This window comes from Pantoea piersonii (genome assembly GCF_003612015.1).
GTDB lineage: Bacteria > Pseudomonadota > Gammaproteobacteria > Enterobacterales > Enterobacteriaceae > Pantoea > Pantoea piersonii.
The window spans coordinates 56703-114156 of sequence record NZ_RARB01000002.1; the positions used below are offsets into that span (position 1 = coordinate 56703).

54 protein-coding genes (2 of these 54 only partly in view) are annotated in these 57454 nt (G+C 58.5%); 40 read left to right on the forward strand and 14 right to left on the reverse strand.

Annotated features, from left to right (window positions below):
• On the forward strand, positions 1-497 hold the 3' portion of the coding sequence (locus D7S44_RS06095; RefSeq protein ID WP_120453027.1) for an arabinose transporter. The gene continues 679 nt to the left of window position 1, outside the view; only the last 497 of its 1176 coding nucleotides appear in the window; the start codon falls outside the window, past its left edge; the stop codon is at positions 495-497.
• Here D7S44_RS06095 and pdxR read toward each other — a convergent pair.
• Entirely contained in the window at positions 469-1905 is a 1437-nt protein-coding gene (pdxR, locus tag D7S44_RS06100; RefSeq protein ID WP_120453029.1) for a MocR-like pyridoxine biosynthesis transcription factor PdxR, read from the reverse strand. The two genes, D7S44_RS06095 and pdxR, sit on opposite strands and share 29 nt — an antisense overlap.
• Before the next feature lie 87 nt (positions 1906-1992).
• On the opposite strand from pdxR, the gene D7S44_RS06105 reads away from it, so the two are divergent.
• Entirely contained in the window at positions 1993-2436 is a 444-nt protein-coding gene (locus D7S44_RS06105; RefSeq protein WP_120453031.1) for a rhodanese-like domain-containing protein, read from the forward strand.
• Position 2437: 1 nt separating this feature from the next.
• On the opposite strand, the gene flk is transcribed toward D7S44_RS06105, so the two are convergent.
• Entirely contained in the window at positions 2438-3469 is a 1032-nt protein-coding gene (flk, locus tag D7S44_RS06110; RefSeq protein WP_120453033.1) for a flagella biosynthesis regulator Flk, read from the reverse strand.
• Positions 3470-3569: 100 nt separating this feature from the next.
• Positions 3570-4466 carry a DMT family transporter gene (locus D7S44_RS06115; protein WP_120453035.1) on the reverse strand — a complete coding sequence of 299 codons (897 nt, stop codon included), beginning with the start codon at positions 4464-4466 and terminating at the stop codon, positions 3570-3572.
• Positions 4467-4560: 94 nt separating this feature from the next.
• On the opposite strand from D7S44_RS06115, the gene D7S44_RS06120 reads away from it, so the two are divergent.
• From D7S44_RS06120 to hisP, 15 genes are all read left to right on the forward strand, one after another.
• Entirely contained in the window at positions 4561-5340 is a 780-nt protein-coding gene (locus tag D7S44_RS06120) for an AraC family transcriptional regulator (RefSeq protein WP_120453038.1), read from the forward strand.
• 58 nt (positions 5341-5398) lie between these two features.
• Positions 5399-6532: a 4-phosphoerythronate dehydrogenase PdxB gene (gene pdxB, locus D7S44_RS06125; RefSeq protein WP_120453040.1), complete on the forward strand. Its 1134-nt coding sequence runs from the start codon at positions 5399-5401 to the stop codon at positions 6530-6532.
• Between the two features lie 104 nt (positions 6533-6636).
• Entirely contained in the window at positions 6637-7647 is a 1011-nt protein-coding gene (locus D7S44_RS06130; RefSeq protein WP_120453042.1) for an aspartate-semialdehyde dehydrogenase, read from the forward strand.
• Positions 7647-8450: a tRNA pseudouridine(38-40) synthase TruA gene (gene truA / locus D7S44_RS06135; RefSeq protein ID WP_120453044.1), complete on the forward strand. Its 804-nt coding sequence runs from the start codon at positions 7647-7649 to the stop codon at positions 8448-8450. The genes D7S44_RS06130 and truA overlap by 1 nt, the downstream gene beginning before the upstream one ends.
• 28 nt (positions 8451-8478) lie before the next feature.
• Entirely contained in the window at positions 8479-9141 is a 663-nt protein-coding gene (locus D7S44_RS06140) for a DedA family protein (RefSeq protein ID WP_120453045.1), read from the forward strand.
• Between the two features lie 150 nt (positions 9142-9291).
• Positions 9292-10203: an acetyl-CoA carboxylase, carboxyltransferase subunit beta gene (gene accD / locus D7S44_RS06145; RefSeq protein WP_120453047.1), complete on the forward strand. Its 912-nt coding sequence runs from the start codon at positions 9292-9294 to the stop codon at positions 10201-10203.
• Between the two features lie 86 nt (positions 10204-10289).
• Positions 10290-11564 (forward strand): bifunctional tetrahydrofolate synthase/dihydrofolate synthase, encoded by a 1275-nt coding sequence (folC, locus tag D7S44_RS06150; RefSeq protein WP_120453049.1) that lies wholly within the window; start codon positions 10290-10292, stop codon positions 11562-11564.
• On the forward strand, positions 11554-12333 hold the full coding sequence (gene dedD, locus D7S44_RS06155; RefSeq protein ID WP_120453051.1) for a cell division protein DedD: 780 nt from the start codon (positions 11554-11556) through the stop codon (positions 12331-12333). The genes folC and dedD overlap by 11 nt, the downstream gene beginning before the upstream one ends.
• Positions 12334-12585: 252 nt before the next feature.
• Positions 12586-13071: a colicin V production protein gene (cvpA, locus tag D7S44_RS06160; RefSeq protein WP_021509181.1), complete on the forward strand. Its 486-nt coding sequence runs from the start codon at positions 12586-12588 to the stop codon at positions 13069-13071.
• 36 nt (positions 13072-13107) lie between these two features.
• Positions 13108-14625 carry an amidophosphoribosyltransferase gene (gene purF / locus D7S44_RS06165; protein ID WP_120453053.1) on the forward strand — a complete coding sequence of 506 codons (1518 nt, stop codon included), beginning with the start codon at positions 13108-13110 and terminating at the stop codon, positions 14623-14625.
• Between the two features lie 112 nt (positions 14626-14737).
• Positions 14738-15307, forward strand: a complete 570-nt coding sequence (locus D7S44_RS06170) for a UbiX family flavin prenyltransferase (protein WP_033750543.1) — start codon at positions 14738-14740, stop codon at positions 15305-15307.
• A 270-nt stretch (positions 15308-15577) separates the two neighbouring features.
• Positions 15578-16360 (forward strand): lysine/arginine/ornithine ABC transporter substrate-binding protein ArgT, encoded by a 783-nt coding sequence (gene argT, locus D7S44_RS06175; protein WP_120453055.1) that lies wholly within the window; start codon positions 15578-15580, stop codon positions 16358-16360.
• Positions 16361-16486: 126 nt separating this feature from the next.
• A complete protein-coding gene (locus D7S44_RS06180; RefSeq protein WP_120453056.1) occupies positions 16487-17173 on the forward strand; it encodes a histidine ABC transporter permease HisQ in 687 nt (228 codons plus the stop codon).
• Positions 17170-17886 carry an ABC transporter permease gene (locus tag D7S44_RS06185; protein ID WP_120453058.1) on the forward strand — a complete coding sequence of 239 codons (717 nt, stop codon included), beginning with the start codon at positions 17170-17172 and terminating at the stop codon, positions 17884-17886. Before D7S44_RS06180 ends, D7S44_RS06185 begins: the two co-directional genes overlap by 4 nt.
• An 8-nt stretch (positions 17887-17894) precedes the next feature.
• Positions 17895-18668: a histidine ABC transporter ATP-binding protein HisP gene (gene hisP, locus D7S44_RS06190; protein WP_120453059.1), complete on the forward strand. Its 774-nt coding sequence runs from the start codon at positions 17895-17897 to the stop codon at positions 18666-18668.
• 36 nt (positions 18669-18704) lie between these two features.
• Here hisP and D7S44_RS06195 read toward each other — a convergent pair whose 3' ends face one another.
• A complete protein-coding gene (locus D7S44_RS06195; RefSeq protein WP_120453061.1) occupies positions 18705-19625 on the reverse strand; it encodes a TIGR01777 family oxidoreductase in 921 nt (306 codons plus the stop codon).
• Between the two features lie 172 nt (positions 19626-19797).
• Here D7S44_RS06195 and yfcF point away from each other — a divergent pair, with 172 nt between their 5' ends.
• Positions 19798-20439 carry a glutathione transferase gene (yfcF, locus tag D7S44_RS06200; protein WP_120453062.1) on the forward strand — a complete coding sequence of 214 codons (642 nt, stop codon included), beginning with the start codon at positions 19798-19800 and terminating at the stop codon, positions 20437-20439.
• Between the two features lie 113 nt (positions 20440-20552).
• Positions 20553-21071 carry an NUDIX hydrolase YfcD gene (yfcD, locus tag D7S44_RS06205; protein ID WP_120453064.1) on the forward strand — a complete coding sequence of 173 codons (519 nt, stop codon included), beginning with the start codon at positions 20553-20555 and terminating at the stop codon, positions 21069-21071.
• A gap of 66 nt (positions 21072-21137) precedes the next feature.
• Here the strand turns inward: yfcD and D7S44_RS23975 are convergent, their stop codons facing one another.
• The 3 genes from D7S44_RS23975 to ackA form a co-directional block, all read right to left on the reverse strand.
• The gene (locus D7S44_RS23975; RefSeq protein WP_257025866.1) at positions 21138-21266 is read right to left on the reverse strand and encodes a hypothetical protein; all 129 of its coding nucleotides are present in this window, start codon (positions 21264-21266) and stop codon (positions 21138-21140) included.
• Positions 21267-21420: 154 nt separating this feature from the next.
• Positions 21421-23565 carry a phosphate acetyltransferase gene (gene pta / locus D7S44_RS06210; protein ID WP_205685215.1) on the reverse strand — a complete coding sequence of 715 codons (2145 nt, stop codon included), beginning with the start codon at positions 23563-23565 and terminating at the stop codon, positions 21421-21423.
• Between the two features lie 66 nt (positions 23566-23631).
• Complete coding sequence (ackA, locus tag D7S44_RS06215) at positions 23632-24834, reverse strand: acetate kinase (RefSeq protein WP_120453067.1); 1203 nt, start codon at positions 24832-24834, stop codon at positions 23632-23634.
• Between the two features lie 339 nt (positions 24835-25173).
• On the opposite strand from ackA, the gene yfbV reads away from it, so the two are divergent.
• The 3 genes from yfbV to D7S44_RS06230 all read left to right on the forward strand — a co-directional run bounded on the left by yfbV (position 25174) and on the right by D7S44_RS06230 (position 26938).
• Positions 25174-25626 (forward strand): terminus macrodomain insulation protein YfbV, encoded by a 453-nt coding sequence (gene yfbV, locus D7S44_RS06220; protein WP_120453069.1) that lies wholly within the window; start codon positions 25174-25176, stop codon positions 25624-25626.
• 145 nt (positions 25627-25771) lie between these two features.
• Entirely contained in the window at positions 25772-26266 is a 495-nt protein-coding gene (locus D7S44_RS06225) for a YfbU family protein (RefSeq protein WP_120453071.1), read from the forward strand.
• A 12-nt stretch (positions 26267-26278) separates the two neighbouring features.
• The gene (locus tag D7S44_RS06230; RefSeq protein ID WP_120453073.1) at positions 26279-26938 is read left to right on the forward strand and encodes a sugar phosphatase; all 660 of its coding nucleotides are present in this window, start codon (positions 26279-26281) and stop codon (positions 26936-26938) included.
• A gap of 28 nt (positions 26939-26966) precedes the next feature.
• Here the strand turns inward: D7S44_RS06230 and yfbR are convergent, their stop codons facing one another.
• Positions 26967-27566 carry a 5'-deoxynucleotidase gene (gene yfbR, locus D7S44_RS06235; RefSeq protein ID WP_120453074.1) on the reverse strand — a complete coding sequence of 200 codons (600 nt, stop codon included), beginning with the start codon at positions 27564-27566 and terminating at the stop codon, positions 26967-26969.
• A 68-nt stretch (positions 27567-27634) separates the two neighbouring features.
• Entirely contained in the window at positions 27635-28852 is a 1218-nt protein-coding gene (locus D7S44_RS06240; RefSeq protein ID WP_120453076.1) for a pyridoxal phosphate-dependent aminotransferase, read from the reverse strand.
• A gap of 958 nt (positions 28853-29810) precedes the next feature.
• Between D7S44_RS06240 and lrhA the strand changes: the two genes are divergently transcribed.
• The 15 genes from lrhA to D7S44_RS06315 all read left to right on the forward strand — a co-directional run bounded on the left by lrhA (position 29811) and on the right by D7S44_RS06315 (position 47041).
• Complete coding sequence (gene lrhA, locus D7S44_RS06245) at positions 29811-30734, forward strand: transcriptional regulator LrhA (RefSeq protein ID WP_033791641.1); 924 nt, start codon at positions 29811-29813, stop codon at positions 30732-30734.
• A gap of 660 nt (positions 30735-31394) precedes the next feature.
• A complete protein-coding gene (locus D7S44_RS06250; protein ID WP_120453078.1) occupies positions 31395-31832 on the forward strand; it encodes an NADH-quinone oxidoreductase subunit A in 438 nt (145 codons plus the stop codon).
• A 15-nt stretch (positions 31833-31847) separates the two neighbouring features.
• Positions 31848-32525, forward strand: coding sequence for a NuoB/complex I 20 kDa subunit family protein (locus D7S44_RS06255; protein WP_120453080.1), 678 nt, complete (start codon positions 31848-31850; stop codon positions 32523-32525).
• 117 nt (positions 32526-32642) lie between these two features.
• On the forward strand, positions 32643-34442 hold the full coding sequence (gene nuoC, locus D7S44_RS06260; RefSeq protein WP_120453082.1) for an NADH-quinone oxidoreductase subunit C/D: 1800 nt from the start codon (positions 32643-32645) through the stop codon (positions 34440-34442).
• 2 nt (positions 34443-34444) lie between these two features.
• Positions 34445-34960: an NADH-quinone oxidoreductase subunit NuoE gene (gene nuoE, locus D7S44_RS06265; RefSeq protein WP_120453084.1), complete on the forward strand. Its 516-nt coding sequence runs from the start codon at positions 34445-34447 to the stop codon at positions 34958-34960.
• Between the two features lie 2 nt (positions 34961-34962).
• A complete protein-coding gene (gene nuoF / locus D7S44_RS06270; RefSeq protein ID WP_179256397.1) occupies positions 34963-36303 on the forward strand; it encodes an NADH-quinone oxidoreductase subunit NuoF in 1341 nt (446 codons plus the stop codon).
• Positions 36304-36406: 103 nt separating this feature from the next.
• Positions 36407-39130 carry an NADH-quinone oxidoreductase subunit NuoG gene (nuoG, locus tag D7S44_RS06275; protein WP_120453088.1) on the forward strand — a complete coding sequence of 908 codons (2724 nt, stop codon included), beginning with the start codon at positions 36407-36409 and terminating at the stop codon, positions 39128-39130.
• Positions 39127-40104: an NADH-quinone oxidoreductase subunit NuoH gene (gene nuoH / locus D7S44_RS06280; protein ID WP_033750471.1), complete on the forward strand. Its 978-nt coding sequence runs from the start codon at positions 39127-39129 to the stop codon at positions 40102-40104. The genes nuoG and nuoH overlap by 4 nt, the downstream gene beginning before the upstream one ends.
• 11 nt (positions 40105-40115) lie before the next feature.
• Complete coding sequence (gene nuoI, locus D7S44_RS06285) at positions 40116-40658, forward strand: NADH-quinone oxidoreductase subunit NuoI (RefSeq protein WP_120453090.1); 543 nt, start codon at positions 40116-40118, stop codon at positions 40656-40658.
• 10 nt (positions 40659-40668) lie between these two features.
• Positions 40669-41208, forward strand: a complete 540-nt coding sequence (gene nuoJ, locus D7S44_RS06290) for an NADH-quinone oxidoreductase subunit J (RefSeq protein WP_120453092.1) — start codon at positions 40669-40671, stop codon at positions 41206-41208.
• Positions 41205-41507, forward strand: coding sequence for an NADH-quinone oxidoreductase subunit NuoK (nuoK, locus tag D7S44_RS06295; protein ID WP_120453094.1), 303 nt, complete (start codon positions 41205-41207; stop codon positions 41505-41507). Before nuoJ ends, nuoK begins: the two co-directional genes overlap by 4 nt.
• On the forward strand, positions 41504-43339 hold the full coding sequence (gene nuoL, locus D7S44_RS06300; protein ID WP_120453096.1) for an NADH-quinone oxidoreductase subunit L: 1836 nt from the start codon (positions 41504-41506) through the stop codon (positions 43337-43339). Before nuoK ends, nuoL begins: the two co-directional genes overlap by 4 nt.
• A gap of 204 nt (positions 43340-43543) precedes the next feature.
• Positions 43544-45064, forward strand: coding sequence for an NADH-quinone oxidoreductase subunit M (nuoM, locus tag D7S44_RS06305; RefSeq protein WP_120453098.1), 1521 nt, complete (start codon positions 43544-43546; stop codon positions 45062-45064).
• 6 nt (positions 45065-45070) lie between these two features.
• Positions 45071-46528, forward strand: coding sequence for an NADH-quinone oxidoreductase subunit NuoN (gene nuoN / locus D7S44_RS06310; protein ID WP_120453100.1), 1458 nt, complete (start codon positions 45071-45073; stop codon positions 46526-46528).
• Between the two features lie 63 nt (positions 46529-46591).
• Positions 46592-47041, forward strand: coding sequence for a GNAT family N-acetyltransferase (locus D7S44_RS06315; RefSeq protein ID WP_120453102.1), 450 nt, complete (start codon positions 46592-46594; stop codon positions 47039-47041).
• 179 nt (positions 47042-47220) lie between these two features.
• Here D7S44_RS06315 and D7S44_RS06320 read toward each other — a convergent pair whose 3' ends face one another.
• Positions 47221-48879, reverse strand: coding sequence for a glucan biosynthesis protein D (locus tag D7S44_RS06320; RefSeq protein ID WP_120453104.1), 1659 nt, complete (start codon positions 48877-48879; stop codon positions 47221-47223).
• A gap of 272 nt (positions 48880-49151) precedes the next feature.
• Between D7S44_RS06320 and elaB the strand changes: the two genes are divergently transcribed.
• On the forward strand, positions 49152-49463 hold the full coding sequence (elaB, locus tag D7S44_RS06325) for a stress response protein ElaB (RefSeq protein ID WP_120453106.1): 312 nt from the start codon (positions 49152-49154) through the stop codon (positions 49461-49463).
• A gap of 181 nt (positions 49464-49644) precedes the next feature.
• A complete protein-coding gene (locus D7S44_RS06330; RefSeq protein ID WP_120453108.1) occupies positions 49645-50841 on the forward strand; it encodes a nicotinamide mononucleotide deamidase-related protein YfaY in 1197 nt (398 codons plus the stop codon).
• A gap of 175 nt (positions 50842-51016) precedes the next feature.
• On the opposite strand, the gene yfaE is transcribed toward D7S44_RS06330, so the two are convergent.
• The 4 genes from yfaE to ubiG all read right to left on the reverse strand — a co-directional run bounded on the left by yfaE (position 51017) and on the right by ubiG (position 55898).
• Positions 51017-51277 carry a class I ribonucleotide reductase maintenance protein YfaE gene (gene yfaE, locus D7S44_RS06335; RefSeq protein WP_081140402.1) on the reverse strand — a complete coding sequence of 87 codons (261 nt, stop codon included), beginning with the start codon at positions 51275-51277 and terminating at the stop codon, positions 51017-51019.
• Positions 51278-51279: 2 nt separating this feature from the next.
• Positions 51280-52410, reverse strand: coding sequence for a class Ia ribonucleoside-diphosphate reductase subunit beta (gene nrdB, locus D7S44_RS06340; RefSeq protein ID WP_120453110.1), 1131 nt, complete (start codon positions 52408-52410; stop codon positions 51280-51282).
• Between the two features lie 78 nt (positions 52411-52488).
• The gene (nrdA, locus tag D7S44_RS06345; protein ID WP_120453112.1) at positions 52489-54774 is read right to left on the reverse strand and encodes a class 1a ribonucleoside-diphosphate reductase subunit alpha; all 2286 of its coding nucleotides are present in this window, start codon (positions 54772-54774) and stop codon (positions 52489-52491) included.
• 395 nt (positions 54775-55169) lie between these two features.
• Positions 55170-55898 carry a bifunctional 2-polyprenyl-6-hydroxyphenol methylase/3-demethylubiquinol 3-O-methyltransferase UbiG gene (ubiG, locus tag D7S44_RS06350; protein WP_120453114.1) on the reverse strand — a complete coding sequence of 243 codons (729 nt, stop codon included), beginning with the start codon at positions 55896-55898 and terminating at the stop codon, positions 55170-55172.
• 177 nt (positions 55899-56075) lie between these two features.
• Between ubiG and gyrA the strand changes: the two genes are divergently transcribed.
• Positions 56076-57454 carry the 5' portion of a DNA topoisomerase (ATP-hydrolyzing) subunit A gene (gyrA, locus tag D7S44_RS06355; protein WP_120453115.1) on the forward strand. 1261 nt of this gene lie beyond the right edge of the window, so 1379 of the gene's 2640 nt are visible here — the first part of the coding sequence; the start codon lies at positions 56076-56078; its stop codon lies beyond the right edge, outside the window.

Consider the following 57454-nt stretch of genomic DNA (forward strand, 5'->3'; position numbering starts at 1 on the left):
AGGGCGTCGGCTTTGCGGTGATCGGCACCTTCACCTCGCTCTATTTTGCCGCCCGGCACTGGGGCAACGCGGGCTTTACCCTGACGGCGTTCGGCGTCGCCTTTGTGCTGGTGCGCCTGGTTTTCGGCGGCACGCCGGACCGCCACGGCGGCATCCGCGTCGCGCTGATTTCGCTGCTGGTGGAGGCGGCGGGTCTGCTGCTGCTGGCGTTTGCCGTCAATGGCTGGATGGCGTTGATCGGCGCTGCGCTGACCGGCTGCGGCTGCTCGCTGATTTTCCCGGCGCTTGGCGTCGAGGTAGTGAAACGCGTCTCGCCGCAGGTGCGCGGTACGGCACTGGGGGGCTTCTCCGCTTTTCAGGATGTCGCCTACGGCGCCAGCGGGCCGATTGCCGGACTCATCGCAACCGCGCTGGGCTACGGCTCGGTCTACCTTGCGGGCGCCTGCTGTGCGCTACTGGGCATGGTCGTTACCTGGCGCTTTTCCCGCCGCGCCTGAACAGCGCGGCCAGCTTTGCGCAGCCCGTAGCGATTTCGCCGGGCGACAGTGCGGAAAACCCGAGGATCCAGCCTGGCTGCGCTGGCGTATCGATCGCCAGCGGGCTGAGACGCGGCAGCGTCAGTCCCTCTTTTTCCGCCTGCGCGGTCAGCGCCGCCTCATCTTCGCCTGCGCAGAGCCTGACTGTTAATTGCAGTCCGCCGGGTGTGGCGATCGGCGTCAGCCAGGGCGAAAGGGGCTGCAGTCGCGCCAGCAGCAGGTCGCGGCGGCTGCGATAGAGCTGGCGCATCAGCCGCAGGTGGCTGGCGAAGTGTCCTTGCTGCAAAAAAGCCGCTGTCACCGCCTGCGGTAACTGAGCGCTGTGCCCGTCCATCACGCTGCGCGCCTGACCGAGCGGGGCGACCAGCGCAGGCGGCACCACCATCCACGCCAGCCGCAGCGAGGGAAAAAGCGATTTGGAAAAGGTGCCCAGCGCGATCACTCGCCCGTGGCGATCCAGCCCCTGCATGGCGGGCGTCGGCCGATCGTCATAGTGAAACTCGCTGTCATAGTCATCCTCAATAATCCAGCTGCCGTGGCGCTGCGCCCACGCCAGCCATGCAAGGCGGCGCGGCAGGCTCATCGCGACGCCGCCAGGGTAGTGGTGCGACGGCGTCAGGTAGAGCAGCTTTGCCGCGCCGCTCTGCAGTTGCGCGCCTTCGCTATCCAGCGGCACGCCGCGGCAACGCGCGCCTGCCGCCACAAAGGCGTTGCGCGCGCCGGGATAGCCGGGCGTCTCCAGCCACACCTCATCGCCGGGATCGAGAAACATCATCGCCAGCAGCTGTAACGCCTGCTGCGAGCTGGTCAGGATAATTACCTGCTCTGGGCGGCAGCGCATCCCGCGCGACAGCGCCAGATAGTCCGCTACCGCGTTGCGCAGCGGCAGATAACCGAGCGGATCGCCGTAGCCCATCAGTTGACTTCCCTCGGCGCGCTGCACGCTGGCGCTCAGCCGTCGCCACAGGCGGTGCGGAAAAGCGCGCAGTTCCGGCGAACCGGCGGCGAAAGCGTGGGGGAAGGGGGGATCCTGGCAGCCGCCGGTGGCGATAACCGCACTGCCGCGCGAGGAGAAGCGCGGCAGCTCCGCAGACGCGGCGCGCGGCGTCTGCGTGGGCATCACAATGGCGACAAAGGTGCCGCGGCCGACCTCGCGGCTGAGATAGCCCTCGCTTTCCAGCTGCGCATAGGCCGCCTCCACCGTCACACGCGACAGGCCAAGATCGCCCGCCAGCTGGCGCGTCGACGGCACTTTTTGCCCGAAGCTGAGATGGCCTGCGGCGATCGCCTGGCGCAGCGTGGCGCACAGGCGTTCGCGCAGCCCGCCCTGCGCGTTGTGGCTGAAAAGCGTCAGCAGCGGCGTACTCATAATGGTCTTATCTCAACGTGGATATGGGTCTCAGGGAGCAGTCCACTTTGCCGTAAACTGACCGCCTACCACAACAGGAGAATGATCATGTCACAGGTTCTACGTTTCCCGCCGCCGTCGCCGCAGCAAAGCCTCGACTATCTGCAAAATAAACTTGCCTGGTACGCCGACGCCTGGGATGTCGCGGACGATCTGGCTCATCAGGTAGCGGAAATCGTGGTGATTGACGCGCGTTCGTCGGAAGCCTACCGCGCGGGACATATTTGCGGCGCCCTGAGTTTTCCGCATCGCAACATGAACGCCGAAAGCACGGCAGGACTGGATCGCAGCAAAGTCTATATCACCTACTGTGACGGCATCGGCTGCAACGGATCGACCAAAGCGGCATATAAGCTGGCGGCGCTGGGTTTTCAGGTGAAGGAGCTGATCGGCGGGCTGGATTTCTGGCGGCGCGACGGCCATCCGATGTGCTGGGGCGACGCGCCGGGCGAATGGCCTGCAGCCACCCCCGGCGCGCAGTGCGGCTGTTAACTCAGAGCAGCAGCCACAGCAGCAGAGCGACCACAATCAGCGCGACAGCCACGCCCAGCAGCGGGCGCTGCGCCAGCGGCTGCGGCAGCGCGGCGATAAAGGGCGCCCAGATCGGCTGCGGGCGCAGCGCGCTGTCGGCCAGAGGCTGCTCCTGATTTTTTTCGGCGCGGCGCGCAAAGAGCTGATTGAGCAGATCCTGCGTCTGGGCAGGCGTCAGGATCGTTTGCGGCGTCGCCTGGAAACGCTGCAGGCTGTAATCCTCCAGCTGCTGGCGTTCGCTGCGATCGAGCGGCTGCTTGAGCGAGACTTCCAGTATCTGCAAAGTAGGCGCGCTGTGCTGGCTCAGCGTCTGGCGCACCTGCAGATATTGCGTCAGCAGCGGGAAATGGCGCGACGGAATAGGATCACCGCTGGTGAGATTAACCAGCTTAAGCGCCGAGGCCCAGATTTTTCCGGTGGATTCGCCTGTGGCGGCCGCCAGTCGAGCGATCTGCTGGTTCAGCGTCTGATGTTCGGCAGGCAGCAGCGTACGGTCGGTGGTGCGCGACTGCTGCGGCTGCGGGATCGCCATCTGACCGTTTTGCAGCATGGTCAGTACCTGACGCAGCTGATCCTGCGACAGCGAACTCAGCACCGTCTGGCCGAACTGCTGACGAATAAAATCGCTTACCGCCTGACGGTTATTGCCCTGCGGCAGCAGGTCGGTGAGCTGGGTGAGCAGCTGGCGCGTGGCGCGTCCGTTTTCCGCCTGCGTCAGGCGGCTGTTAAGATACTGCTCCGCCGCCGGAAAATGGCGCGACTGCAGCTCCGCCTCGCTTTTCACGCCCACTTCGCGCTGTACGCCCGCCCAGAGTTCAGGCGCTTTTAGCGTGCTGAATGACATAATGCGCACAATCAGGCGTTCCAGCGTGGTGCGCTGGGCTGGAGAAAGAGGCTGATCGCCTGGCGTCGCGCCGGGACGGGGCGCGCCGGTTGACGGCGTGACAGCAGAACGATCGCCCATCGGCGCACCGGGGCCGCTAAGAGGTTGCATGGCGGAATCCTTGAAAACAGAACAGCGTGGGGTGCGCCGGAAAAAAGATGCGCCATGATAGCAAAAGCCCCCGGGAAATCCCACGGGGGCCTGTGTTTATTCAGCCAGGCGTCGTTGCCGCCTGACGACGCCTGAGCGGGGTTTTCAGACGCTGCGCAAGAAGCACGCCAGACAGCGTCATCGCGCCGCCGATCCAGTGATAGGCGTGCAGCTGCTCATGCAGGAACAGCACCGCGATAATAGCGGTAAAGACCGGGATAAAATTCATAAAGATGCTGGTCGTGCTGGCGCCCAGGCGCTGTACGCCGAGGATCCACAGAAAGGGCGCGATAATCGAAGCGAACAGCCCGGCAAACAGCACCAGCGGGATATTTTGCGCGTTAAGCGCGACCTCAGGCGCGCGCAGAAAGCCCGGCAGCAGCAGCAGGACACCAAAGCAGATCTGCACATAGAGGCTCTGCCAGTTAGGCAGCGGAATCGCCCAGCGCCGGGTCAGCACGCCGTAGAGCGCATAAGAGGTCGAGGCGGCCAGCATCATCAGTTCGCCGCTGCCCAGACGCTGCTGCAGCAGCTGCGCAGGATGGCCCTCGCTCACCAGCCATACCAGGCCCGCAAACGACAGAAGGCCGCCGATAAGAATACCGCGCGTCGGCGCCAGCCGCAGCACCACCAGACTGAGCAGAATGGTCAGCAGAGGAATAGTCGCGCCGAGAATGCCCATCATGACCGCCGAGACGCTGTGCGCGGCGTAGTAAGCCAGGCTCTGATACAGCACCATGCCAAGCAGGCCGAGGATCAGCAGCCGTCCCAGGTTGGCCCGGATAGTATGGCGATGCCGCCACGCGCCCGGCAGCGCGAAAGGCGTTAGCACGATAAGCGCCAGCAGCCAGCGATAAAACGAAATAGCGGCGGGATCGATGCTCCCGGCGGAGAGCTTGCTGACGATGGTATTCACCGACCAGATCAGCACCGCCAGCAGCGGAAAAAGTAAATTCATGATGGGCTCCTGAGAAGTAATGCGATCAGTTTACTTTTGACTGCTTTTAAGGAGATAGTTAAAACCAGACAAAAAACGTTGCTGACCGGACAGAATGAATTTACAGGTTGAATACCAGCCGCCTGAAGATGCGCTGCGGCTTCACTACTTTATGCGCTATGAGCAGACCAACGCCAAAACGGAATATCTGCCGCATGCCCACGAATGGGGGCAGGTGATATTCGTGACGCGTCACGTACTGGAGATGAACGTCGAGGGCGAGCGGCTGTTAACGCCTGCCAGCATTCCTATCTGGATCCCACCGCGTCAGCGGCACGCCAGCTATAACCACCAGCAGGCGCAGTTCCGCACGTTTAATCTCGCCGCCTCGCTGTGCGATGGCCTGCCCCAGCAGGCGTGCCTGCTGAATGCCGACGCTATCGTACATGCGATTATGGATGAGTTCGCGCGCCTGGGGCTGGAGCAGCCGGAAAGCCCGGAGCAGTGGCGGCTGTGCGAGGTGCTGCGCGATCGGCTGCGGCTGGCGCCGGTGCAGGAGAGCTATCTGCCCGGTTCGCAGGATAAGTTTCTTGCGCCGGTGCTGCAGGCGCTGGAGGCGCATCCCGGCGACAACACCACGCTGGCGGAGTGGGCGGCGCGCGTCTTTACCACCGAGCGTACGCTGGCGCGTCGCTGTCGGCAGGATCTGCATATGTCCTTCAGCGAGTGGCGACAGCGGCTGCGTTTTCTGCACGCCGTCGCGCAGCTGGGGCAGGGCAAAAGCGTGCAGGCGATTGCGCACGATCTCGGCTACAGCTCGGCGTCGGCGCTGATTGTGATGTTCCAGCAGCAGGCGGGCACCACGCCGGATCGCTACCGCGCACGCCTGGGTTAACAGGCGCGTTTGTGCCACAATAGCGCATCTTAATAATGCAACCAGCAGGAAGGCCGTGGTGAAGATTCTTGTCGATGAAAATATGCCCTATGCGCGTGAACTGTTCAGCCGCACCGGCAGGGTGCTGGCGGTGCCGGGACGTCCGCTGCCGCAGCAGGAACTGGACGATGCCGACGGCCTGATGGTGCGGTCGGTCACGCAGGTGAACGAAGCGCTGCTCGCCGGCAAGCCGGTCAAATTCGTCGGCACCGCCACGGCGGGCACCGACCATATCGATGAAGAGTGGCTGCAACAGGCGGGCATCGCCTTTTCCGCCGCGCCAGGCTGTAATGCCATTGCCGTGGTGGAGTATGTCTTTTCCGCGCTGCTACTGCTGGCGGAACGCGACGGATTCGCGCTGCGCGACCGCACCGTCGGCATCGTCGGCGTGGGCAACGTGGGCGGACGACTGCAAAAGCGGCTGGAAGCCTGGGGCGTGAAAACCCTGCTGTGCGATCCGCCGCGCGCCGATCGCGGCGACGAGGGGGAATTCCATTCTCTTGATGCGCTGGTGGCGGAGGCGGATATCCTGACTTTCCATACGCCGCTGTTTAAAGAGGGGCCTTATAAAAGCTGGCATCTCGCCGATGCGGCGCTGCTGATGGCGCTGAAGCCCAACGCCATTCTGATCAACGCCTGTCGCGGGCCGGTGGTGGATAACGCCGCGCTGCTGGAGGTGCTGAAAATGCGCGCCGATCTCAGCGTGGTGCTGGACGTCTGGGAGCCGGAACCGGCGCTGTCCCTCGACCTGCTGGACAAGGTGGATATCGGCACGGCCCATATCGCCGGTTATACCCTGGAGGGCAAGGCGCGCGGCACGACGCAGGTGTTTGAAGCCTGGTGCGACTTTCTCGGCCAGCCGCAGCAGGTGCCGCTCAGCGAGCTGCTGCCGCCCCCGGAATTCAGCAGCGTCACCCTTAACGGCCCGCTCGATCAGCCAACGCTGAAACGTCTGGCGCATCTGGTGTATGATGTGCGCCGCGACGACGCGCCGCTCCGTAAAGTGGCGGCTAAACCCGGCGAATTCGACCGCCTGCGCAAAGAGTATGAAGAGCGCCGCGAGTGGTCATCGCTGGAGGTGATCTGCAGCGACGCAGCGACCGTCAGCCTGCTGAACGCCCTTGGGTTTTGCGCGCGTCTCAACAACAGCTAAATTAAACTTCTCGCCGTGCCAAATATGGCGAGGGATAATTCCGAAACCTGGGCGGTGAATATCACCGCCTTCTGTTTTTATGTCATTGTCTGGAGTAAACCAACATGTCTGACGGCTGGAATATTGCGCTACTTGGCGCGACAGGCGCAGTAGGGAACGCTGTACTGGAACTGCTGGCGGAACGCCAGTTCCCGGTTGGTGAATTGTATGTGCTGGCGAGCGAAAACAGCGCCGGTGAGACCCTGCGTTTCGAGGGGCGTTCGCTGCGCGTCGAGAACGCGGCGGATTTTGACTGGTCACAGGCGCAGCTGGCCTTTTTCGTCGCCGGGCGCGACGCGTCGGCGCGCTATGCGGAGGACGCCGCCAGTGCCGGTTGCCTGGTGATCGACAGCAGCGACTGCTTTGCGCTGTCGCCGGATGTGCCGCTGGTGGTGCCGGACGTCAACCCGCACGTGCTGGCGGACTACCGCAATCGTAACCTGATAAGCGTCGCCGATAGCCTGACCAGCCAGCTGCTTTGTGCAATCAAACCGCTGGTGGATGCGGCCGGTTTAGGTCGCCTGCAGGTAACAAATCTGATCTCCGCCTCCAGCCACGGCAAAAGCGCGGTAGACGGCCTGGCGGGCGAGAGCGCGCGACTGCTTAACGGCGTACCGGCGGAAGAGCATTTTTTCGGCCGTCAGCTGGCGTTTAACCTGCTGCCGCAGCTGGCCGACGCGGAGGGCAGCGTCGCCAGCGAGCGTCGTCTGGTTGATCAGGTGCGTAAAGTGCTGCAGGACGAAGGCCTGCCGATTGCGGTCAGCAGCGTGCAGGCGCCGGTCTTTTACGGCAACGCGCAGATTGTGCATCTGGAGAGCCTGCGTCCGCTGTCGGCAGATGAGGCGCGCGGCGAGCTGGCGCAGGCTGCCGATATTAGCCTGAGCGACGAAGATGACTACCCGACGCAGGTTGGCGACGCCTCCGGCAATGAGCAGCTCAGCGTCGGCTGCGTGCGCAACGACTACGGTATTCCTGAACTGCTGCAGTTCTGGTCGGTGGCGGACAATATTCGCTTCGGCGGCGCGCTGATGGCGGTCAAAACCGCTGAGAAGCTGGTGCAGGAGTATCTCTATTAATGTCGGAAGGTCAGACCTATAAGCTGGCGCTTGGCGTCGAGTATGACGGCAGCCGTTATTACGGCTGGCAGCGCCAGCAGGAAGTGCGCAGCGTGCAGGAAAAGCTGGAAAAAGCGCTGTCGAAAGTGGCGAACCATGACGTAAACGTGTTTTGCGCCGGCCGTACCGACGCTGGCGTACACGGCACCGGACAGGTGGTGCATTTCGAAACCACCTCGCAGCGCGCCGACGGCGCCTGGACGCTGGGCGTAAACGCCAACCTGCCGGAGGATATCGCGGTACGCTGGGTAAAGGCGGTGCCGGATGAGTTTCACGCGCGCTTCAGCGCGACGGCGCGGCGCTACCGCTATCTGATCTACAACCAGCGGTTGCGTCCCGCTATCCTTGGTCGCGGCGTCACGCATTTTTATCATCCGCTGGATGCAGAGAAGATGCACCGCGCCGGACAGTGCCTGCTGGGCGAAAACGACTTTACCTCGTTTCGCGCTGTGCAGTGCCAGTCGCGCACGCCGTGGCGCAACCTGATGCATCTGAACGTCACGCGGCAGGGCGCGTTTGTCATCGTCGACATCAAAGCCAACGCCTTTGTGCATCATATGGTGCGCAATATCGTCGGCAGCCTGATGGAGATCGGCTGCGGCAACCAGCCGGAGGAGTGGATGGCGACGCTGCTGGCGGCGAAAGATCGTACGCAGGCGGCGGCGACGGCCAGAGCGGAAGGGCTTTATTTAGTCGCGGTGGATTATCCGTCGCATTTTGCGTTACCCGAACCGCCCATGGGACCCTTGTTCCTGGTGGATTAATTTAGCAGGTCATTTTCAGAGAGGCGTTATGGAGTTCGTCCACTTTTTGGTTGATTTTATTCTGCATATTGATGTGCATCTGGCCGAGCTGGTTGCGCAGTACGGCATCTGGATTTACGCCATTCTGTTCCTGATCCTGTTTTGTGAAACCGGTCTGGTGGTTACGCCGTTCCTGCCGGGCGATTCGCTGCTGTTTGTAGCGGGCGCGCTGGCGGCGCTGCCGGGCAACGATCTTAATATCCACCTGATGGCGGCGCTGCTGGTGGTGGCCGCCGTGCTGGGCGATGCGGTGAACTATACTATCGGCCGTCTGTTCGGCGAGCGGCTTTTCAGCAACCCGAACTCTCGCATCTTCCGTCGCAGCTATCTCGATAAAACCCATGGTTTTTATGAGCGTCACGGCGGGAAAACAATTATCCTGGCGCGTTTCGTGCCGATTGTGCGCACCTTTGCGCCTTTCGTCGCCGGTATGGGGCATATGTCCTATCGCCATTTCGCCCTGTTTAACGTGGCCGGCGCGCTGGCGTGGGTGCTGCTGTTCTCCTACGCGGGCTATCTGTTTGGCGACCTGCCGGTAGTGCAGGAGAATCTTAAGCTGCTGATCGTCGGGATCATTGTGGTTTCGGTACTGCCCGGCTTGATTGAGGTCTGGCGTCACCGCCGCCAGGCGAAACAGCACAAACAGCCGTAAAGGGTGCGGTCGCGCCGCGGTTAGACCAGATTTTTATCCACAGTCTGAATTGGTTGTGGTTTAATGAGCGACATTTCATGTCCGCTGAAGCGGTTTTCAGCGGCAAATAAGATGACTGGACCAGGTCAGTTTTAAACAAAAAGGTCTTCAATGAGCTGGATTGAACGCATTCTTAATAAAAGCAACGTTACGCCTGCACGTCGTGCCAGCATCCCTGAAGGGGTCTGGACTAAGTGCGACAGCTGCGGTCAGGTTCTGTACCGCGCCGAGCTGGAGCGTAATCTTGAGGTCTGCCCGAAGTGCGACCATCACATGCGCATGCACGCCCGCGAGCGCCTCAACAGCCTGCTCGATCAGGGCACGCAGACTGAGCTGGGCAGCGAGCTGGAGCCGAAGGACATCCTGAAGTTCCGCGACTCCAAGAAATATAAAGATCGTCTTGCTGCCGCGCAGAAAGAGACGGAAGAGAAAGACGCGCTGATCGTGATGAAAGGTCAGCTGCACGGTATGCCGGTTGTCGCGGCGGCGTTTGAGTTCGCCTTTATGGGCGGCTCTATGGGCTCCGTGGTCGGCGCGCGCTTCGTGCGTGCGGTTGAGCAGGCGCTGGAAGATAACTGCCCGCTGATCTGCTTCTCTGCCAGCGGCGGCGCGCGTATGCAGGAAGCGCTGATGTCGCTGATGCAGATGGCGAAAACCAGCGCCGCGCTGGCCAAAATGCAGGAGCGCGGTCTGCCCTATATTTCGGTGCTGACCGATCCGACCATGGGCGGCGTCTCTGCCAGCTTCGCGATGCTGGGCGATCTTAACGTTGCCGAGCCGAAAGCGCTTATCGGCTTTGCCGGTCCGCGCGTCATCGAGCAGACCGTGCGCGAAAAACTGCCGCCGGGCTTCCAGCGCAGCGAGTTCCTGATTGAGAAGGGCGCGATCGACATGATTATTCGTCGCCCGGAAATGCGTTATAAACTGGCGAGCCTGCTGGCGAAGATGATGAATCTTCCCGCGCCGCTGCATGATGGCGAACCGACCGCGCCTGCGGATGAGCCGGAAAGCAACGAGGCCTGACAGGAGAGAGAGGCGCGCGCGGCGCGCCTTTCACCAATGCACCGTCGAACCGGCTGAACCGGGTCAAAATCTGTTAAACGGGACATATGGACACTCTTCACCTTCCTCAAGCCACGTCGCCTTTGGCCACGTGGCTTTATTATCTTGAGCATCTGCATTCGCAGACCATTGAGCTGGGCTTGGATCGCATTCGCTGCGTCGCGCAGCGCCTCGACCTGCTGAAGCCCGCGCCTTTCGTTTTCACCGTCGCCGGCACCAACGGCAAAGGCACCACCTGCCGCACGCTTGAGACGCTGCTGATGGCGGCGGGCTATCGCGTCGGGGTCTACAGCTCGCCGCATCTGGTGCGCTATACCGAACGCGTGCGCGTACAGGGCAAAGAGCTCGATCCCGCGCTGCACAGCGCCAGCTTTGCGAAAATCGAAGCGGGACGCGGCGACGTTTCCCTGACCTATTTTGAATTCGGCACCCTCTCCGCGCTGAACCTGTTTCAACAGGCGCAGCTGGATGTGGTGATCCTCGAAGTAGGACTGGGCGGTCGCCTGGACGCCACCAATATCGTTGACGCCGACGTGGCAGTGGTAACCAGCATCGCGCTGGATCATACCGACTGGCTCGGCCCGGATCGTGAAAGCATCGGCCGCGAAAAAGCGGGCGTATTTCGTGGCGGCAGGCCCGCCGTGGTCGGCGAACCGGATATGCCCGCCAGCATCGCCGCCGTCGCGGCGGAGAAGGGCGCGCAGCTGTTGCAGCGCGACCGCGACTGGTGCTACAGCCAGCAGCCGGAAAGCTGGGCGTTTCGCGACGCGCAGGGCGAGCTGAACGATCTGCCGCTGCCGCAGGTGCCGCTGCCGAATGCAGCCACGGCGCTGGCGGCGCTGCGCGCTTCCGGGCTGAACGTCAGCGATGCGACGATCCGCGACTATCTGCCGCTGGCGATCCTGCCTGGCCGTTTTCAGACGGTAAGCGAATCGCCGCGCGTCATCCTCGATGTGGCGCATAACCCCCATGCGGCGAGCTATCTGGCGTCGCGTCTGGCGCAGCTGCCGAATAGCGGCCGCGTGCATGCGGTGGTGGGAATGCTGCATGATAAAGATATCGCCGGCACCCTTGAGGCGCTGGCGCCGCAAATCGACCGCTGGTACTGCGCACCGCTTGACGGCCCGCGCGGCGCTACTGCCGATGAGCTGATGGCGCATCTGCCGGCCGACGCGGCGACGGCCTTTGCCGACGTGGACAGCGCCTGGCAGGCGGCGCGTCAGCAGGCCGAGGCGCAGGACATTGTGCTGGTATGTGGATCTTTCCATACCGTGGCGCAGGTCATGGAATCGACAGAGATGGAGAAAGGTCGTGGCGAGTAAGTTTCAGAACCGCCTGGTCGGCACCATTATTCTGGTGGCGGTGGGCGTGATTGTGCTGCCGGGCCTGCTGGACGGCAAAAAGAAGCACTATAAAGAGGAGTTCGCGGCGATCCCGCTGGTGCCGAAGCCCGACGATCAACAGGACAGCGAGATGGTGCCGCCGGTTACGCAGCCATTGCCTGCTCAGCCGCCGCAGGGCGCAGGCAGCGCGGTAAGCGGCGGCAACAGCGGCGCCAGCAATCCCGTCGCCGAGCAGGGCAACGCTACGCCGCAGAGCAACAGCGGGCCGAGCGTAGTGACGCCGCCGCCGGTGCATCAGAGCGCGCCGACGAAACCGCGTCAGGTTGAGCAGCCAAAAACCAGACCGGTCGAACAGCCGAAAGCGAAAGCGGCCGAGCAGCCGAAAACGCAGCCGAAGCCGGTAGAGCAGCCGAAGCCGGTTGAGTCGAAGCCGGTGGAAACGAAGCAGAGCGAACCGGCGAAGCCAGCGGAAACGCCGAAGCCAGCAGAGCAGAGCGCGCCTGCCGGTCAGGCTTACGTGGTGCAGCTCGGCGCGCTGAAAAACGCAGCGAAGGTCAATGAGATCGTCGCGAAGCTGCGTCTGTCAGGCTATCGCGCTTTCACCGTGCCATCGACGGCGGTACAGGGGCAAATCACCCGTATCTATGTTGGCCCGGACGCCTCAAAAGCGAAGCTGCAAAGCTCGCTGTCGGAGCTGCAGAGCGTTTCCGGCCTCGGCGGTGTCGTGAAGCCCTATAGCGCGCATTAAAGCATCAACAGGCGCCGCCGATAGCATAAAAAGGCGGCGCCGCACGCAGTGTTAAAGCGACGCTGGCTAATATAATTTATTAAGATTCAACGGCTTGTCCGGCTGAGTCTCCGTCGGGCGAGGAAAGTTTTTTTCATCGCCCTTTTTATGGAAGCTGAAAAGGAAAAGCGCTACGCAAACGTTTTCTTTTTCTGTTAGAATGCGCCCCGAACTGGATGCAGGGGTGCAAACGCACTGGCGCTGGAAGAGTTCATGATCTGGATTGATTACGTCATTATTGCGGTAGTTGGTTTTTCGGCTCTGGTCAGCCTGATTCGAGGGTTTGTCCGCGAAGCCTTATCTCTCGTTACCTGGGGATGCGCGTTTTTTGTCGCCAGTCATTACTACGCCTACCTTGCAGTCTGGTTTACAGGTTTTGACGACGAACTGGTGCGTAACGGTATCGCCATCGCGGTGCTGTTCGTCGCGACGCTAATTGTCGGCGCGATAGTCAACTATGTGATCGGCTCGCTGGTTGAAAAGACCGGCCTGTCGGGAACCGACAGGGTGTTGGGGGTCTGTTTCGGGGCGTTACGCGGCGTGCTGATCGTTAGCGCGATTCTTTTCTTCCTCGACACATTCACCGGCTTTTCCAAAAGTCCGGACTGGCAGCAGTCCCAGCTCATTCCCCAGTTCAGTTATATAATCAGATGGTTTTTTGACTACCTGAAAAGCACGTCGAGTTTTTTACCCCGGTGACGCCACCGGGAGTGCGGCTAATGAGGAAATGACAACATGTGCGGTATTGTTGGTATCACCGGGTTTATGCCGGTCAACCAGTCGATCTATGATGCGTTAACGGTGCTTCAGCACCGCGGGCAGGACGCCGCAGGCATTTGTACTATCGATGCGCTGAAGTGCTTCCGTCTGCGTAAGGCGAACGGCCTCGTCAGCGATGTCTTTGAAGCTCGCCACATGCAGCGTCTGCAGGGCAATATGGGAATCGGCCACGTTCGCTACCCTACCGCAGGCAGCTCCAGCGCCTCTGAAGCGCAGCCGTTCTACGTTAACTCGCCGTACGGTATTACCCTGGCTCATAACGGCAACCTGACCAACGCGCACGAGCTGCGCAAGCACCTGTTCGAAAAGGGCCGCCGCCACGTCAACACCACCTCAGATTCTGAAATTCTGCTTAATATTTTCGCGCAGGAGCTGGACCGTTTTCAGAACGACCCGCTGGAAGCGGACAACATTTTCGCTGCGGTAGCGGCGGTGCATCAGCAGGTGCGCGGCGCTTACGCCGTCGTCGCCATGATCATCGGCCACGGCATGGTCGCCTTCCGCGATCCCAACGGTATCCGTCCGCTGGTACTGGGCAAACGCGTGCTGCCGGACAGTCGCGTTGAGTATATGGTCGCCTCTGAGAGCGTGGCGCTCGATACGCTGGGCTTTGAATTCCTGCGTGACGTCGCGCCGGGCGAGGGCGTCTATATTACCGAGCAGGGCCAGCTCTTTACGCGCCAGTGTGCCGAGAACCCGAAAAGCAATCCGTGCCTGTTCGAGTATGTCTATTTTGCTCGTCCGGACTCGTTCCTCGACAAGATTTCCGTCTACAGCGCGCGCGTGCGCATGGGCACCAAGCTGGGTGAAAAGATTGCTCGCGAGTGGGAAGATCTCGATATCGACGTGGTGATCCCGATTCCGGAGACCTCTACCGATATCGCGCTGGAGATTGCACGCATTCTCGACAAACCCTATCGTCAGGGCTTTGTGAAAAACCGCTACGTCGGCCGCACCTTTATCATGCCGGGCCAGCAGCTGCGCCGCAGTGCCGTTCGCCGCAAGCTCAACGCCAACCGCGCCGAGTTCCGCGACAAGAACGTGCTGCTGGTGGATGACTCTATCGTACGCGGCACCACCTCTGAGCAGATTATCGAGATGGCGCGCGAAGCGGGCGCGAAACGCGTCTATCTGGCCTCTGCCGCGCCGGAAATTCGTTTCCCGAACGTCTACGGCATTGATATGCCGAGCGCAACCGAGCTGATCGCTCATGGACGTGAAGTGGAAGAGATTTGCCAGTTAATCAAAGCTGACGCGCTGATTTTCCAGGATCTGGATGACCTGATTGAGGCGGTGCGCGAAGAGAACCCCGATATCGCCCAGTTCGAATGTTCGGTGTTTAACGGCGTCTATGTCACTAAAGATGTCGACCAGCAGTATCTGGAGTATCTCCAGTCGCTGCGCAACGATGATGCCAAAGCCCTTCAGCGTCAGAACGAAGTCGAAAACCTCGAGTTGCATAACGAAGGTTAATCGCGTTCTCAGCTATCATGAGATGAACACGGGGCGGAGAAATCCGCCCCGTTTGTTTTCCCGATCCGGCACGCGCTATCATAGCGCCTCACTGAAACGGCAAGGAAGAAGTATGAAACGACTCATCATTGGCATCTCGGGCGCAAGCGGCGCGATCTACGGCGTGCGGCTGCTGCAGGTGTTGCAGCAGGTCAGCGAGGTGGAAACCCATCTGGTGATGAGTCCGGCGGCACGACAAACCCTGAGTCTCGAGACGGACTATACGCTGCGTGAAGTGCAGGCGCTGGCGGACGTGGTGCATGACGTGCGCGATATTGCCGCCAGCATCTCTTCAGGGTCGTTCAAGACCCTTGGCATGGCGATCCTGCCCTGTTCGATGAAAACTCTCTCCGGCATCGTGCACAGCTACAGCGACAGTCTGCTGACGCGCGCCGCCGACGTTGTGCTGAAAGAGCAGCGCAAGCTGGTGTTGGGCGTGCGCGAAACCCCGCTGCATATCGGCCATCTGCGCATGATGACCACTGCCGCCGAGCTGGGCGCGGTCATCATGCCGCCGGTGCCAGCCTTCTACCATCGGCCGCAGTCGATCATGGAACTGGTGGATCAGACGGTGAATCGCGTGGTTGATCAGTTCGATATCACGCTGCCGCAGGATCTTTTTACGCGCTGGAACGGTGCATGACCGTCAGATTTTGCACTATTGAGGTGCAAATGCGCGTGGGCGATCACTCTTCGTGCATTTGATGCACCAAAAGTTAACAAAGTCGCTTTTTCTCTCTTACATCACTGATATATTCCCCTCACAAACCCGGTGGAATCGCCTCGCTGGCGTTCTGCCGGGCGCGCTAATGGCTTGCATTGCTGGCATGAAATATGCAAGAAATATGTGGCTTAACAAGCGCAAACACACATCACGCACCCATAACAAAAAGCACTTCACTGAGGGTAATCTATGAAAAAGCGAGTTCTGGCTCTTTCTCTCATGCTGGGCCTGACCAGCGCCGCCAGCGTTTTCGCCGCGGTGCCGTCGTCGATTCGCATTGGGACTGACCCAACTTACCCGCCGTTTGAATCGAAAAACGCGCAAGGACAGTTAGTAGGCTTCGATATCGATCTCGCTAACGAAATCTGTAAACGCATGAATACCAAGTGCACCTATGTCGAAAGCGACTTCGATGCGCTGATCCCTTCGCTGAAGGCGAAGAAAATCGACGCCATCATCTCGTCGCTCTCTATTACCGCGAAACGTCAGGAAGAGATCGCTTTCTCCGACAAACTCTATGCGGCCAACGCCCGTCTCGTCGCGCCGAAAGGCTCGCCGATCCAGCCGACCATCGAGTCGCTGAAGGGTAAAAACATCGGCCTGCTGCAGGGCACCACCCAGGAAACCTACGCCAATCAAAACTGGCGGCCCAAAGGCGTTAACGTTACGCCTTACGCTAACCAGGATCTGGTCTATCAGGATCTGAACGCAGGCCGTATCGATGCGGCGTTCCAGGATGAAGTGCAGGCGAGCGAAGGCTTTCTGAAGCAGCCGGTTGGCAAAAATTACGCCTTCGCCGGTCCGGCGGTTAAAGACGACAAGATTTTCGGCGTCGGCACCGGTATGGGGCTGCGTAAAGATGACAGCGAGCTGAAAGCGGCTATCGATAAGGCGTTCGAAGCGATGCGCAAAGATGGCACCTACGATAAGATCGCGAAAAAGTATTTTGATTTCAATGTGTACGGTGACTAACCCTGTCGACCTTTGCCTGATCCCTCTTCGTTGAGCCGCACGGCGCAACGCAAAATCTGGTCAGGACTGCCCGCTGGCGCGCCTGCGGGCAGGACATTCATCTTTCTCCACGACAGGATTGATTAAATGTTGTACGGCTATTCCGATGTTATTCTGAAAGGCACCCTGGTCACGCTGGAGCTGGCACTCAGTTCAGTCGTGCTGGCGGTGGTGCTCGGCCTGATTGGCGCGGGCGCGAAACTCTCCCGCAGTCGCCCGCTGGCGATGCTGTCTGAAGGCTATACCACGCTGATTCGCGGCGTGCCCGATCTGGTGCTGATGCTGCTGATCTTTTACGGTCTGCAGATCGCGCTTAACACGCTCACCGACGCTATGGGCCTTGCCCAGTTCGATATCGACCCGATGGTGGCCGGTATTATTACGCTCGGGTTTATTTACGGCGCCTACTTTACCGAAACTTTTCGCGGCGCGTTTCTCGCAGTGCCGAAAGGACAGATCGAAGCCGCTACGGCGTTCGGCTTTACCGGTTCGCAGGTGTTTCGCCGCATCCTGTTCCCCGGCATGATGCGTTATGCGCTGCCGGGCATCGGCAACAACTGGCAGGTGATCCTAAAAGCCACAGCGCTGGTGTCGCTGCTGGGGCTGGAGGATGTGGTGAAGGCGACGCAGCTGGCGGGAAAAAGCACCTGGCAGCCGTTCTACTTCGCCATTGTCGCGGGCGCTATCTATCTCATCTTTACCACGCTGTCTAACGGCGTGCTGTGGTGGCTGAATCGCCGCTACTCAGTCGGCGTAAAAAGGGCAGAGCTATGATCGACATTATTCAGGAGTACTGGAAATCCCTGCTCTGGACCGACGGCTACCGCTTTACCGGCGTCGCCATTACCTTATGGCTGCTGATCCTCTCGGTAGTCATCGGCGGCTGTCTGGCGGTGCTGCTGGCGATCGCGCGCGTGTCGCCGAACCGCTTTGTCAGCATGCCGGTCTGGCTCTTTACCTATGTGTTCCGCGGTACGCCGCTTTATGTGCAGCTGCTGGTGTTCTACTCCGGCATGTATACGCTGGAAGTGGTGAAAGGCTCGGAGCTGCTTAACGCCTTTTTTCGCAGCGGGCTGAACTGTACGCTGCTGGCGTTTACCCTTAACACCTGCGCCTATACCACGGAGATTTTCGCCGGGGCGATCCGCGCCGTACCGCACGGCGAGATCGAGGCGGCGCGCGCCTATGGCTTCTCGACCTTCAAGCTCTATCGCTGCATTATTCTGCCGTCGGCGCTGCGCACCGCGCTGCCTGCCTACAGCAATGAAGTGATCCTGATGCTGCACTCTACGGCGCTCGCCTTTACCGCAACGGTGCCGGACCTGCTGAAGATCGCGCGCGATATTAACTCGGCGACCTATCAGCCTTTTACCGCGTTCGGCCTTGCGGCGGTGCTCTATCTGATTATCTCTTATGTGTTGATTAGCCTGTTCCGTCTGGCGGAGCGCCGCTTCCTCGCACACATCAAACCTTCGTCATCGCATTGAGTGGAACTATGGCTGATAACAAACTGAGCGTGACCGAACTGCATAAGCGTTACGGTGACCATGAAGTATTAAAAGGCGTCTCTTTACAGGCCGATGCGGGCGATGTCATCAGCATCATTGGATCGTCCGGCTCGGGGAAAAGTACCTTCCTGCGCTGCATTAATTTCCTGGAGAAACCGAGCGAAGGCACTATCTCCGTCACCAACGAGCCGATCAATCTGGTGCGCGACACGGACGGTCAGCTCAAGGTCGCCAATAAAGAGCAGCTGCGTTCGCTGCGCACCCGGCTGACCATGGTGTTCCAGCACTTTAACCTGTGGAGCCACATGACGGTGCTGGAGAATGTGATGGAGGCGCCGATTCAGGTGCTGGGGCTCAGCAAGGCGGAGGCCCGCACCCGCGCCATCAACTATCTCAACAAGGTTGGCATCGACGAACGTGCGCAGGCGAAATATCCGGTGCACCTTTCCGGCGGTCAGCAGCAGCGCGTCTCTATCGCGCGCGCGCTGGCGATGGAGCCGGAAGTGCTGCTGTTCGACGAACCGACCTCGGCGCTCGATCCTGAACTGGTGGGCGAAGTGCTGCGTATCATGCAGAAGCTGGCGGAGGAGGGCAAAACCATGGTGGTGGTCACCCATGAGATGGAATTTGCGCGTCACGTCTCCAGCCACGTGATCTTTCTGCATCAGGGCAAGATTGAAGAGGAAGGGCCGCCGGACGCGCTGTTTGGCAGCCCGAAAAGCCCACGCCTGCAGCAGTTTCTGAAAGGCTCGCTGAAGTAGACTTCCGCCTCCTCCGTTACGCGGAGGAGGCGGCCGTTAAGCCGCGCCTTTGCCTGCCGGTTTCCCCACCACATCCTGCAACGCCTCCTGCAAATCATACCAGCGAAAGCCGAAGCCGGAGGCTTCCAGCCGTTTCGGCAGCACATGCTGTCCTCCAAGCACCAGCACCGCCGATTCGCCCATCATCATTTTGATGGCGCTGGCGGGCGTGCGCATAAAAGCCGGGCGATGCATAACATGGCCGAGCGTGGCGGCGAACTGCTCGTTGCGCACCGCGTAGGGCGCCACCATATTGAACGGGCCGCTGAGTTCGTCATGATCCAGCAGCCAGAGGATGGCGTTCACCATATCGTCGATATGGATCCATGGCAGATACTGTTTACCGCTGCCGATGGGGCCGCCGACGCCGAGCCTGAACGGCAGCTTCATTTTGCTTAGCGCGCCCCCTTCGCTGGCCAGCACCACGCCGGTACGCATCAGGCAGACGCGGGTGCGCTCGCTCTGGGCGCTGAGCGCCAGCTGCTCCCAGCGCGCGCAGAGGCTGTGGGTAAACTCTTCCTGGCCCTGATCCTCCTCTGTCATCACCAGCTCGCCGGTATCGCCGTAGTAGCCAGTTGCCGAGCCGGAGATCAATACGCGCGGCGGAGAGTGGCTGGCGTTAATCAGCGAGGCGATGCGTTCGGTAATTTGCCAGCGGCTTTCGCACAGCAGTTGCTTCTGCTGTTCGGTCCAGCGCTTGTCGGCAATGGGTTCGCCCGCGAGGTTGATAACCGCGTCGATGCCGTCAAGGTTTTGCTGCTGCGCCAGTCCTGACCAGAGCGCGACGCCCGCGTCGAGCTTTTCGCGCGCGGCGGCGACATCGCGCGTAACAACGCTGACCTGATGTCCCAGCGTTAACAGGCGTGGAATAAGATGGCGGCCGATGAGTCCGGTGCCACCGGTCATAAGTATGTGCATCTCGCGTCTCCTTATCATTTTTCTGATACGCACTGTTTCAGCATAGAAGAAGCGCGGCCGCGCGCTGCTGCACTGCGTCGCGCTTTGAGAAGATCGGACCAGCAGGAGATTGCTTTGCTGAAAAAAAGTCGGTAAATATCAGGCTACCCGGAAAAGCCAGTTGAGGTAGCAGATGAATTACCCGTCCATCACCCTGTGGTCTGATTCATCGTTTTTTAGTCCTTACGCCATGTCGGTTTACGTTGCGCTCACGGAAAAAGGGGTGCCCTTTACGCTTAAACGCGTCGATCTCTCGCAAAATCAGCAGTTCGCCAGCGATTACCGCACGCTGTCGCTGACCTGTCGCGTGCCGACACTGCAGGTTGATGAGTTTGTACTGAGCGAGTCCTCTGCTATCGCTGAATATCTGGAAGAGCGTTTTCCTGCCCCTGAGTTTGAGCGACTCTATCCGCGCGATCGCGAGAAGCGCGCGCGGGCACGCGAGGTGCAGGCCTGGCTGCGCAGCGATTTCATGCCGATTCGTCAGGAGCGGCCAACTGAAGTGTTGTTTGCGGGCGAGCTTTTCCCGCCGCTGACCCCGGCGGCCACGCAGGCGGTGGAGAAACTGATTGCGGCGAGTCTGCGTCTGTTGCCGGATAACCAGCAGAATTTATTTGGCGAGTGGTCTGTTGCCGACACGGATCTGGCGGTGATGCTGAATCGACTGGCGCTGCACGGCGACGCGCTGCCCGATAAGCTCAGGGAATATGCTGAATTTCAGTGGCAGCGCGCCTCGGTTCAGCTCTGGCTGGCGGAAAGCGGTAAACAACGATAGTTTGCGCCGCTTGCTCAGGCGAGCGGAAGTGATTACCTTACAGCACACTATAACAACGACGTGGCAATCAGGCGCGTGTCGCACGGCACGCCAGAACAGAAAAGGGTTACCGGATGGTGGATCAAACCGCGGGCGACGGCATCGAGTGGGTCGATATCGTCAATGAAGAGAATGAAGTGATTGCGCAGGCGACACGCGCGCAGATGCGCGCGCAGCGTATGCGTCATCGCGCCACCTATATCGTGGTGCATGACGGCGCAGGCAAGATTCTGGTGCAGCGCCGCACCGAGACCAAAGACTTCATGCCCGGCATGCTGGACGCCACCGCAGGCGGCGTGGTGCAGAGCGGCGAAGATCTGCTGGAATCGGCGCGCCGCGAGGCCGAGGAGGAGCTGGGCATTGCAGATGTGCCTTTCGCCGAGCACGGCAAGTTCTACTTCGAAGATGAGCATGTCCGCGTCTGGGGCGGTTTGTTCAGCTGCGTTTACCACGGCCCGTTCGCCATGCAGGAAGAAGAGGTGGATGAGGTGTTCTGGATGACTGCGGACGAGATTACCGCGCGCTGCGATGAGTTTACCGACGACTCGCTCAAGGCGCTGTCGCTCTGGCTGACGCGCAACGGCGACGCGTAAGTTAGACCTGTTAAAAAAACGCCCTGTTGGGCGTTTTTTGTTTTTGCGCACTTAAGTTTGTGCTTTTCAGGCGCAGAAAACGGTCTGTTGCGTAAAGCTGCTGTTTTCAGCCTTCACCACAAAGAAATCGCACATGACGCCCACGCCGCGCGGCGTTGCGTTCAGGCGCCGGGTATGCAACTCGCTGTCGATCATGGCGGAACCTCGCTGGTGCGCTGAAACGGGATCTTTTCAGTGTTAGCGTGCCGGGCGAGTTTCGCCAGTTGAGAAGAGGATAAAAAAAGAGCACGCTCGCGCATGCTCTTTAGAGGACTCAAAGGTCAAAGATCACTCCCTGTGTGGAGAGACCTTAGCCTTCCGCCTGCTGCGACTGAATCGCGGTCAGGGCGATGGTGTAGACGATATCGTCGACCAGCGCGCCGCGCGACAGGTCGTTAACCGGCTTGCGCATACCCTGCAGCATCGGACCGATAGAGATCAGATCCGCCGAACGCTGTACCGCTTTGTAGGTGGTGTTGCCGGTGTTGAGATCCGGGAAGATAAAGACCGTAGCGCGACCCGCGACCGCAGAGTTCGGCGCCTTGGATTTGGCCACATCTTCCATAATCGCCGCGTCATACTGCAGCGGACCGTCGATCACCAGATCCGGGCGCTTTTCCTGTGCGATGCGCGTAGCTTCGCGAACTTTCTCCACGTCGCTGCCTGCGCCGGAGGTGCCGGTCGAGTAGGAGATCATCGCCACGCGCGGTTCGATGCCGAAGGCATGCGCAGAGTCCGCAGACTGAATGGCGATTTCCGCCAGCTGCTCTGCCGTCGGGTCCGGGTTGATGGCGCAGTCGCCGTAAACCAGCACCTGCTCCGGCAGCAGCATAAAGAACACTGAGGAGACCAGCGAGCTGTTCGGCGCGGTCTTGATCAGCTGCAGCGGCGGACGAATGGTATTGGCGGTGGTGTGCACGGCGCCCGACACCAGACCGTCGACTTCGCCGCTCTCCAGCATCATGGTGCCGAGCACCACGTTGTCTTCCAGCTGCTCCTGCGCAACCACTTCGGTCATGCCTTTGTTTTTACGCAGCTCGACCAGACGAGGCACATAGTTGTTGCGCACCACTTCCGGATCCACGATCTCGATGCCTTTGCCCAGTTCGACGCCCTGTGCGGCGGCGACGCGCTGGATCTCATCTGGATTGCCCAGCAGCACGCAGGTAGCGATGCCGCGCTCGGCGCAGATAGCGGCCGCTTTAACGGTACGCGGCTCATCGCCTTCCGGCAGCACGATGCGTTTGCCCGCTTTGCGCGCCAGCTCGGTCAGCTGATAGCGGAAGGCCGGCGGCGACAGGCGACGGCTGCGCTCAGAGGTGGCGGTCAGCGACTCGATCCAGTCGGCGTTAATATAGCTGGCGACATACTCCTGCACTTTTTCAACGCGCTGGGTATCGTCGCTGGGCACTTCGAGGTTGAAGCTCTGCAGGCTGAGCGAGGTTTGCCAGGTGTTGGTTTTCACCATAAATACCGGCAGGCCGGTCTGGAAGGCGCGCTCGCACAGCTTCGCGATGCGGCTGTCAATTTCGTAGCCGCCGGTCAGCAGAATGGCCCCAATCTCTACACCGTTCATCGCGGCGAGACAGGCGGCCACCAGCACGTCGGGACGGTCCGCTGAGGTTACCAGCAGCGAACCTGGACGGAAATGCTCCAGCATATGCGGCAGGCTGCGCGCGCAGAAGGTCACCGACTTGACGCGACGGGTGGCGATCTCGCCTTCGTTGATCACTTCGGCGTCAAGGTGGCGACACATATCAATGGCGCGCGTAGCGATCAGATCAAAGCTCCAGGGCACGCAGCCCAGTACCGGCAGCGGACTGTCGGCGAACAGCTGTTTCGGATCGATATTGGCGACGCTGGCTTTGGTGGAGTCGTCGAAAATTTCCGACAGATCGGGGCGCGTGCGTCCCTGTTCATCCACCGGCGCATTCAGCTTGTTGATAATGACGCCGGTGATGTTTTTGTTTTTGCTGCCGCCGAAGCTGCTCTGCGTCAGTTCGATACGTTCTTTGAGCTGGGCAGGGGAGTCGTTACCAAGCGCCATAACAAAGACGATTTCGGCGTTCAGCGTCTTGGCGATCTCATAGTTGAGCGCGTTGGCGAACTGGTGCTTACGCGTCGGCACCAGACCTTCTACCAGCACCACTTCCGCATCTTTGGTGTTTTCATGGTAGCGAGCGATGATCTCTTCCATCAGCACGTCCTGCTGGTTAGCGCCCAGCAGTGACTCCACGCGCGACATTTTGAGCGGGTCGGCGGCGGGAATCGACGAGTTCTTGCGGATGATCATCGTGGTCTGGTCCAGCTTATCGCCGCCAGCGCGCGGTTGCGCGATAGGTTTAAAGACGCTGAGACGAACGCCTTTACGCTCCATGGCACGGATCACGCCGAGGCTGACGCTGGTCAGGCCGACGCTGGTGCCGGTAGGAATAAGCATAATTGTACGTGACACGTTTGAACCTCGCTTTAGGTAGTGTCAAAACAACGCCGTCAGCCGAAGCTGACGGTGAAGGAAAAATCAGGCGGTAAGACGCGCCGCATCCTGGGCGATCACCAGCTCTTCGTTGGTCGGAATTACAATAGCCGGGCGAGTGCCCTCTTTATTGATAAAGCCGGATTTGCCGAAGCGCGCCGCCAGGTTGCGCTCGTGGTCAACCTCGAAGCCGAGCAGGCCCAGCTTTTTCAGCGACAGTTCACGTACCATCGCCGCGTTTTCGCCGATCCCGCCGGTAAAGATCACCGCATCCAGTCGGCCTTCCATCATGGCGCTGTAGCTGCCGATATATTTTGCCAGACGATGGCAGAATACATCCATGGCGCGCTTCGCGTCCTCTTTGGTTTCGTAGTTATCTTCAACGTAGCGGCAGTCGCTGGTGACGCCGGTCAGGCCCAGCAGGCCGGACTCTTTAGTCAGCAGCTTATTGATAGCGTCGACGCTCATGCCCAGCGTGTCGTGCAGATAGAAGACGATAGCCGGGTCGATGTCGCCGCTGCGGGTGCCCATGACCAGGCCTTCGAGCGGCGTCAGTCCCATTGAGGTATCGACGCATTTACCGTTGCGCACTGCCGCGACGGATGCGCCGTTGCCGAGGTGACAGGTAATGATATTCAGCTCGTCGACCGGTTTGTTCAGAATCCTGGCCGCTTCGTGCGTTACATAGTAATGGCTGGTGCCGTGCGCGCCGTAGCGGCGAACGCCATGCTCTTTATAGAGATGGTAGGGCAGGGCATAGAGATAAGACTCTTCCGGCATCGTCTGATGGAACGCCGTGTCGAAAACCGCCACATTTTTATCGGAAAGATGCGGAAAGTTTTTCATCGCCTCTTCAATGCCGATCAGATGTGCCGGATTGTGCAACGGCGCGAAAGAGGCGTTGTCTTTAATACCCTGCACCACAGCATCGGTGATGACGACGGATTCAGTCAGTTGCTCACCACCATGAACGATGCGATGACCAATTGCAGCAATTTGTGCCGAAAGCTCTGGTTTTTGTGCCAGAATAGTTTTAACGATGAAATTCAGGGCTTCGCTGTGAGCGGCGCCGGCACCAAGAGGGGCTTCGTGTTTTTCTCCGTCCAGTTTCCATTTAATGCGCGCTTCCGGAAGGTGGAAGCATTCAGCCAGACCGGACAGGTATTCCTCTCCGCTGGCGGCATTCAGGATGGCGAACTTCAGTGAAGAGCTGCCGCAGTTCAGAACCAGTACTAACTTACTCGACATGGAAGTACCTATTTGTTAAAAGTGGCTAAAAATAAGGCAATCAGACTATCAGCGTAGCCCATGAAAGCGGGGAGATTAATGATAACCCCGTTGCGGTAGTCAAAATGTTGCTTCTCCGCAAAAAAATTTCGGTAATTTTACGCAATTTTTTGAAATTTGCTTAGCGAAAGCTGGCCGTTACGTTTGTCGTTTACCTTCTTACCCGCTTCCAGTACGTTATTGAGGCTGGGTCAGAATAGCGAGTGTCCCCTTTAAAGACAAAAATTTTTGAAGGATGTCACGTAAAGTTGTGTAGTTATAAAATAATTTTATTTTTTGCTGTTTTAGTTGAGGTCCGCCATGGCGAATGATTCTGGCACTACTGGCTGGTTCCGTATTTTTCAAAACGGCCAGCACTATATGAAGACCTGGCCGAATGATAAACGCCTCGCGCCAGTCTTTCCTGAAAACCGCGTCTCGAGCGTGACCCGTTTTGCTATCCGCTTTATGCCGCCGCTGGCTGTTTTTACGCTGAGCTGGCAAATCGCGCTGGGCGGACAGCTGGGGCCGGCAGTCGCTACCGCGCTCTTTGCCTGTAGCTTGCCGATGCAGGGTCTGTGGTGGCTGGGCAAGCGCTCGGTGACGCCATTGCCGCCTACGCTGCTGCACTGGTTCCATGAGGTGCGCGCCCGGCTGGAAGAAGCGGGACAGGCGATTGCGCCGGTCGAGGGTAAGCCGACCTATCAGGCGCTTGCTGACCTGCTCAAGCGGGCATTTAAGCAGCTGGATCGCACCTTCCTTGACGATCTTTGATCGACAGCCTTTTTCCCGCTGAGAGAATTTGCCGCTCAGCCGGGGTTAAATCAAAGAAAAGTGATGCGGGCGTACCCGCATCACCCGCCTTATGCCATCATTTCCCGTCTAATTCTTGAGCGGCCGTTCGGCCCAGGAGCCTCTGATGGAAATGACCCACGCACAGCGTCTGATTCTCTCTAACCAGTACAAGATTATGGCGATGCTGGAGCCGGATAACGCCGAGCGCTATCGTCGTTATCAGACCATAATCGAGCGCGGCTACGGGCTGCAGATGCGGGAGCTGGATAAAGAGTTCGGTGAACTGACGGAAGAAACCTGTCGTACCATTATCGACATTATGGAGATGCACCATGCGCTGCATGTCTCCTTTGCGAATCTTGGCGATAAAGCCTCGCTGGATGAGCGTCGGCTCGCTTTCCTCGGCTTTGATGCCGCCACCGAAGCGCGCTATCTCGGCTACGTACGTTTTATGGTGAATACCGAAGGGCGTTATACCCAATTCGATTCCGGCACCCACGGCTTTAACGCGCAGACGCCGATGTGGGAAAAGTATCAACGTATGCGAGCGGTATGGCACACTTGTCCGCGTCAGTATCACCTGAGCGCGACTGAAATCGCGCAGATTATTAACGCCTGACGGGAGTGGCCTGTGACCTATTGCGGTTTTTTGTTTGATCTGGATGGCACGCTGGTGGACTCTCTGCCTGCCGTAGAGCGGGCGTGGAGTAACTGGGGAGCGCGGCACGGCATCGCAGCCGATGAGATTCTGAGTTTTATTCACGGCAAGCAGGCGATCACCTCGCTGCGCCATTTTATGGCGGGTCAGCCGGAGGCGGCCATTCAGGCGGAGTTTCGCGCGCTGGAGCAAATAGAAGCGCAGGACACCGACGGCGTGCGCGCATTGCCGGGTGCGCACGCGCTGCTGACACATTTAGATGCGCTGCAGATCCCCTGGGCTATCGTAACGTCCGGCACAAAACCGGTAGCGCAGGCGCGCCATCAAGCCGCTGGCCTGCCGCTACCGTCGGTCTTTATTACTGCCGAACAGGTCGAGAAGGGCAAGCCTGAGCCGGATCCCTATCTGCTCGGGGCGCAAAAACTGGGGCTGCCGGCGGAGAAGTGCGTGGTGGTGGAGGACGCGCCAGCCGGGATTCTCTCTGGTCTGAACGCCCGCTGCGCGGTTATCGCGCTCAATGCGCCCGCCGATACGCCGCGCCTGACGGAAACCCTGATGCAGCTTCACTCGCTGGCGTCACTGCAGGTTACGCCGCAGGCCGAAGGCGGCTTTTCCCTGCACCTGAAAAGATAAAACCAGGCGGCGGCATCACGCCGCCGCGCTACAGCGGTGAATCCTGTGAGATTTCGTCCAGCGACAGGCTGAAGCTGGGAATAAACACCTCGACGAAATAGTCCATTTCCGGCGAACGGCGCTGCTGCAGGGTTTTCTCCAGACGCGCCTTGGCCAGCAGGAACTCATTATTGCCTGCGGAAAGCTCTTCCAGACATTTCAGATAGGCGCAGAGCGCGTCCGCCTGTTTTACCACCGACTGTTCCGCTTCGCTGTGCTGATGCTCATCAAGCAGCGGGCGGTAAACCTCCTGCAGTTCTTCAGGAAGCATCTCGATCAGCTTCTGCTGGGCAATCTTCTCTATCTTTTTGTACTCATGAGCGATTTGCGCGTTGTAATACTTAACCGGCGTCGGCAGATCGCCAGTAAGCACTTCGCTGGCGTCATGATAAAGCGCCAGCATCGCAATACGATCGGCATTGAGACTGCCGTTGAACTTTTTGTTTTTAATCACGGCGAGCGCATGCGCCACCATCGCGACCTGCAGACTGTGCTCAGAAACGTTTTCAGTGCGCACATTGCGCATCAGCGGCCAGCGGTTGATCAGTTTAAGGCGGGAAAGATGGGCGAAAAAGTGGCTTCGGGTCATGCGTTATCCTGTCAGCAACGGGGGAAGCGTCACGCTTCCCCAAATGCTGTCAGTATACGCGGCAGGTTTTACTGGCGATACCCTTGCAGGAAACGGTCAAATTTACCGATCGCCATCTCCAGATCATCGACGCGCGGCAGCGTGACGATGCGTACGTGATCCGGCCACGGCCAGTTAAAGGCGGAGCCCTGAACCAGCAGCACTTTTTCCTGCAGCAGGAAGTCCAGCACCATTTTCTGGTCGTCGTGAATATTGAACTTTTTCGCGTCGATGCGCGGGAACATATAGAGCGCGCCGTTCGGCTTCACGCAGCTGACGCCGGGGATATCATTGATCAGCTCCCAGGCGCGCTGGCGCTGCTCATAGAGGCGGCCGCCCGGCGCGATAAATTCGCTGATGCTCTGATAGCCGCCCAGCGCGGTCTGGATCGCATGCTGCGCTGGCACGTTGGCGCACAGACGCATGGACGCCAGCATTTCCAGCCCTTCAATATAGCCTTTGGCGTGTTTCTTCGGCCCGTTAAGCACCATCCAGCCCTGACGGAAACCCGCCACGCGGTAAGTTTTAGAGAGGCCGTTAAAGGTGATGGTCAGCAGATCGGGCGCCAGCGCGGCGATCGAGTGGTGCTGCGCTTCGTCATACAGGATCTTATCGTAAATTTCGTCGGCGAAAATGATCAGGTTATGCTGGCGCGCGATCTCAACGATCTCCAGCAGCAGCTCTTTACTGTAAACCGCGCCGGTGGGATTGTTCGGGTTAATGATGACGATGCCGCGCGTGCGTGGCGTGATTTTACTGCGAATATCGTCAAGATCCGGGAACCAGTCTGAGGATTCGTCGCACAGATAGTGCACCGCTTTGCCGCTGGAGAGCGACACCGCCGCCGTCCAGAGCGGATAGTCGGGCGCGGGCACCAGCATCTCGTCGCCGCTGTTCAGCAGCGCCTGCATCGCCTGCACGATCAGCTCTGAAACGCCGTTGCCGATATAGATATCTTCAACCGTGACGTCGCGCATATCGCGCGCCTGGTAGTGCTGCATAATCGCTTTACGCGCGGAATAGAGGCCTTTTGAATCGCAGTAGCCCTGAGCGCTGGGCAGATTGCGGATCACATCGACCAGAATTTCGTCGGGCGCTTCGAAACCGAAAGGCGCAGGGTTGCCGATATTGAGCTTGAGGACTTTGTTGCCTTCTTCTTCGAGACGTTTGGCCTCTTTAAGTACCGGCCCGCGAATGTCGTAACAGACGTTTTCCAGCTTGCCGGATTTATCAATTTGAAAAGTCATTTTTAATCGCCTTTGTGGGCAGAATCCTTTTGCTGCCGCAGAAATCAAACCAGCACAATGTACTCTCCTCATAGCGACAAAAGAAGGGCAGCGGCAGGTTTTGGCGTCTTTGCCATCTTTTTACGGTAGCTATGGCGTAATGCATAATTTCTTTGCAATTAGCTGGTTACAAAAACTGATTTTTTGTTGCCGAGCGATATTTTTCTCTACGGAGCGGCCTTGTGGCTGTAAACAGCGCTGTCCGCTTTCTGAAGAAGTAATCAAGAAGTTTTACGCCGAATTAAAACCGCAAACGCAAGTAGATGAACAGGGAAATAGTTAAGCTATTTTACATAAATGCTTAAAAAAGCGTCCGGCCTGATCGACAGATAAGCCAACCCGGAAGCGATCGCGCCTGCCGGGGCGCGTTTATGGCTGAAAATAGCCGGAAAAGTTCCCTGTGCGAAAGGTCCATTGCTTACCCAATAAAAGGTATTTAAGGCCTATCTTCGCACTTTATCTCGCTTTTCAGAAACAGGGCGGTTAAAATTGAACAGCGATATGCCAGGATGGGCTTGAAATGCGATCTGGTCAAAAATTACGATGCTTTTCACAAAATCATTTCCATTTTGAACGTAAAAATGATTAAGTATAATTTATTATTTGTCGCATTTAGCCGCTACGCAATTCATAATCCGGTAGCTGGCTTTTTCCGTCCGCTGAAGGTACGGAACCCTAGACACCAACGCAGCTTCCTGCTTTGCGCTCCCGCGCTGTCGGTCCAGAAGTTGTTTCTGTCTACTTAACGCTGCCTTCCCGCTGTTTCGGGATGCGCGTTTGTCGGTATACGTCTGACACGAATTTCTTTGGCGGTCTAACACAGGGCCGGCAATGAGCATCATTACCGCTTATCTCTTTGATAAGTAGCGTAATAACACCAGGGTAGTAGTTTTTTAAAAATCTTATAAGTGAAGAAAACATGACTAATGCAAATCGTCCGATACTGAATCTCGACCTCGATCTGCTGAGAACGTTTGTTGCCGTTGCGGACCTGAACACCTTTGCGGCCGCCGCTGCCGCTGTGTGCCGAACCCAGTCAGCCGTCAGCCAGCAGATGCAACGTCTGGAGCAATTGGTAGGTAAAGAGCTGTTTGCCAGACATGGACGTAATAAATTATTAACTGAGCATGGTATTCAGCTTTTAGGCTACGCCAGGAAAATCCTGCGTTTCAACGACGAGGCCTGTACATCGCTGATGTACAGCAACATCCAGGGCGTACTGACCATCGGCGCTTCAGATGACACCTCTGACACCATCCTGCCGTTTCTGCTGAACCGCGTAACCTCGGTTTATCCGAAGCTGGCGATCGATGTCCGTGTAAAACGTAACCCCTTTATGATGGAGATGCTGAACCAGGGCGAAGTCGATCTGGTTGTGACGACCTCAAGTCCCGGCAGCTTTACTCATCAGGTGCTGCGTACGTCGCCCACGCTGTGGTACTGCGCGGCGGATTATATTTTTCAGCGCGGCGAAGCGATTCCTCTGGTACTGCTGGATGAACCCAGCCCGTACCGCGATATGGCGATCGATCACCTCAACGAGGCGGGCATTCCATGGCGTATCTCTTACGTCGCCTCTACGCTCGCTGCAGTCCGCGCCGCGGTGAAAGCGGGGCTGGGCGTCACTGCGCGTCCGGTGGAGATGATGAGTCCTGAACTGCGCGTAATGGGCGCGGCGGAAGGCCTGCCTGTGCTGCCGGATACGCAATATCTGCTGTGCCGCAATCCTGACAGCGATAACGAGCTGGCGCTGGCGATTTTCAACGCCATGCAGTCCACCAACGATCCCTACAATCTGAGTGCCAACCCGGACGGGACGCTGTTGCTCGATGATGAAGAGTAACCCGCAGACAACATTGCCGGTTTCTTTTTAATCTCGCGGTCAGTCAGGCAAACTGTAATAAAAAGCCCTTCGTTATGCTTACGCATCGAAGGGCTTTTTTTATTCATTTAAAACGAACGCGTACTACCGCTTCACCTGCTAGTCTCTCTTTAACCCCTCAACAAAACAAAACCACATTTCAGTCAAGTAAATAATGGAATTTCTGGTCTGAAAATTTGAAAGGCCTGTTCCGTATTTGCGCAACATATGCTGAAAAAAAGGACAAAAAGGCGGGTTTTGTGTCCTGGATCAAAAAATAACCCTGATAAGGGGAAGGAAAATTCGTTAAAGCCTGCCAGAATACGTCGGATAAATGCACGATCCATGCATTTGCATTCCAGCTATATTCTAAAAGCCCATACAGACTGAAGCGATTTAGCTGGCATCGCGCGCATCATATGTTAAAATTTTGATGCGCGTGTAAAATAATGTTTGGATACTTTTGTCAAAGTTGACAAAAGGTTATAGAAAGGAGTAAAAGACCCCATAAAATTGCTGCCTAATTGATAATGACAGCATAATTTATAAGGTTTTTTTCCTTCCCTTAAATCGATGTGGTGCGTTTGCTGCAAGTGACCTGCGCAGGATGCCATCGCCACTTTTGATGAGTAAGCAAAGAGTATGTCAACAGCCACCGAAGTCGTCGCTCACCACTGGGCGTTTATCATATTTGTCATTATCGCTTTCGGCCTTTGCGCCTTTATGCTTGCCGGAGGATGGCTCTTAGGCGGCCGCGCCCGCGCTCGCTATAAAGAGACGCCGTTCGAATCTGGTATCGAATCCGTTGGCGACACCCATATCCGCCTGTCGGCGAAGTTCTACCTCGTCGCCATGTTCTTCGTCATTTTCGACGTGGAAGCGCTCTTTTTATACGCATGGTCGACCTCTATCCGCGAAAGCGGCTGGGTCGGCTTTGTCGAAGCCGCAATTTTCATTTTGGTGCTCCTGGCGGGGCTGGTCTATCTGGTGCGTATCGGCGCGCTGGACTGGGCGCCTGCACGCCGTCGCGTGGTGGTCAAATCCAGCCCGATCGGTCACACCAACCCTCATAAGCAGTAAAAGCGAGGCAATCTGATGGACTATACGCTCACCCGCATAGACCCCAACGGTGGTGAGAACGACCGTTACCCTCTGCAAAAACAGGAGATCGTAACCGATCCCCTTGAGCAGCACGTTCATCGCAGCGTCTACATGGGCAAGCTCGAGCATGCCCTGCATGACATGGTGAACTGGGGCCGTAAGAATTCCCTGTGGCCCTATAACTTTGGTTTGTCCTGCTGCTATGTAGAGATGACCACCTCCTTTACCGCCGTGCACGACGTGGCGCGTTTTGGTGCGGAAGTTATGCGCGCCTCGCCGCGTCAGGCGGACTTTATGGTGATCGCCGGTACGCCCTTTACCAAAATGGCGCCGGTGATTCAGCGTTTGTACGACCAGATGCTGGAGCCGAAGTGGGTGATTTCGATGGGCGCTTGCGCTAACTCAGGCGGCATGTACGACATCTACTCCGTGGTGCAGGGCGTGGACAAGTTTCTGCCGGTCGATGTCTATATTCCGGGCTGCCCGCCGCGTCCTGAAGCCTATATGCAGGCGTTGCTGCTGCTGCGCGAGTCGATCGGTAAAGAGCGCCGTCCGCTGTCGTGGGTCGTTGGCGATCAGGGCGTTTATCGCGCCAATATGCAGTCGGAACGTGAAAGAAAACGCGGCGAGCGCATCGCCGTCACTAATCTTCGCACCCCTGACGAAGTGTAAGAACACCGTACATGGATGGATTCCACGGCCGCGGCAAAACATCACAATTTAATGCGCGGCCCCATCCTGACGCCTTCTTTTGAGTGCCTGGCGACAGGCCGGAATGGTGAGTAACGTATGACAGATTTAACCACGCACGATCTCGCTCAGCCTGCATGGCAAACCCGGGATCACCTGGATGACCCGGTGATCGGCGAGCTGCGTAACCGTTTTGGGCCGGATGCCTTTACCGTTCAGCCTACCCGCACGGGCCTTCCCGTGGTCTGGGTAAAGCGCGAGCAGCTGCTGGAGATCGTGACATTCCTGCGTAAACTGCCGAAACCTTACGTCATGCTCTATGACCTGCATGGCATGGATGAGCGTTTGCGTACCCACCGCGCCGGTCTGCCCGCCGCGGATTTTTCCGTTTTCTACCATTTTCTGTCGATCGAACGTAATCGCGACATCATGCTCAAGGTGGCGCTGTCGGAGAACGATCTGCATCTGCCGACGCTGACGAAAATCTTCCCGAACGCCAACTGGTACGAGCGCGAAACCTGGGAGATGTTCGGCGTAACCTTTGATGGCCACCCGCACCTGACGCGCATCATGATGCCGCAGACCTGGGAAGGGCATCCGCTGCGTAAAGATTATCCGGCGCGCGCCACAGAGTTCGACCCCTTTACGCTCACCAAACAGAAAGAAGATCTGGAGATGGAGGCGCTGACCTTCAAGCCAGAAGACTGGGGTATGAAGCGCAGCACCAACAGCGAGGACTTTATGTTCCTCAACCTGGGGCCGAACCACCCGTCGGCGCACGGTGCCTTCCGTATTATTCTGCAGCTGGACGGCGAAGAGATCGTCGACTGCGTGCCGGATATCGGCTATCACCACCGCGGCGCGGAGAAGATGGGTGAGCGCCAGTCATGGCACAGCTATATTCCCTATACCGATCGCGTGGAGTACCTCGGCGGCTGCGTAAACGAAATGCCTTACGTGCTGGCGGTGGAAAAACTCGCTGGCATCGTGGTGCCGGATCGCGTCAACGTTATTCGCGTCATGCTCTCTGAGCTGTTCCGCATTAACAGCCATCTGCTCTACATCTCGACCTTTATTCAGGACGTCGGCGCGATGACGCCGGTCTTCTTCGCCTTTACCGATCGCCAGAAGATTTATGACGTGGTTGAAGCCATTACCGGCTTCCGTATGCATCCGGCCTGGTTCCGCATCGGTGGCGTAGCGCACGATCTGCCGAAAGGCTGGGAGCGCCTGCTGCGCGAGTTCCTCGACTGGATGCCGAAGCGCCTGAAAGAGTATGACAAAGCGGCGCTGCGCAACAGCGTGCTGGTCGGCCGTTCAAAAGGCGTTGCCGCCTATAACATGGAAGAGGCGCTGGCCTGGGGCACCACCGGCGCCGCGCTGCGTGCCACCGGCCTGGATTTCGACGTGCGTAAATGGCGTCCCTATTCAGGTTATGAAAACTTCGACTTTGAAATTCCGGTTGGGGCGGGCATCAGCGATGCCTACACGCGCGTACAGCTGAAGATGGAAGAGATGTGGCAGTCGCTGCGTATTCTTGAGCAGTGCCTGAACAATATGCCGGAAGGTCCGTTCAAGGCGGATCACCCGCTGACCACACCGCCGCCAAAAGAGCGTACGCTGCAGCACATTGAAACGCTGATCACTCACTTCCTGCAGGTTTCATGGGGCCCGGTTATGCCGGCCAACGAATCGCTGCAGATGATTGAGGCGACCAAAGGGATCAACAGCTACTACCTGACCAGCGACGGCAGCACCATGAGCTATCGCACCCGCGTGCGCACGCCGAGCTTCCCGCACCTGCAGCAGATCCCGTCGGTGATCCGCGGTAGCCTGGTATCCGACCTGATCGTTTACCTCGGTAGTATCGATTTTGTTATGTCAGACGTGGACCGCTAATTATGCACGATCAAAAAATTGCCATTCATACGATCGACCCGAACGAGGTCTTCGTGCTGAGCGCGGAAGAGCATCACGCTATCGAGCACGAAAAACACCACTATGAAGATGCGCGCGCGGCGTCGATTGAGGCGCTGAAGATTGTGCAGAAGCAGCGCGGCTGGGTGCCGGACGGCGCCATCCACGCTATCGCCGAGGTGCTGGGCATTCCGGCGAGCGACGTCGAAGGCGTCGCCACCTTCTATAGCCAGATTTTCCGTCAGCCGGTCGGCCGTCACGTTATCCGCTATTGCGACAGCGTAGTGTGTCACATCACCGGCTATCAGGGCATTCAGGCGGCGCTGGAGCAGAATCTCAATATCAAGCCTGGCCAGACCACGGCGGACGGCCGGTTTACGCTGCTGCCGACCTGCTGTCTGGGCAACTGCGACAAAGGCCCGACCATGATGGTGGATGAAGATACGCACGTTCATCTGACGCCGGAAGGCATCGCCTCATTACTGGAGCAGTATCAATGACCATCAAACAGATCATTCGTACTGCGGAAACGCATCCGCTCACCTGGCGCATGCGCGATGACCAACAGCCGGTATGGTTCGAAGAATATCGCAGTAAAAACGGCTATGCGGGCGCGGAAAAAGCGCTGAACGGCATGGCGCCGGACGAAATTGTCGCGGCGGTGAAAGATTCGGGCCTGAAAGGGCGCGGCGGCGCAGGCTTCTCCACTGGTCTGAAGTGGAGCCTGATGCCGAAAGACGAATCCATGAACATCCGTTACCTGCTGTGTAACGCCGATGAGATGGAGCCGGGCACCTATAAAGACCGCCTGCTGATGGAGCAGATGCCGCACCAGCTGGTGGAAGGCATGCTGATCAGCGCCTTCGCGCTGAAAGCCTATCGCGGCTACATCTTCCTGCGCGGCGAGTATATCGAAGCGGCGGTGAATCTGCGTCGCGCCATCGCGGAAGCGACCGAAGCGGGCTTCCTCGGTAAAAACATTCTCGGCACCGGGTTCGACTTCGAGCTGATCGTACACACCGGCGCGGGCCGCTATATTTGCGGCGAAGAGACGGCGCTGATCAACTCGCTGGAAGGTCGTCGCGCCAACCCGCGTTCCAAGCCGCCGTTCCCGGCGAGTGCGGGCGTGTGGGGCAAGCCGACCTGCGTTAATAACGTGGAAACGCTCTCCAACGTACCGGCGATCCTGGCCAACGGCGTCGAGTGGTACAAAGGCCTGTCGAAAAGCGACGATGCCGGCACCAAAATGATGGGCTTCTCCGGTCGCGTAAAAAATCCAGGCGTATGGGAACTGCCGTTCGGCATTACCGCGCGTGAAATCCTGGAAGATTATGCAGGCGGCATGCGCGACGGTCTGCGCTTTAAAGCCTGGCAGCCGGGCGGCGCGGGTACTGACTTCCTAACCGAGCAGCATCTCGATCTGCCGATGGAGTTCGCCAGCATTGGTAAAGCAGGCAGCCGCCTCGGTACGGCGCTGGCGATGGCCGTTGACCACGAGATCAATATGGTGTCGCTGGTGCGCAACCTGGAAGAGTTCTTCGCGCGCGAATCGTGCGGCTGGTGTACGCCATGCCGCGACGGCCTGCCGTGGAGTGTGAAAATCCTGCGCGCGCTGGAGCAGGGCAAAGGGCAGCCGGGCGATATCGAAACCCTGCAGCAGCTTTGCCGCCAGCTTGGTCCAGGCAAAACTTTCTGCGCCCACGCGCCCGGCGCAGTGGAGCCGCTGCAGAGCGCCATTAAATATTTCCGTGAAGAGTTTGAAGCCGGCATTGCGCCGCAGGTCTTCGGCAATACGCGCGCAATTGGCGGTATTCAGCCTAACCTGCTGAAAGCACGCTGGTAATTCGCCGCAGCACACGGAACCGGCTCTGCGCCGCTGCCCCAAAACCGGGGCAAGAATATGATTAACGCTCGTCTCTGACGAGCCTTACGGAAGCATGTTCACTATGGCTACAATCCATGTAGACGGTAAAGAATATGATGTGAACGGAGCGGACAACCTGCTGCAGGCGTGTCTCTCTCTGGGCCTTGATATTCCTTATTTTTGCTGGCATCCGGCGCTGGGAAGCGTTGGGGCTTGCCGCCAGTGTGCGGTGAAGCAATTCCAGAATGCCGAAGATACCCGCGGCCGTCTCGTCATGTCCTGCATGACGCCGGCCTCCGACGGCACCTTTATCTCTATTGACGACGGCGAAGCGAAAGAGTTTCGCGAAAGCGTGGTGGAGTGGCTGATGACCAACCACCCGCACGACTGTCCGGTCTGCGAAGAGGGCGGCAACTGTCACCTGCAGGATATGACGGTGATGACCGGCCACAGCTTCCGCCGCTACCGCTTTACGAAACGTACCCACCAGAATCAGGATCTCGGCCCGTTCATCTCTCATGAAATGAACCGCTGTATCGCCTGCTACCGCTGCGTGCGTTACTACAAAGATTATGCCGACGGCAAAGATCTGGGCGTTTACGGTGCGCACGATAACGTCTACTTCGGCCGTCCGGAGGAGGGCACGCTGGAGAGCGAATTCTCCGGCAACCTGGTGGAGATCTGCCCGACCGGCGTCTTCACCGACAAAACGCACTCCGAGCGATATAACCGTAAATGGGATATGCAGTTCGCGCCGAGCATCTGCCAGCAGTGCAGCGTCGGCTGTAACACCAGTCCCGGCGAGCGCTATGGCGAACTGCGCCGTATCGAAAACCGCTACAACGGTACGGTAAACCACTACTTCCTGTGCGACCGCGGCCGTTTCGGCTACGGCTACGTCAACCGTAAAGATCGTCCTCGTCATCCTGCGCTGCTGCGCGGCAACGACTGGGTCACGCTGAATGCGGAGCAGGCGGTTAACGCGGCGGCTGACGTCCTGCGTCAGGCGAAGCGCGTTATCGGCATCGGCTCCCCGCGCGCCAGCGTAGAGAGCAACTTTGCGCTGCGTGAACTGGTGGGTGCGGAAAACTTCTCTACCGGCATGCCGGCGGGGGAGCAGGCGCGTCTGGAACTGATGCTTAAAATCCTGCGCGAAAGCGGCATCTATACGCCGTCCCTGCGCGAAATGGAAAGCTATGACGCTGTGCTGGTGCTGGGCGAAGATCTGACCCAGGTCGGCGCGCGCGTGGCGCTCTCTGTGCGTCAGGCGGTAAAAGGCAAAGCGCGCGAAATGGCCGCGGCGCAGAAAGTCGCCGACTGGCAGATCGCCGCCATTCTTAATATCGGTCAGCACGCTAAACATCCGCTGTTCGTCACTAACGTCGACGAAACCCGCCTTGATGATATCGCCGCGTGGAGCTATCGCGCGCCGGTGGAAGATCAGGCGCGTCTCGGCTTCGCCATCGCCAGCGCGCTGGATGAAAGTGCGCCGGTAGTCAGCGATTTCGACAGCAGCCTTAGCGGCAAGCTGGACGTCGTGGTGCAGGCGCTGGCCGGTGCGAAAAAACCGCTGATTATCTCCGGTACCCACTCGGGCAGCACGGCGATGATCGAAGCGGCGGCGAACGTCGCTAAAGCGCTGAAGGCGCGCGGCGCCGAGGTCGGCATTACGCTGCTGGCCGGTGCGGCAAACAGCATGGGTCTGGGCCTGATGGGCGGCAACACGCTCGACAGCGCGCTGGAACAGCTGAGCAGCGGCGAAGCGGATACGGTGGTGGTGCTGGAGAACGATCTCTATCGTCATGCGCCGAAAGCGCAGGTAGATGCCGCGCTGGCTAACGCCACGAATGTAATTGTGGTCGATCATCAGCGCACCGCGACGCTGGAGAAAGCGGGCCTGGTGCTCTCTACCGCCAGCTTCGCCGAAAGCGACGGCACCTCGATCAACCATGAAGGCCGCGCGCAACGCTTCTTCCAGGTTTACGATCCGGCTTACTACGACAACAGCATCGTGATGCTGGAGAGCTGGCGCTGGCTGCACTCGCTGCACAGCACGCTGGAAAGCCGCCATCCCGACTGGACGCAGCTTGATCACGTCATCGACGCCGTGGTGGCGAAGCTGCCGCAGCTGAAAGGCATTAAAGAAGCCGCGCCGGACGCCAGCTTCCGCATTCGCGGACAAAAACTGGCCCGCTCGCCAAACCGCTCCAGCGGACGTACCGCCGCGCGCGCCAATATCAGCGTGCACGAGCCGCGTCAGCCGCAGGATCGGGACAGCATGTTTGCCTTCTCGATGGAAGGCAACAACCAGCCGAGCGCGCCGCGTTCGCAAATCCCCTTCGCCTGGGCGCCAGGCTGGAACTCCCCGCAGGCGTGGAACAAGTTCCAGGCCGAAGTGGGCGGCAAGCTGCGCAACGGCGATCCCGGCGTGCGTCTGTTCGAAGCAGGCGATGCGTCGCTGCCGTGGTTCACTGAGGTCCCGACCGCGTTTGTTGGCGGCGAGCAGTGGCGCGTCGCGCCTTACTACCAGCTGTTCGGTAGCGAAGAGATGACCCAGCGTTCGGCGGTGTTCCAGAAACGTATGCCGCAACCGATGCTGGTGATCAATCAGAGCGATGCGGCGAAGCTGGGCGTGAATGAAGGCACGGCCGTTGAGTTCACCTGTTCAGGCGAGACCCTGCGTCTGCCGGTTCGCTTCTCCAGCGCGCTGCAGCCGGGTCAGATAGGCCTGCCGCTGGGTATGCCGGGCGTTCCGCCGTTCCTGGCGGGCGCGCACATTGACAAACTGCAGGAGGCGGCGCAATGAGCTGGTTAACACCGGACGTTATCGACATCATTCTGACCGTGGTGAAGGCGATCGTCATTCTGCTGGTCGTAGTGGCGTGCGGCGCGTTTATGAGCTTCGCCGAACGCCGCCTGCTCGGTCTGTGGCAGAACCGCTACGGGCCGAACCGCGTGGGCTGGGGCGGTTCGCTGCAGCTCGCTGCGGATATGATCAAGATGTTCTTTAAAGAGGACTGGGTTCCACCCTTTACCGACCGCTTTATCTTTACGCTTGCGCCGGTCATTGCGTTCGTCTCCCTGCTGCTGGCGTTCGCCATTGTGCCGGTGTCGCCGAGCTGGATGGTGACTGACCTTAACATCGGGCTGCTTTTCTTCCTGATGATGGCGGGTCTGGCGGTTTACGCGGTGCTGTTCGCCGGCTGGTCGAGCAATAACAAATACTCGCTGTTGGGCGCGATGCGTGCTTCCGCGCAGACGCTGAGCTACGAAGTGTTTCTCGGTCTGTCGCTGATGGGCGTGGTGGCGCAGGCGGGCTCGTTCAATATGACCGCTATCGTTGAAAGCCAGGCGCATCTGTGGAACATCATTCCGCAGTTCTTCGGCTTCCTGACCTTCTGTATCGCGGGCGTGGCGGTGTGTCACCGTCACCCGTTCGACCAACCGGAAGCGGAGCAGGAGCTGGCGGACGGTTACCATATCGAATATGCCGGGATGAAGTTCGGTCTGTTCTTCGTGGGCGAGTATGTGGCTATCACCACCGTATCAGCGCTGATCGTGACGCTGTTCTTCGGCGGCTGGCAAGGCCCGTTCCTGCCGCCGTTCATTTGGTTCGCCCTGAAGACGGCGTTCTTTATGGTGATGTTTATCCTGATTCGTGCTGCGCTTCCGCGTCCACGCTATGACCAGGTGCTGTCGTTCGGCTGGAAAGTCTGTCTGCCGTTGACGCTGTTGAACCTGCTGGCGACCGCCGCAGTGATTCTGTACAACGCGCAGTAAGAGGTGTTGAGATGACTTTAAAAGATATTGTCGTTGGCTTCGGCACGACAGTGCGCAGTATCTGGATGATAGGCATGCATGCCTTCGCCAAACGCGAAACTCAGATGTATCCGGAGGAGCCGGTCTATCTGCCGCCGCGCTATCGCGGTCGTATCGTGCTGACGCGCGATCCCGACGGCGAAGAGCGCTGCGTAGCCTGTAACCTCTGTGCGGTGGCCTGTCCGGTCAGCTGTATTTCGCTGCAGAAAGCAGAGACCAAAGATGGCCGCTGGTACCCGGAATTTTTCCGCATCAACTTCTCGCGCTGCATTTTCTGCGGGATGTGCGAAGAGGCCTGTCCGACTACCGCGATCCAGCTGACGCCCGATTTCGAACTGGGCGAGTTCAAGCGCCAGGATCTGGTGTATGAAAAAGAAGATCTGCTGATCTCCGGTCCGGGCAAATATCCCGAGTACAACTTCTACCGCATGGCAGGTATGGCGATCGAAGGGAAAGATAAGGGCGACGCCGAAAACGAAGCCAAACCCATCGACGTCAAAGGTTTGTTACCTTAAGGAGCCCGGCATGGAAATTGCGTTTTATCTTTGCGGTCTGGTGGCGGTGCTGACGACGCTGCGCGTCATCACCCACACCAATCCGGTGCATGCGCTGCTGTATCTGATCGTGTCGCTGCTCTCCGTCGCAGGCGTTTTCTTCTCGCTCGGTGCCTATTTCGCCGGCGCGCTGGAGATCATCGTCTACGCCGGCGCCATTATGGTGCTGTTCGTCTTCGTGGTGATGATGCTCAATATGGGCAACGCCACGATGAAGCAGGAGCGCGACTGGCTGCAGCCTTCGCTGTGGATTGGTCCTGGCATCGTTTCGCTATTGCTGTTGGTGGTCATGGTTTATGCCATTCTGACCGCTAACGATCAGGGCATCGATGGCACGGTTATCGACGCCAAAGCGGTAGGCATCAGCCTGTTCGGCCCTTACGTCCTGGCGGTGGAACTCGCCTCAATGCTGCTGCTGGCGGGTCTGGTAGTGGCGTTCCACGTCGGACGCGAAGAGCGTCAGGGCGAAGTGGTGAGCAATCGTGACGCCAATAAGGAGGAGCACGCATGATCCCGTTACAACACGGCTTAATTCTGGCCGCCGTGCTGTTTGTCCTTGGACTGACATCACTGGTGCTGCGTCGCAACCTGCTGTTCATGCTGATCGGCCTCGAGATTATGATCAACGCGGCCGCGCTGGCGCTCGTTGTGGCGGGCAGCTACTGGGGACAGGCGGATGGACAGGTGATGTATATCCTGGCGATCAGCCTTGCGGCGGCGGAAGCCAGCATCGGCCTGGCGCTGCTGCTCCAGCTCTATCGTCGTCGTCTGACGCTGAACATTGATACTGTGAGCGAGATGCGCGGATGAATCTTCTCTATTTAACAATCCTGTTTCCGCTGATCGGCTTCTTGCTGTTGGCGTTTTCCCGTGGTCGCTGGTCGGAGAACCTGTCGGCTGCGATCGGCATGGGCTCGGTGGGCCTGGCGGCGCTGGTGACGCTCTATGTCGGCATTGACTTCTTTGCTAATGGTCAGCAGCCCTTTACTCAGGCGCTCTGGACCTGGATGCAGGTCGGTAATTTCGACATTAAGGTCAACCTGACGCTGGACGGACTTTCGCTCACCATGCTCTCTGTGGTGACTGGCGTCGGCTTCCTGATCCATATGTTCGCTTCCTGGTATATGCGCGGCGAAGAGGGCTACTCCCGCTTTTTCGCCTATACCAACCTGTTTATCGCGAGCATGGTGGTGCTGGTACTGGCCGATAACCTGATGCTGATGTATCTCGGCTGGGAAGGGGTAGGGCTCTGCTCATACCTGCTGATCGGCTTCTACTACAGCAATCCAGAAAACGGCAAAGCGGCGATGAAAGCCTTTATCATCACCCGCGTCGGCGACGTCTTTCTCGCTTTTGCACTGTTCATCCTCTACAACGAACTGGGTACGCTCAACTTCCGCGAAATGATGGAACTGGCGCCGCAGCACTTCGCGGCGGATAACCATATGCTGCAGTGGGCGACGCTGATGCTGCTGGGCGGCGCGGTAGGTAAATCCGCGCAGCTGCCGCTGCAGACCTGGCTGGCAGACGCGATGGCCGGTCCGACTCCGGTATCGGCGCTGATCCACGCCGCAACCATGGTAACGGCAGGCGTCTACCTTATCGCCCGCAGCCACGGCCTGTTCCTGCTGACGCCGGAAGTCCTGCATCTGGTTGGTATCGTCGGCGCGATTACGCTGGTGCTGGCGGGCTTCGCCGCGCTGGTACAGACCGATATCAAGCGCGTGCTGGCCTACTCGACCATGAGCCAGATCGGCTACATGTTCCTGGCGCTCGGCGTACAGGCGTGGGACGCGGCGATTTTCCATCTGATGACGCACGCGTTCTTTAAAGCGCTGCTGTTCCTCTCATCGGGTTCAGTGATCCTTGCCTGCCATCACGAGCAGAACATCTTTAAAATGGGTGGCCTGCGTAAGAGCATCCCGCTGGTCTATGTCTGCTTCCTGGTGGGCGGTGCCGCGCTGGCTGCGCTACCGCTGATTACGGCAGGCTTCTACAGTAAAGATGAAATTCTGTTCGGCGCGCTGGCGAACGGCCACATCAATCTGATGGTGGCTGGCCTGGTAGGGGCTTTCCTGACCTCAATCTACACCTTCCGCATGATCTTCATCGTGTTCCACGGCGAAGAGAAGATCCACGCGCATGCGGGTAAAGGTATCACTCATCATCTGCCGCTGATCGTGCTGCTGGTACTGTCGACCTTCGTCGGCGCGCTGATTACCCCGCCGCTGGCTGGCGTACTGCCGCAGGGTGAAGCGGGCGAAGCGGGCAAGGTCGGACTGGAGATCGCCTCTGGCGTGGTCGCCGTGGTGGGCATCCTGATCGCTGCTGCGCTCTGGCTGGGCAAACGCCAGCTGGTCAGCCGCGTCGCCAACAGCGCCCCGGGCCGTTTCTTCGGCACCTGGTGGTTCGCCGCATGGGGCTTCGACTGGCTGTATGACAAAGTGTTCGTCAAACCTTATCTCGGTATCGCCTGGCTGTTGCAGCGCGATCCGCTGAATGCGGTGATGAACCTGCCCGCGCTGGTGTCGCGTATCGCCAATAAAGGTCTGGTGGTCAGCGAAAACGGTTATCTGCGCTGGTATGTCGCCTCAATGGGCGTGGGCGCCGTGGTGGTGCTGGCGCTGATGCTGGTGGTTTAAAAGATGAGCGGGATGAAAGATTTTCATCTCATCGGATATGCAAAAAGTGCCTGAGTAGTGAGCGTTATCGGCGCAGCCAGTTTTGACGTCGACAGCACGCAGCAACCGGAACGTAGTTAACTACGTAAAGATTGCGAGCGCTGTCGGCGGCGAAGAGGGCAAGCTGAATAGCCCATAAAAAGGACATATAAGGGAAAGACTTCAGTGCTATTACCTTGGCTAATAATCATTCCATTCGTCGGCGGTTTACTCTGCTGGCTGGCTGAGCGCCTTGGCGCGAAGACGCCGCGCTGGATAGCCCTGATTACCATGGGCCTGACGCTGGCGATTTCGCTGCAGCTCTGGCTGCAGGGCGGCTATTCACTGACGCAGGCAGCGGGCATGCCGCAGTGGCAGTCGGAGTTCTCCGCCACCTGGATCCCGCGTTTCGGCATCAATTTCCATCTGGCGCTGGATGGTCTGTCGCTACTGATGGTGGTGCTGACCGGCCTGCTCGGCCTGATGGCGGTGCTCTGTTCCTGGAACGAAATCGAAAAGTATCAGGGCTTTTTCCACCTCAACCTGATGTGGATCCTGGGCGGCGTCATCGGCGTCTTCCTGGCTATCGATATGTTCCTGTTCTTCTTCTTCTGGGAGATGATGCTGGTGCCGATGTATTTTCTCATCGCGCTCTGGGGTCATAAGGCATCCGACGGCAAAACCCGTATCACCGCAGCCACCAAGTTTTTCATTTATACCCAGTCTTCGGGTCTGGTGATGCTGATTGCGATTCTGGGGCTGGTGTTCGTGCACTATAACGCGACCGGCGTCTGGACGTTTAACTACGAGCAACTGCTGAAAACGCCGATGTCGCACACGGTGGAATATCTGCTGATGCTGGGCTTCTTTATCGCCTTCGCGGTAAAAATGCCGGTGGTGCCGCTGCACGGCTGGTTGCCTGACGCACACAGCCAGGCGCCGACTGCCGGTTCAGTGGACCTTGCGGGGATTCTGCTGAAAACCGCAGCTTACGGTCTGCTGCGCTTCAGCCTGCCGCTGTTCCCCAACGCTTCGGCGGAGTTTGCCCCGATCGCCATGTGGCTGGGCATTATCGGCATCTTCTACGGCGCGTGGATGGCCTTCTCGCAGACCGACATTAAACGCCTGATCGCCTACACGTCGATTTCGCATATGGGCTTTGTGCTGATCGCCATCTATACCGGCAGCCAGCTCGCCTTCCAGGGAGCAGTCGTGCAGATGATTGCGCACGGCCTCTCTGCCGCCGCGCTCTTTATCCTGTGCGGTCAGCTCTATGAGCGTCTGCATACGCGCGATATGCGTCAGATGGGCGGCCTCTGGTCACGCATTAAGTGGATCCCGGGCCTGTCGCTCTTCTTTGCGGTGGCGAACCTGGGGATGCCGGGTACCGGCAACTTCGCGGGCGAATTTATGATCCTGACGGGCAGTTTCCAGGTGGTGCCGGTCATTATCGTGATTGGTACTTTCGGCCTGGTTTTCGCCTCGGTTTACTCGCTGATCATGATGCAGCGCGCCTACTACGGCGAAGCGAAATCGAAAGATCCGCTGCCGGGCATGTCGCCGCGTGAATTCACGATGATCATGGTGCTGGTGGTTCTGCTGGTGCTGCTGGGCGTTTACCCACAGCCGATTCTGGATACGTCCCATGCCGCCATGAGCAATATTCAGCAGTGGTTTACCGCTTCAATTTCAACTACAAGGCCGTAATTCGCCATGACAATAACTTTTCAACAATTGATCGCGCTACTGCCGCTGTTGATCGTCGGATTGACGGTGGTAGTTGTGATGCTGTCCATTGCCTGGCGACGCAACCACTTTGTTAACGCCACGCTGACGGTCATTGGTCTGAACCTGGCGCTGGTTTCGCTCTGGTATGTGGCGCACGCCGGCGCAATGGACGTGACGCCGCTGCTGCGGGTCGATCCTTACGCTGTGTTCTATACCGCGCTGGTGATCCTGGCGAGCCTGGCGACCTGTACTTTCGCCTATCCCTGGCTGGCCGGTTTCCCGGACAACAAGGATGAGTTCTATCTGCTGGTGCTGATCGCGGCACTGGGCGGGATCGTGCTGGCCAGCGCTAACCATCTGGCGTCGCTGTTTATCGGCGTCGAGCTGCTGTCGCTGCCGCTGTTCGGTATGATTGGCTACGCCTTCCGTCAGAAGCGTTCTTTAGAAGCGGCGCTGAAATATACCATTCTGTCTGCGGCTGCCTCCTCTTTCCTGCTGTTCGGCATCGCGCTGGTCTATGCCGATTCCGGCAGCCTGAGCTTCGTTAAGCTGGGAGAGAGTTTGAACGACACCATGATCCAACAGCCGCTGCTGCTGGTTGGTCTGGGCATGATGATTATCGGGCTGGGCTTTAAGCTGTCGCTGGTGCCGTTCCATCTCTGGACGCCGGACGTTTACCAGGGCGCGCCTGCGCCGGTATCGACTTTCCTCGCAACCGCCAGCAAGATCGCTATTTTCGGCGTCATCATGCGTCTGTTTATGTACGCGCCGCTGACCGACAGCGAAGCCGTTCGCACTGTGCTGGGCCTGATCGCTTTCGTGTCGATTCTGTTCGGCAACCTGATGGCGATTTCGCAGAGCAATATCAAACGTCTGCTGGGTTACTCCTCTATCGCGCATCTCGGCTACCTGCTGGTGGCGCTGATTGCGGTGAAAACCCATCAGCTGTCGCTGGAAACTGCGGGCGTCTATCTGGCGGGTTACCTGTTCAGCAGCCTCGGCGCGTTCGGCGTCGTCAGCCTGATGTCCAGCCCTTACCGCGGCCCGGATGCTGACTCGCTCTACTCCTATCGCGGCCTGTTCTGGCACCGTCCTGTGCTGTCGGCGGTGATGACGGTGATGATGCTGTCGCTGGCGGGCATTCCGATGACGCTCGGCTTTATCGGCAAGTTTTACGTTATCGCTTCAGGCGTCAATGCGCACCTGTGGTGGTTGACGGCAGCCGTGGTTATCGGCAGCGCCATCGGCCTCTACTACTACCTGCGCGTGACGGTGAGCCTCTATCTCAGCCCGCCGGAGCTGCATACGCGCGATACGCCAGCTAACTGGGCGTTTACCGCGGGCGGCGTGGTCGTGCTGATTTCAGCGATTCTGGTGCTGCTGCTCGGCGTCTATCCGCAGCCGCTGATTACGCTGGTGCAGATGGCTCAGCCGCTGATGTAAACTGCCTTTCCCTTAATGAAATCAGGCCCGCGGGCCTGATTTTTTTTGCCTTCAGGAGCGACTATGGAGATCAACTGGCAGGATAAACATCACAGCGAACTGAGCGCGCAGCAGCTTTATGCGGTGCTGGCGCTGCGCTGCGCCGTTTTTATCGTCGAGCAAAGCTGCCCTTATCTGGATGTTGACGGCCAGGATCTGACGGCCGATAACCGCCATATTCTGGGGATGCGCGGCGATGAGCTGGTGGCTTATGCGCGTATCCTTACCCCTGCTGATGACGCTGCGCCAGTGGCGATAGGGCGCGTTATCGTCTCCGCCAGCGCGCGTGGTCTGAACCTCGGAAACCGGCTGATGGAGCAGGCGCTGCTCAGCTGCGAACAGCACTGGCCTGAGCGCGAGGTTTATCTTTCTGCGCAGGCGCATCTGCAAAATTTCTATGGGCGTCTCGGTTTTCAGGCGGTCGGGGATATCTACCTCGAAGACAATATTCCCCATATCGATATGCGCAAATAAAAAACGGCGAGCCCGCAGAGACTCGCCGTTACAAACAGCTAAACAGGTGACATGGTTCGAAGAGCAAAGCGGCCTGCGCCATGGATAGCGCAGGCTGGGCCATCTTTTGCGCGGCTATAGCACCCGCGCAGTTCAATAGCCGGCGTCAAACGGCAAGCCTGGGCTCGCCGCTCGCTTTTTTAGCCTGACGTCATCTGCCGGTCATCCACATATTTGCGCTGATCCGGCGGCGGCGGGAAATACTGGTAGAGCCAGGTTTCACTCAGGGTTTCATCTCTGGTGCGCAGGAACAGGCGCATCTCTACCGGCGTGGTGGCGTCGCTGTTGGGATACCAGTCGAACAGGATGCGATAACCGTTCATCGGCTCGACGTAGAGGATTTCGACCTGTTTGAAGGTGCCGGATGAGAGAGTAATGACCGGCTCAATGCCCTTCGGCGCAGCCGCTTTCAAATCGCCGCCGACAAAATCGATGGCGAAGCGACGGCACCACTGCTCCGGGAAGTGCTCGCCCGGCGCCCAGCCTTCCGGGAAGCCACCTATGCCGGTGCGGGTCGCATCGACACGCGCCAGTCCACTGCGAACCGGCGGCAGGCTGCTCCAGTAGAGCTTATAGGAGAAGCTGAACTCGCTGCCGGCTTTTACCGGCTCGGCTGGCTGCCAGAAGCAGACAATATTATCCAGCGTTTCCCCGGTGGTCGGGATCTCCATCAGGTTGATGGCGCCTTTGCCCCATTTGCCGACCGGCTCGACCCACAGGCTGGGACGCTTGTCGTACCAGCCGATAACGTCCTGATAATCCTTAAAGTCGTGGTTAAGCTGCAACAGGCCGAAACCGCGCGGATTCTCATCCTGATAGGCATTGTACTGCAGCTTCTGCGGGTTATTCAGCGGACGGGCGATCCATTCGCCGCTGCCAGTCCACATCGCCAGGCGATCGGAATCATGGATCTGCGGATGGTAGGTGTTGCACATGCGGCGCTCGTTGGTGCCGCAGCTGAACATGCTGGTCATCGGCGCAATGCCGAGCTGGCGGATCTCTTTGCGCGCGAAGAGATGGTTTTCCACCTCCATCACTACACGTTGCGCTTCGCAGTGAATGGTGAACTTATAGGCGCCGGTGACGCTGGCGCCATCCAGCAGGGCGTAAACGACAAAGGTGGTATCGTCCGCTTTCGGCGTCTCAAACCAGAACGCGGTGAAGTCGGGGAACTCTTCGCTGCCGTTGCTGAAGGTGTTGACCGCCACACCGCGTGCGGAGAGGCCGTACTGATAGGTGTCGTCCACCGCGCGGAAATAGCTGGCACCAAGGAAGGAGACGATATCGCGGCGCGCCAGCTCCGGTTTTTTAAAGGCACGGAAGCCGGCGAAGCCGAGATCGTTTTTGCCCACCAGCTGCTGGGTATCTACCTTCGCGTTGTTATAGTTAAACAGCTCAGGGCGGAAATGGATCTCACGTGCCTCACGGCTGTCAGCGTCAACGGAAAACATGCGGATGCGGCGCTTAAAGCCCATACCGACATGGAAAAACTGCACGTCGAGCTGACGATCGGGGATAGTGTTCCACAGCGAATGACCGGCGTCGTACTGAATTTCGTTGTACGCCTGCGGCGTCAGCGTCGCCAGCGTCTCCGGCAGCGCGCCTGGCGCGCCACCCCAGGGCTGCTTCGCCAGCGCGGCGGCTGTCTTTTTCAGTACATCGAAATCGAAGCGCACAGCGGCGCCGTCAGCAATGCCATCTTCTGCCCAGGCGGATTGCGCAAACAGCGTGGACAGGCCGGTCATACCGCTGACGGCGGAGAAGGCCATTGACGCTTTCATAAACATTCTTCGATTCATGCCAGAAATTATTCCTTAGCGTTCGAGTGTGTTGTGACTGCCCAGCTCTGCGCTCAGGTGAGCCAAAAGCGCAGATAACAGCAGGGTACGACAGTCTGGTAGATGAAAAATTCAGTCCGCCTTAAATTTATCAGATTAATCAAGAAGGCCGAGGAATTTCGTATTGAGTCCTTCAGCAGGAAACTCAGGGGAATCCTGGCGAAACCATCCTGCAAACGGCGATTTAGCCGCTATAGTTAAGAGACTGCTTTATAAATGACACGGAGGAAATGATGGTAAAAGAGACAGAAGCTTTCGACACCAATCTGGATGATGATTTGGCGCTGCTGACCGAGACGCTGGAAGAGGTGCTGAAGTCATCAGGCGATCCGACCGATCAGAAGTACGTTGAACTTAAAACCAAAGCGGAGCAGGCGCTGGAAGATGTGAAATCACGCGTCAGCCAGGCCTCTGACAGCTACTACTATCGCGCTAAAAATGTAGCTTACCGCGCCGATGACTATGTGCATGAGAAACCCTGGCAGGGTATCGGCATCGGCGCAGCCGCTGGCCTGGTGCTCGGCCTGCTGCTGGCGCGCCGTTAAGGCTACGTCACTGAAAACGGCGGGGCTCTCCCGCCGTTTGTTTTGTTACCTTCCTCATATTAGCCCCGCGCCGTTCTTCTTCTCCCTCTCTCTATGCTCCTGATGCGAAAAGCGCAGGATAGTGTTGAGTTTAATCAGCGTGCTTCCTACAGTAGATCGATGGACAAAAGGAGATCAAAACGTGATAAGAGTCGAGATGTTGTCTACAGGGGACGAGGTGCTGCACGGCCAAATCGTGGATACCAACGCCGCCTGGCTGGCGGATCTGCTGTTTCAGCACGGTTTACCGATGACCAGCCGCAGCACGGTAGGCGATTCGTTGTCGTCGCTGGTGGAAACGCTGCAGGCTCGTAGCGAAGTCGCGGATGTGCTTATCGTGAATGGCGGCCTCGGCCCAACCAGCGACGATCTCAGCGCGCTGGCGGCGGCGAAAGCGAGCGGTGTCGAACTGGTGCTGCATCAGGAATGGCTCGATAACATCGAGGCGTGGTTCGCCAGCCGTGGACGCGTAATGGCGGCGAGCAACCGCAAGCAGGCGGAGATACCCGCCAATGCTGAGATGATCGATAACCCGGTGGGCACCGCCTGCGGCTTTGCGCTGCGGCTTAACCGCTGCTGGATCTTCTTTACGCCTGGCGTGCCGTCTGAATTTAAGGTGATGGTGGAGCAGCAAATTCTGCCGCGTCTTAAACAGCATTTTGAGCTGCCGGCGCCGCCGCTCTGTCTGCGCCTGACAACGTTCGGTCGCGGCGAAAGCGACATCGCCGCCGAGCTGGAGCCGCTGGCGCTCCCCGAGGGCGTAGTAATGGGTTATCGCTCTTCAATGCCGATTATCGAGATAAAGCTGACCGGGCCAGCCAGCCAGCGCGTGGCCATGGAGCAGGTCTGGCAGCAGGTGCGTCTGCTGCTGGCGGAGTGCACTATTTTTGAAGGCACCGAAGGGTTGCCAGCGCTGCTGGCGCGCGAGCTGAAAGAGCGTGGTTTCCGTCTGGCGCTCAGCGAGCAGTACACCGCCGGGCTGCTGCACTGGCAGCTGGCCGCGGCAGAAGTACCGCTTAGCGCGGCGGAAATCCTGCCGCTGCATCAGGAGGGGCTGGAAGAGCAGGTTCAGCGTACGCGCGCGCTGGCGGCGCATCACGGCACAGTGCTGGCGTTATCGACCGGCGCGCTGGAAGAGGGCGAGGTTTCGCTGGCGCTGCATACGCCGGAAGCGAGCTGGGGACAGCGAGTGAAGTTCACCCACGGTCGCCATAATCTGGAGACGCGACAGAAGGTGGTGGCGATGATGGCGATGAATATGCTGCGTCGCTGGCTGCACGGCAGCGAGGTCAGCACCGGTCACGGCTGGATTGATATTCTGGAATCAGTGAAGCTGTAGTGGGGCACTGCTAACAGACGGCTGAAATGTTAAAGCGCGGGTGTCATGGCCCGGGGAGCAAAGCGTCCTGCGCCAGGGATGGCGCAGGACGAGCTGGCAGGGATGCCGCTTTTGCGTCTTTGCGATCGGGCCATGACATCCGCGTTGGCACTGCTATCGCAGATAACCGGCCTTGCTATAGCTCGATTTCAATCTCACCCTTCGCCAGACAGCAGCAGGGCAAAATTTCCCCCTGCTGAACAAACGCCAGCGGCGTTTCGGCATAGTGCACTTCGCCCTTCAGCAGCCGCGTGCGGCACGAACCGCAGTAGCCTTCACGGCACTGAAACTCCACGCACAGATTATGTGCTTCCAGCGTCGTCAACAGGTTGGGGTGATGCTCTGCGCACTCCAGTCGCTGACCGGAACTGCGCAGGATAACAACGGCACGGCTCATACTTACAGCTGGAAATCGTTGAAGTCGTCTTCGCCTACTTCCGAGTCAATCTGACCCACCAGATAGGAGCTCACTTCCACTTCCTGCGGCGCCACCTGCACGTTGTCTGATACCAGCCAGGAGTTGATCCACGGAATCGGGTTGGAGCGCGTCTGGAACGGCAGATCCAGGCCCACCGCCTGCATACGGATATTGGTGATGTACTCAATGTACTGGCAGAGAATATCTTTGTTCAGGCCGATCATCGAACCGCCGCTAAACAGATATTCCGCCCACTCTTTCTCCTGCTCGGCCGCTTTCTTGAAGAGATCGAAACACTCTTCACGGCATTCGGCGGCAATCTCTTTCATTTCAGGATCGTCTTCGCCGGTGCGCATCAGGTTCAGCATATGCTGGGTGCCGGTCAGGTGCAGCGCTTCGTCGCGTGCGATCAGACGAATAATTTTGGCGTTGCCTTCCATCAGTTCGCGTTCGGCGAAGGCGAAAGAGCAGGCGAAGCTGACGTAGAAGCGAATCGCTTCCAGCGCGTTAACGCTCATCAGGCAAATATAGAGCTGCTTTTTCAGCGCGCGCAGATTCACGGTCACGGTTTTGCCGTTAACCTGATGCGTGCCTTCGCCCAGCAGATGCCAGTAGTTAGTCATCTCGATCAGATCGTCGTAGTACTTCGAGATATCCTGCGCGCGCGCGAGGATCTGCTCGTTAGTCACGATATCGTCGAAGACCAGCGAAGGGTCGTTAACGATATTACGAATGATATGGGTGTAAGAGCGCGAGTGAATAGTCTCGGAGAAGGCCCAGGTTTCCACCCAGGTTTCCAGCTCGGGGATCGAGATCAGCGGCAGCAGCGCGACGTTCGGGCTGCGGCCCTGAATCGAGTCGAGCAGGGTCTGATATTTCAGGTTGCTGATAAAGATGTGCTTCTCATGCTCCGGCAGCGCCTGATAGTCGATGCGGTCGCGTGAGACGTCTACCTCTTCCGGACGCCAGAAAAAGGAGAGCTGCTTTTCAATCAGCTTTTCAAAGATGTCATATTTCTGCTGGTCGAAGCGCGCCACGTTGACGGACTGACCAAAGAACATCGGCTCTTTCAGCTGATCGTTTTTATTCTGTGAGAACGTAGTGTAAGCCATACAAACTGTCCAAATGTGAACGGGGCGCAGCGCGGCCCCGTGAAATGACGCAGGCGGGAGACGCGCTCCCGCCCAACCTTAAATCTTACAAGCGCCGCTTTCGCAACCGTCATCCTGAATGGAAGGCGCCAGATCGTCCTGCGCGTCTTCCGCACCGTCGCGGGTGTTCTGATAGTAGAGCGTCTTGACGCCGAACTTATAGGCGGTCAGCAGATCTTTCAGCAGCTGCTTCATCGGCACCTTGCCGTTGGCGAAGCGCGACGGATCGTAGTTGGTGTTAGAGGAGATCGCCTGGTCGATAAACTTCTGCATAACGCCGACCAGCTGCAGATAACCGTCGTTGGACGGCATTTCCCACAGCAGCTCGTACTGATCTTTCAGGCGCTCATACTCTGGCACCACCTGACGCAGAATGCCGTCTTTGGAGGCTTTGATGCTGATATGGCCGCGCGGCGGCTCAATGCCGTTGGTGGCGTTGGAGATCTGCGAAGAGGTCTCAGAAGGCATCAGCGCAGAGAGCGTAGAGTTGCGCAGACCGTGAGTCTTGATCGACTCGCGCAGGCCGTCCCAGTCCAGGTGCAGCGGCTCGTTGCAAATGCTGTCGAGATCCTTCTTATAGGTATCGATCGGCATAATGCCCTGCGAGTAGGTGGTTTCGTTGAACCACGGGCAGGCACCTTGCTCTTTCGCCAGCTCGTTCGAGGCTTTCAGCAGGTAATACTGAATCGCTTCGAAGGTTCTGTGCGTCAGGTTGTTGGCGCTGCCGTCGGAGTAGCGCACGCCGTTCTTCGCCAGATAGTAAGCGAAGTTGATAACGCCGATACCCAGGGTACGACGGCCCATCGCGCCGCGTTTGGCGGCTGGAATCGGGTAGTCCTGATAGTCGAGCAGAGCGTCGAGCGCGCGTACCGCCAGGGTCGCCAGCTCTTCCAGATCGTCCAGGCTTTCAATCGCGCCGAGGTTAAACGCCGACAGCGTACAGAGCGCGATTTCGCCGTTCTCGTCGTTGACGTCTTCCAGCGGTTTGGTCGGCAGCGCGATCTCCAGGCAGAGGTTAGACTGGCGCACCGGCGCGATGCTGGCGTCGAACGGGCTGTGGGTGTTGCAGTGGTCGACGTTCTGAATGTAGATACGACCGGTGGAGGCGCGCTCCTGCATCATCAGCGAGAAGAGATCGACCGCTTTAACGCGCTGCTTGCGGATGCTCTCGTCCTGCTCATATTTGGTGTACAGACGTTCAAACTCTTCCTGATCGGCAAAGAAGGCGTCGTAGAGGCCAGGCACGTCGGACGGGCTGAACAGAGTAATATCTTCGCCCTTCAGCAGACGCTGATACATCAGCTTGTTGATCTGCACGCCGTAGTCCATATGGCGGACGCGGTTGCCTTCGACGCCGCGGTTGTTCTTCAGCACCAGCAGGCTTTCCACTTCCAGATGCCACATCGGGTAGAACAGCGTCGCCGCGCCGCCGCGAACGCCGCCCTGCGAGCAGGATTTCACCGCAGTCTGGAAATGCTTGTAGAACGGGATGCAGCCGGTATGGAAGGCTTCGCCGCCGCGGATCGGGCTGCCCAGCGCGCGAATGCGGCCAGCGTTGATGCCGATACCGGCGCGCTGCGACACATACTTCACGATGGCGCTGGAGGTAGCGTTGATAGAGTCGAGACTGTCGCCGCACTCAATCAGCACGCAGGAGCTGAACTGGCGCGTCGGGGTGCGCACGCCAGACATGATCGGCGTTGGCAGCGAGATCTTAAAGGTCGAAATCGCGTCGTAGAAGCGCTTGATGTAGTCCATACGGGTATCGCGCGGATAGCCGGAGAAGAGGCAGGCGGCGACGAGGATGTAGAGGAACTGCGCGCTCTCGTAGATATCGCCGGTGACGCGGTTCTGCGCCAGATATTTGCCTTCCAGCTGTTTTACCGCCGCGTAGGAGAAGTTCATATCGCGCCAGTGGTCGATAAAGCCGTCCATCTGCTCGAACTCTTCAACCGTGTAGTCTTCCAGCAGGTGGCGGTCATATTTGCCCATCTCCACCATGCGCACCACCTGATCGTAAAGCTTCGGCGGCTCGAACTGGCCGTACGCTTTTTTACGCAGGTGGAAGATCGCCAGGCGGGCAGCAAGGTATTGATAGTCCGGCGCGTCGCGCGAGATCAGGTCTGCTGCGGCCTTGATGATGGTTTCATGAATATCAGACGTTCTGATGCCATCGTAAAACTGGATATGGGAGCGCAGTTCGACCTGGGAAACCGAGACGTTGTTCAGCCCTTCAGCGGCCCAGTCGAGTACCCGGTGAATTTTATCGAGATCAATGCGTTCCTGGCGGCCATCGCGTTTAGTAACGAGCAGACTTTGATTCATGTCGCGTTATACCATCCGTAAGTGAAAAAGAGTCCCCTGTTTATTCACAGGGTTATTCAATGTGAATAATTCTGTGGATAAACACTATATGTTGGGGGTTGGGAGAGATTAAGTAACAATATGGGGGTTATTCTAGTGACCTGTGGCCAGATAACAAGACGGAAAAATGATGCCCCTGGGACTTGTATTTTTTGCGGAATTTCTTAACCCCGCGACTTATAAGGCTCAATGGCGTGTCAACTGCCGCGGTAAAAAATTCGAGATTTTGATCGACCGCTGATTTTTCGCACATCGCTGTGTTTTTTCCCGACAACCGTCTACCGAAGGAGCGGCAGGGTAAGAAAAAGTGATGACAGCGAGATGACAGGCGCGCAATAAGCTTGCGCGCCAAAGGGTTACTTTTTGACGTGGCGGGTATGCACCATATAGTTCACGTCGACGCCGCGCCCCAGACGAAACCTGTTGGTCAGCGGGTTGTAGTGCAGGCCGGTGATGTGCTGCTCGCGCAGCGCGGTTTCATCGACCCAGCCCAGCAGCTCAGAAGGGCGGATAAACTTTTTCACGTCGTGCGTGCCGCGCGGCACCATGCGCAGCACATATTCCGCGCCGAATATCGCCATCAGCCAGGCCTTTGGGTTGCGGTTGATAGTGGAGAAGAAAACCTCGCCGCCCGGTTTCACCAGACGCGCGCAGGCATGCACCACCGAACGCGGATCGGGCACATGCTCCAGCATCTCCATGCAGGTCACCACGTCATAGCGACCGGCGAATGCCTCGGCGTGGTCTTCCACCGTCTGCTGCACGTAATCGAGCGTCACGCCGTTTTCCTGCGCATGCAGGCGCGCCACCTGCAGCGGCTCGGCGCCCATATCGAGACCGGTAACCTCTGCGCCTTCACGCGCCATGCTCTCCGCCAGGATGCCGCCGCCGCAGCCTACGTCCAGCACCTTCTTGCCGAACAGACCGTTGCTGTGTTGCGCGATAAAGCCCAGACGCAGCGGGTTAATGCGATGCAAAGGCTTAAATTCTCCCTCCAGATCCCACCAGCGTGAGGCGACGGCCTCAAACTTAGCGATTTCCTGCGCATCGACGTTGGGCTGCGTTTCCTGCGGTTGTGCATTCATTGAATCATTACTCCGGAAAAAATGTTGACTGAGTATAAACGCTTATTGCCGCCGGGGGCACCTTTCCAGCGCGAGGAAAAGCGCGTGAAAACGGTGGTTAACGTTCACCAGCGGGCTGGGGTGTGATATACTTTCGCACCTTTAAAATCCGGGCATATGTAGAGGGAAAGCGGCTCCATGAGCGACCTTGCAAGAGAAATTACACCGGTCAATATCGAAGAAGAGTTAAAGAGCTCCTATCTCGATTACGCCATGTCGGTCATTGTTGGCCGAGCCTTACCCGATGTTCGTGACGGCCTGAAGCCTGTCCACCGCCGCGTACTCTACGCGATGAGCGAACTGGGTAACGACTGGAACAAACCCTATAAGAAATCCGCCCGTGTGGTCGGTGACGTTATCGGTAAATATCACCCGCACGGGGATTCCGCCGTTTACGACACCATCGTCCGCATGGCTCAGCCTTTCTCCCTGCGTTACATGCTGGTGGACGGACAGGGCAACTTCGGCTCCGTTGACGGCGACTCCGCCGCAGCGATGCGTTATACCGAAGTGCGCATGTCGCGTATCGCGCACGATCTACTGGCTGACCTGGAAAAAGAGACCGTCGACTTCGTTCCGAACTATGACGGCACCGAGCAGATCCCTGAAGTTCTGCCGACTAAAATCCCTAACCTGCTGGTGAACGGTTCATCTGGCATCGCCGTAGGGATGGCGACCAATATTCCGCCGCACAACCTGACGGAAGTGATCAACGGCTGTCTCGCCTATATCGACGACGAAGATATCAGCGTCGAAGGGCTGATGGAGCACATCCCGGGTCCCGACTTCCCGACTGCGGCCATTATCAACGGCCGCCGCGGCATTGAAGAGGCGTACCGCACCGGGCGCGGCAAAATCTATATCCGCGCGCGCGGCGAGGTGGAAACCGATGCCAAAACCGGTCGCGAAACCATCGTGGTGCACCAGATCCCTTATCAGGTCAACAAAGCGCGCCTGATTGAGAAAATCGCCGAGCTGGTGAAAGAGAAGCGCGTCGAAGGCATCAGCGCGCTGCGCGACGAGTCCGATAAAGACGGTATGCGCATCGTGATCGAAGTGAAGCGCGATGCCGTCGGCGAAGTGGTGCTGAACAATCTCTACTCGCTGACGCAGCTGCAGGTCTCTTTCGGCATCAACATGGTGGCGTTGCATCAGGGCCAGCCGAAGATCATGACGCTGAAGGAGATCCTCGAAGCCTTTGTGCGTCATCGTCGCGAAGTCGTAACGCGCCGTACCATTTTCGAACTGCGCAAAGCGCGTGACCGTGCGCATATCCTTGAAGGTCTGGCGATCGCGCTGGCCAACATCGATCCGATTATCGAACTCATTCGCCGCGCGCCGAACCCGGCCGAGGCGAAAGCGGGTCTGATCGCGCAGCCGTGGGATCTGGGCAACGTCTCCGCCATGCTGGAACGTGCGGGCGATGACGCCGCGCGTCCGGAATGGCTGGACGAAGAGTTCGGTATCCGCGACGGTCGCTACTACCTGACCGAACAGCAGGCGCAGGCGATCCTCGA

Excerpts from the sequence above, each read along its gene's own strand:
- pdxR (WP_120453029.1), bottom strand. The coding sequence starts at position 1,905 with ATGAGTACGCCGCTGCTGACGCTTTTCAGCCACAACGCGCAGGGCGGG.
- D7S44_RS06105 (WP_120453031.1), top strand. The coding sequence starts at position 1,993 with ATGTCACAGGTTCTACGTTTCCCGCCGCCGTCGCCGCAGCAAAGCCTC.
- flk (WP_120453033.1), bottom strand. The coding sequence starts at position 3,469 with ATGCAACCTCTTAGCGGCCCCGGTGCGCCGATGGGCGATCGTTCTGCT.
- D7S44_RS06115 (WP_120453035.1), bottom strand. The coding sequence starts at position 4,466 with ATGAATTTACTTTTTCCGCTGCTGGCGGTGCTGATCTGGTCGGTGAAT.
- D7S44_RS06120 (WP_120453038.1), top strand. The coding sequence starts at position 4,561 with ATGAATTTACAGGTTGAATACCAGCCGCCTGAAGATGCGCTGCGGCTT.
- D7S44_RS06130 (WP_120453042.1), top strand. The coding sequence starts at position 6,637 with ATGTCTGACGGCTGGAATATTGCGCTACTTGGCGCGACAGGCGCAGTA.
- truA (WP_120453044.1), top strand. The coding sequence starts at position 7,647 with ATGTCGGAAGGTCAGACCTATAAGCTGGCGCTTGGCGTCGAGTATGAC.
- D7S44_RS06140 (WP_120453045.1), top strand. The coding sequence starts at position 8,479 with ATGGAGTTCGTCCACTTTTTGGTTGATTTTATTCTGCATATTGATGTG.
- accD (WP_120453047.1), top strand. The coding sequence starts at position 9,292 with ATGAGCTGGATTGAACGCATTCTTAATAAAAGCAACGTTACGCCTGCA.
- folC (WP_120453049.1), top strand. The coding sequence starts at position 10,290 with ATGGACACTCTTCACCTTCCTCAAGCCACGTCGCCTTTGGCCACGTGG.
- cvpA (WP_021509181.1), top strand. The coding sequence starts at position 12,586 with ATGATCTGGATTGATTACGTCATTATTGCGGTAGTTGGTTTTTCGGCT.
- purF (WP_120453053.1), top strand. The coding sequence starts at position 13,108 with ATGTGCGGTATTGTTGGTATCACCGGGTTTATGCCGGTCAACCAGTCG.
- D7S44_RS06170 (WP_033750543.1), top strand. The coding sequence starts at position 14,738 with ATGAAACGACTCATCATTGGCATCTCGGGCGCAAGCGGCGCGATCTAC.
- argT (WP_120453055.1), top strand. The coding sequence starts at position 15,578 with ATGAAAAAGCGAGTTCTGGCTCTTTCTCTCATGCTGGGCCTGACCAGC.
- D7S44_RS06180 (WP_120453056.1), top strand. The coding sequence starts at position 16,487 with ATGTTGTACGGCTATTCCGATGTTATTCTGAAAGGCACCCTGGTCACG.
- D7S44_RS06185 (WP_120453058.1), top strand. The coding sequence starts at position 17,170 with ATGATCGACATTATTCAGGAGTACTGGAAATCCCTGCTCTGGACCGAC.
- hisP (WP_120453059.1), top strand. The coding sequence starts at position 17,895 with ATGGCTGATAACAAACTGAGCGTGACCGAACTGCATAAGCGTTACGGT.
- D7S44_RS06195 (WP_120453061.1), bottom strand. The coding sequence starts at position 19,625 with ATGCACATACTTATGACCGGTGGCACCGGACTCATCGGCCGCCATCTT.
- yfcF (WP_120453062.1), top strand. The coding sequence starts at position 19,798 with ATGAATTACCCGTCCATCACCCTGTGGTCTGATTCATCGTTTTTTAGT.
- yfcD (WP_120453064.1), top strand. The coding sequence starts at position 20,553 with ATGGTGGATCAAACCGCGGGCGACGGCATCGAGTGGGTCGATATCGTC.
- D7S44_RS23975 (WP_257025866.1), bottom strand. The coding sequence starts at position 21,266 with ATGATCGACAGCGAGTTGCATACCCGGCGCCTGAACGCAACGCCGCGC.
- ackA (WP_120453067.1), bottom strand. The coding sequence starts at position 24,834 with ATGTCGAGTAAGTTAGTACTGGTTCTGAACTGCGGCAGCTCTTCACTG.
- yfbV (WP_120453069.1), top strand. The coding sequence starts at position 25,174 with ATGGCGAATGATTCTGGCACTACTGGCTGGTTCCGTATTTTTCAAAAC.
- D7S44_RS06225 (WP_120453071.1), top strand. The coding sequence starts at position 25,772 with ATGGAAATGACCCACGCACAGCGTCTGATTCTCTCTAACCAGTACAAG.
- yfbR (WP_120453074.1), bottom strand. The coding sequence starts at position 27,566 with ATGACCCGAAGCCACTTTTTCGCCCATCTTTCCCGCCTTAAACTGATC.
- D7S44_RS06240 (WP_120453076.1), bottom strand. The coding sequence starts at position 28,852 with ATGACTTTTCAAATTGATAAATCCGGCAAGCTGGAAAACGTCTGTTAC.
- lrhA (WP_033791641.1), top strand. The coding sequence starts at position 29,811 with ATGACTAATGCAAATCGTCCGATACTGAATCTCGACCTCGATCTGCTG.
- D7S44_RS06250 (WP_120453078.1), top strand. The coding sequence starts at position 31,395 with ATGTCAACAGCCACCGAAGTCGTCGCTCACCACTGGGCGTTTATCATA.
- D7S44_RS06255 (WP_120453080.1), top strand. The coding sequence starts at position 31,848 with ATGGACTATACGCTCACCCGCATAGACCCCAACGGTGGTGAGAACGAC.
- nuoC (WP_120453082.1), top strand. The coding sequence starts at position 32,643 with ATGACAGATTTAACCACGCACGATCTCGCTCAGCCTGCATGGCAAACC.
- nuoE (WP_120453084.1), top strand. The coding sequence starts at position 34,445 with ATGCACGATCAAAAAATTGCCATTCATACGATCGACCCGAACGAGGTC.
- nuoG (WP_120453088.1), top strand. The coding sequence starts at position 36,407 with ATGGCTACAATCCATGTAGACGGTAAAGAATATGATGTGAACGGAGCG.
- nuoH (WP_033750471.1), top strand. The coding sequence starts at position 39,127 with ATGAGCTGGTTAACACCGGACGTTATCGACATCATTCTGACCGTGGTG.
- nuoI (WP_120453090.1), top strand. The coding sequence starts at position 40,116 with ATGACTTTAAAAGATATTGTCGTTGGCTTCGGCACGACAGTGCGCAGT.
- nuoJ (WP_120453092.1), top strand. The coding sequence starts at position 40,669 with ATGGAAATTGCGTTTTATCTTTGCGGTCTGGTGGCGGTGCTGACGACG.
- nuoK (WP_120453094.1), top strand. The coding sequence starts at position 41,205 with ATGATCCCGTTACAACACGGCTTAATTCTGGCCGCCGTGCTGTTTGTC.
- nuoL (WP_120453096.1), top strand. The coding sequence starts at position 41,504 with ATGAATCTTCTCTATTTAACAATCCTGTTTCCGCTGATCGGCTTCTTG.
- nuoN (WP_120453100.1), top strand. The coding sequence starts at position 45,071 with ATGACAATAACTTTTCAACAATTGATCGCGCTACTGCCGCTGTTGATC.
- D7S44_RS06315 (WP_120453102.1), top strand. The coding sequence starts at position 46,592 with ATGGAGATCAACTGGCAGGATAAACATCACAGCGAACTGAGCGCGCAG.
- D7S44_RS06320 (WP_120453104.1), bottom strand. The coding sequence starts at position 48,879 with ATGAATCGAAGAATGTTTATGAAAGCGTCAATGGCCTTCTCCGCCGTC.
- elaB (WP_120453106.1), top strand. The coding sequence starts at position 49,152 with ATGGTAAAAGAGACAGAAGCTTTCGACACCAATCTGGATGATGATTTG.
- yfaE (WP_081140402.1), bottom strand. The coding sequence starts at position 51,277 with ATGAGCCGTGCCGTTGTTATCCTGCGCAGTTCCGGTCAGCGACTGGAG.
- nrdB (WP_120453110.1), bottom strand. The coding sequence starts at position 52,410 with ATGGCTTACACTACGTTCTCACAGAATAAAAACGATCAGCTGAAAGAG.
- nrdA (WP_120453112.1), bottom strand. The coding sequence starts at position 54,774 with ATGAATCAAAGTCTGCTCGTTACTAAACGCGATGGCCGCCAGGAACGC.
- ubiG (WP_120453114.1), bottom strand. The coding sequence starts at position 55,898 with ATGAATGCACAACCGCAGGAAACGCAGCCCAACGTCGATGCGCAGGAA.